The organism is Mesorhizobium sp. M8A.F.Ca.ET.207.01.1.1 (assembly GCF_004794715.1).
Lineage (GTDB): Bacteria > Pseudomonadota > Alphaproteobacteria > Rhizobiales > Rhizobiaceae > Mesorhizobium.
Genome location: NZ_SRUS01000018.1, coordinates 1 through 45,189 on the forward strand (window position 1 = coordinate 1; position 45,189 = coordinate 45,189).

The following is a 45,189-nucleotide window of genomic DNA, read 5'->3' on the forward strand; positions in this document are numbered from 1 at the left end:
ACGCTTCACCAGCATCGACCGTCGGCTGCTCAGCATGCGTGATGATGACGGCCTGGTCTCGCCGGGCGGTCCCGACGCCATTCGCCAGACGCTGCACCAGGGACGGCTGCGCAAGCTCGAGCGGATGCCTCGACGATGAGCTCGAAGCCACGCTGCGCCGCACCGGCGAACGCGGCGGACATCATCAAGACCATGCACCGCGAACTGACCGGCAAGGGGCTTGCCCGCAGTACCGCCGACTGGGTGATCCACGATCGAGCCGGCGAGCCCGTCCAGTCTCTCGTCGGTCGCGTTGTCGCGCGTGGACTGGCCGACGAGATCAATGACCGCCATTACATGATCGTCGACGCCGTCGACGGTAAGAGCCATTGGATCAACATCGGTAGAGGCGAGGCGACAGAACCGACGCCGCCGGCTGCATCGTGCATGTCACAGAAATGGTCGAGAAGGAGTGGCTTTGGCTGGCTGTCGATACAACGGCTTTGTCCTCGACGTTCTGGTGCAAAGCTGCAGAAATGCCAAGGCTGCAAAGCAGCTGATGCGCAGGCTCTGAAAAAGCAGGGCCATGCTCTGCGCGTGATGATCACCGACAAGCTCGGCTCCTCTGCCGTCGCCGGCATAGAGATCTTGTCGGAGGTCGAACATCACCGGCACAACGTTGCTTGACAATTGGCCGAAAACTCCCGCCTGCCTGTGCGACGACGAGAACGGATCACGAAGCGCTTCCAGTCACCACGCCAGCTTCAGCGGTTCGTCTCTATCCAAAACCCCATCGTCGATCTGTTCACTTCCCCGCCAATGTCTATCATCTTCCGACATTCGGGTCTGCGCAGCGCTGTCACAGAAAATACCGCGAAATCTCGCATGTCGCGCAGCTTGAAGTCTAACTTCGCTGGCCCGCTGTGCCGGCCTATCGGTGTTCCTCGGTGGCCAGGAGCCAGCGCCGACCTCCGCGGCCAGACCCACGTTGAGGTGCTAATTGACCCCAGTCGGAGTGGCTGGTCTAGGCCAAGCCGCCCTGTCTGATTGGGTGAGTCATCTCTCGATGGGTTTCGATCAGAAATCCACAAAAATGGTCCGTATGTTTCAATTAACCTGAGAAAATGGCGATCTATGGCAAGAGTTATCGTCGTATAGCTCCACCGTTCATCAGGCACAGCGGGAGAGATCGGCGAAATGCCGACGCCGACGCAGCAAGCTCTCAGGTACCCGAGACAGATTTGGGGATTCGCCGCGGGCCAGCCTCGCACCCGTTGCACCGTTCGGAGGTTAGAATGCCTAAAATAGTTGTCATCGGCGCCGGAATTGCCGGCGTGTCGACGACCTACGCATTGATAGAGCAAGGCTACGACGTAACTGTGGTCGAGCGGCGGCGCTATGCGGCGATGGAAACTTCATTCGCCAACGGTGGCCAGCTGTCCGCAAGCAATGCAGAAGTCTGGAATCACTGGTCCACCATCCTCAAAGGGATCAAGTGGATGCTTCGGCGGGATGCGCCGCTTCTTATGAACCCCACTCCGTCATGGCACAAGTACACCTGGCTGCTGGAATTCGTGTCCAATATTTCGCGATATCGCGAGAACACCATTGAAACGACCCGTTTGGCTATCGCGGCCCGTAAACACCTCTTCGATATCGCTGACCGAGAAGGGATCGATTTTGATCACGTCCGTCGCGGGATTCTGCATGTCTGTTGGGACAAAGCCGCCTTCGATCATGCGTTGAAGGTGAACGAGATGTTGAACGAGGGCGGCCTCGATCGTCGATCGGTGACGCCCGGCGAAATAGCCGGCATTGAACCTGCCCTGCATGGTAATTTTTATGGAGGATTTTACACCCCTTCGGATTCTACCGGCGACATCCACAAATATTGCGCGGGCTTGGAGAAGGCCTGCACAAAGCGTGGTGCCCAATTCATCTATGATGCTGCGGTAACTCGGATTGGACGCAGGGATCGCCTTGACCTCGCTTATACGACCGGTGGCGCCGATCAGACGCTGGAAGCCGACGGCATTGTAGTGTGTGCGGGAACGAACAGTCGCGATATCGCTGCGATGTTCGGGGATCGCGTCAACGTTTATCCGGTGAAAGGGTATTCAATTACGGTGGGGTTGGAGAGGTCTGCCTCAGATCTGGCACCTTGGGTAAGTATTCTGGACGACCGCGCAAAAATCGTGACCAGCCGCCTCGGCGCAGCGCGCCTGCGCGTAGCAGGCACCGCAGAGTTCAATGGTGTCAATTTCGACATCCGTGAGGATCGCATCAGACCTTTGGTAGACTGGACGCGTATGATGTTCCCGAAAGTGGCAACTGAGCACGTTGTGCCATGGGCGGGGCTTCGACCGATGATGCCAAATATGATGCCACGGGTCGGCAAGAGCCGGGTTCCGGGCGTGTTCTATAATACGGGTCACGGGCACCTAGGGTGGACGCTTTCTGCCGCTACGTCGGCGACGCTGGCCACAGTTGTGGCTACGGATCTTCCGGTCGATGCACGTTTGGCGGCATAGAGCCGCCTCTGTTATCAAGCTCAAGGGACTACAGATGACCAAACTGACATTGACATTTGCCAATTCAATCATTAGTCAGGCGTGCTTTACAGCAAACGGTAAGGGCCTGAAGCCCTGAGCATTGCGGTTCTCGATACTGGCGACCACTTGGTCGCGTTCCAGAAGCAAGTGGTGCTTCAATGCTCCGCTTTGAGATTGCATTCGGAAGGCTTACGGTGCCTTGGCCGCCGGATTCGGTTCACGCTGGCTCAACCAAGCGTCCGCAGACCGCCCTCACTTTGTAGCCGGGCTGACCGCTCACAGGCGGCCTGACTCAGGCAACCAGCGAAGCGCCTCGATCTTGCCGGGCCAGAGATCGGAGATCTGGCGGCCAATCAGGGCACATTTGCAATAGGGCCTGTGCCTCTGGCCCTATTTTGAAATGTTCCGCGCACTGGTTGCCCTTAGGTTGGTGGCTAAATGCTGCTGTCACGGCGCAAAACGTTTGGGAACAGGGTTAGAGATGGATCAGGAAGCCTCCTACGGCTTTGCGCCGACAGAGTTCGAAGAACGGGTCGCCCGGGCTCAGCGGTTAATGGGTCAACATCGCCTAGACGGCTTGTTGCTCACGTCGATGGACAACATCCGCTACTTCATCGGTGTCGATTCCACATTCTGGGAGAGCTATACCCGACCTTGGTTCGTGTTAATCCCTGCTACCGGTGCGCCCCTCGCAATCATTCCGGAGATCGGAAGGGCTATCATCGAGAAGACGTGGGTCAAGGAAATCAGATCCTGGCCTTCGCCTCGCCCAGAAGACGAGGGCACATCTCTTGTTGTCGAGGCGATATCGGGCCTACCCCGCCGACACGGACGCGTCGGAGCTGAACTTGGTTTCGAACTGCGACTGGGAATCCCGGTAACGCAATTGAATGCGATCAGCGGCGGTCTGAAAAGCGTCGAGATTATTGATGGCGCAAGCCTCATTTGGCAGCTTCGCATGATCAAGAGCCCGGCCGAGATCAGCAAAATCCAACAGGCCATCGACATCGCAGGTGCCGTATACGCCCAGGTGCCCGATTTCGTTAAGGTCGGCGATACCGAGCGTATGATCCTTCGGGAATTCCGCGGTCGCCTCAATGCTGGCGGCGCCGGCGCAATCCCAACCCTCATTTGCAGATCCGATGTCGGAGGGCCTTTCGAGATTACGGGCGGCCCAAGGGACCGGCCCATCGCTGATGGCGACCTGCTCTTCATCGACACAGGCACGACCTTCGACGGGTATTTCTGCGATTACGATCGCAATTACCAGATTGGCAGGGCTACAGATGCCCTACGGTATGCTCAGGAAAAGGTTTGGGAAGCGCACGAGACTGGGCTTCAAGCGGTAAGAGCGGGGCTTACTGCCGGATTTGTCTTTGAACAGATGGCCAAGGCACTCTCTTCGCGTGGTGCGGACCTCAACAGCAACGGACGCATGGGGCACGGCCTTGGGTTGCGGCTGACCGAGCCCCCGTCAATTCGACTGGAGGACGAGACAGTGTTGCAGCCAGGCATGGTGCTCTGCATTGAGCCTGCCTTGGAATACGAGCCAGGTAAAATCGTGCTGCACGAGGAAACAGTCGTGGTTACTGAAGGAAAGGCGCAACTGCTCACAGATCGGGCGCCGAAGCAGCTAGCGCAGATATGTTGATGGGGAAGAGACGCTGACGATTTGCGCTTTCCCCGAAGAGGTAGTTAGAGACCACCGATCATATGATCGAAAGTTCCTTAGCTACCTCCGCAAACGCCGTTACCGCATGGTCGATGTCCGCACTGGAATGCGCAGCCGACATCTGAGTGCGGATCCGCGCCTGGCCTTTCGGCACCACAGGAAATGAGAAGCCGATGACATAGATGCCGCGCTTCAGCATTCGCTGCGCCATCTCCTGCGCAAGGGCGGCATCGCCCAGCATCACCGGAATGATCGGATGATCGGCACCAGCAAGCGTAAAGCCCAGCCTACCCATTTGAGACCGGAAGCGTTCCGCATTGGCATATAGGCGCTCGCGTAGCGCGTCGCCATGCCGGATCAGCTCGAACACTTTCAGCGAGGCACCGGCAATCGCCGGCATCAGCGTGTTGGAGAAAAGATAGGGTCGCGATCGCTGGCGCAGCCAGTCGACCACCGGTTTTTTGCCCGATGTGTACCCCCCCGAGGCACCGCCCAGCGCCTTGCCGAGCGTGCCGGTGGTGATGTCCACCCTGCCCTCGACGCCACAATGTTCGGCCGAGCCACGACCGTTCTTGCCAACGAAGCCGACCGCGTGGCTATCGTCGACCATCACCACCGCATCGTATTTCTCGGCGAGGTCGCAGACCCCTCGCAGGTTGGCGATGATGCCGTCCATCGAGAACACGCCATCGGTGGCGATCAGCCGGAAACGGCAATCCTTCGCATCCTTCAGGCGCGCCTCGAGCTCGGCCATGTCGTTGTTGGCGTAGCGGAAGCGCTTTGTCTTCGACAGCCGCACACCGTCGATGATCGATGCGTGGTTCAGCGCATCGGAGATGATTGCATCCTCCTCACCGAACAGCGCCTCGAACAGGCCGCCATTGGCGTCGAAGCAGGAACCGTAGAGGATGGTCTCATCCATGCCGAGGAAGGCGGAAATCGTGGCTTCGAGCTCCTTGTGCTCTTCCTGGGTGCCGCAGATGAAGCGCACCGAGGCCATACCGTAGCCATATCGGTCGAGCGCCTGCTTGGCGGCCTCGCGCAGCTCAGGGCTGTCGGCGAGGCCGAGATAATTGTTGGCGCAGAAATTCAGCACCTTCTCGCCGCCGACCTCGATCTCGGCCGATTGGGTCGAGCTGATCACCCGCTCGGACTTGTAGAGCCCGGCTGATTTCAGGCCGGCGAGTCCGTTGGAGAGATGCAAGATGAAAGCGTCGGACATCGGCAAACTCACGGCAACACGGCCTTCCCCAATGGGAAGGCTTTTTCGACAAATATCGCGGCACTATCCGAAATTTACCGGGGTCGACCATGCGGGGTCGGCATGCTTCTCCCAATACAGATGTGTCAGCTGGCACGTCAGTCCACCGACCTTGCCGCCGCCTATCACGGTTTCGTCAATCTTGGACACGGGCATGATCCCGCCCGCTGTGGATGTGATGAAAACCTCATCGGCACCCTTCAGCTCGTCGCGATCAATGTCGCCGGCGCTGACAGAGAGGCCCAGTTCGCTGCATAGATCAAATACGGTCTGCCGGGTAATGCCGGCAAGGACGCCATAAGCCGGGGTCTTTAGACGGCCGGCTTTGACGATGAAAACGTTGAAGCCAGGCCCTTCGGCAATGTGATCGTTGATGTCGACAATCAATGCAGTTTCGGCACCGTAGTCATACGCATCAAACAGGCCTTTCACCAGATCGAGCCAGTGATAGTTCTTGATGGACGGATCGATCGACCTGGGCGGAATCCGAACGGTGTTGCTGATGGCGACGTGCAGGCCGCGCTCAAGCTGCTCTTTGTTCGCGACGGATCCGAACGGCACCGCGAATGCGATAAACCTATTCTCCGATTCCCGCGGGTCACGGCTAAAGGTGGGCGAGCCACCTCGCGTGCAGACCATTTCGACATATGCCGACTTGTGACCAGATAGCGCCACGCAGGTTGACAGAATCTTCTCGATCTCACTGCGGTTGTAGTGAAGCTTCATGCGGAGCTTTTCCATGCCGCGAAAGAACCGCTCCAGATGCAGGTCCAGCCTGAAGAACCGTCCGTTCCATACATGGACGGTGTCGTAGGTGGCATCGGAATGCAGAAAGCCCCAATCCAAGACGGATATTTTGGCTTCGGACATCGGCAGGTACTGACCGTCCATGAAGGCTACGCCATGAGGATACTGTCGTTGATCCAGGTGCCGTTGCTCTATGGTCGGGAGAGATGTTGCAGGTTCGGCTGCAGCAAGTGTCATTCCTGAGTCCTCCAAATCTTTCAATCCAGGCGCTTCGCACACCCGATCACGATTTACCGCCGCGAGACCGCCCAGCGGCTCCACGTCCCAGCAGTTCGAATGTTGGCGCACCTCGGACCACCCAGCACGCGGCGCGTGCCGGTGTCGACCCGACCGGGGCCATAAGCCCTTTGGTCCGACCACGGGTCACCCCGCGATCCAATTAAATCGCAGACTTCGATGCGCTGATTGCGATCAAAGTGGCGCGCCGGCCGAAATGCACGCTTCAAAAACCGGGTGGGAGTGGTGGAAACGTTCAGCCTTGAAGTGTCTACACTAGAACCCGGGGCTCAAACTTAACTCGGTCCAACGCAATCATGCTCTTGAACTTGCGCACATTGGGATTTGTGTAGAGTTTGGTCTTTACAAAAACGTCGAAGGCCTCGACGTCCTCCACCGCTACAATAAGAACGAAGTCGGCATCGCCTGTGATCATATAGCATTGAGTGACTTCTTTTGCCGTCCTCATCGCTCGCTTGAAGTCGTCGACGAGGTCCAAACGCTCACGGTCGAGTTCTACGGTGACGACCACTGTCAACGACTTCCCGAGCGCCTTGGGGTCGACTAAGGAGATATCAGCGGTCACAACCCCGTCGGCGCGTAACCTGTTGACCCGGCGCATGCATGAGGCAGCAGACGAACCCACGAGGTCCGCAAGCTCGGCAAACGACAGCCTGTTGTTCTTCTGAAGCGCCCCGAGTATCCGGCGGTCAAGATCATCTATCATCCCTGCACCTCAGATGCGAAACCATCATGTGGCATTAGCGATCCGAAATGCTCGTTGCAAGATCGGAGGCGTAACGAAACGCTACCCCATGCAAATGGAGCCATCATTGCAATCGTGATGGAAGCGTGATCGTTTCCTCTCATCCCAATGCGTGTTTTGACCAAAATATCCCAAATGTTTCCTGTAAATCTGCACAATGCCAGCCACATGGCGCTCCGTAGGACGACAGGCGCCGATGAATGGAGTCAGCATGTTCCAGAAGTTTTATCATCTGGCCGACGAGGCTACAGCTTGGCGCAGGCATCTTCATCAAAACCCCGAACTCGACTTCGCTGTGCATGAGACGGCACGTTTCGTCACGGAAAAGTTGGTGTCCTTTGGAATCAACTATATCGAAACCGGCATAGCCGGCACCGGCGTCGTCGCTTTCATCCAGGGCGAAGGCGGCGACGGGCCGACTATCGGCCTCCGTACAGATATGGACGCCTTGCCCATCCATGAAGTGTCTGGAAAGGATTGGTCCTCGAGGACCCCCGGGAAGATGCACGCCTGCGGTCACGACGGCCACACGGCGATGCTGCTTGGTGCTGCAAAGTACCTTTCCCAAAGAAGGAGTTTCAGAGGCACCGTCGCGCTTATCTTCCAGCCGGCCGAGGAGGTCGAATTGCCGTCGGGCGGGCTCAAGATGGTCGAAGACGGCTTTTTGGACCGTTTTGGCATCTCCCAGGTCTTCGGAATGCACAACTGGCCAGGGATCGATGTAGGCAAATTCGCGATCTGCGCAGGCTCGATGATGGCCTCCCAAGATGATTTCGATATCGTTGTAAAAGGTCGCGGCGGGCACGCTGCAGCCCCGCACCTTGCGGTCGATCCGGTCGTTATCGCCGCCCAAGTCATCACTGGCCTGCAAGGACTTGTGTCGCGCAGCACCGATCCAATCGAGTCGCTGGTAATTTCCGTCACGAAACTCAGGGCCTCGAATGCTTACAATGTGATCGCCGACGAAGTTGAACTGGCTGGAACCGTCCGCGCATTGGCCCCTTCCCTGCGTGACTTCGCCGAGACCCAGATCGAGCTCGTTGCGCGGAAAATCGCGCAAGCTTTCGGGGGCGACATTGCCTACCGGTACCGCCGATCGGTTCCAGCGGCAGTGAATGATAGCGCTGCCACTGCTCTTGCCATCCGTGCGGCTCAAGGCACCGGCGCGGCAGCGGTAGACGACAGATTGAGGCCGGCCATGGTTGCAGAAGATTTCGCTTACATGCTGCAGGCACGCCCAGGAGCCCTCATTTTCATCGGCAATGGCCCTTCGGCCGCTTTGCACAATGGCGCTTACGATTTTGACGATCACGCAATCCCGTACGGCGTGGCTTATTGGGTGAACGTCGTGGAGGCTGCCCTTGGAAAAGATGGCTAACATTTCAAAAAAGCTGGACTTATGGTTGGAACGTTTCGCCCATCCGGCACATTTGGCGAAATACCATGCAAAGAGTGCTCCATGATGCGCAAGTACGGTCGGTTGCATCTTTGCCACAGGCAGCCGCAATCAACCACGATCAATCGTGGCAGTAAGGGGTAGCAAAATGAAAACCAAAATGGGAACAGCCATTCTAGCAGCCGGTATTTCCTTGTTCGCAGGCGCCTACACGGTAACTGCAGGTCCACTTTCGGACCGCATCAGCGCCGGTCAGCCGATCCGGATCGGGTTCTCTAACGTGCCGATCTATGCCTTTCCGGACGACAAGGGCCAGCCAAAGGGGTTCGTGAACGACGTCGCGCTCGGCATTTTGAAAGACATGGGCCTGACCAATTTCGAGACCACCGTTACCGATTGGGGCGGCCTTATCCCCGGCCTGCAGGCCAACCGCTATGACATAATCACGGGTGGAATGTACATCCTGGGAAGCCGCTGCAAGAACGTTGCGTTTTCTGAGCCAATTGCGAAGACCGGTGATGCGTTTCTGGTGCCCGCCGGAAATCCCAAGGGCATCCACAACTACAAGGATATCCTTCAGAAGAACGCTGCATTCGTCACCTATTCAGGCGCAAACCTGATCGAGGCAGCAAAAAAGGAAGGCGTGAGCGACGACCAGATAACACAGGTGCCAGGACCGTCTGAGGTCCTGGCCGCGGTCAAATCGGGCCGCGCGGACGCCGGCGGTATGACCTATTTCGAAGTGAAGTCCATGGCGGATGGGTCGAACGGCCAGTTTGAAGCTACAAACCCCGCGGACCTGCCCGAATGGACACAGAACTGGGTGGGCATTGGGTTTCGCACGGAGGACGCTGATTTCTTGGCCAAGTTCAACGAGGCCTTGAAAAGATACGTTGGGACTCCTCGGATGATCGAGGCCATTAAGCCGTACGGCTTGTCCGAGGTTAATCTTCCGGGTCCCACCACGACCCAGTGGGCTTGCTCAAACCGGTAAGGTACAGCGGATGCGGGCACCCGCTGGGAGCCCGCATCCCGGTCCTGCTAGCGGATAGATTATGGGTTTTCTAGAGTTTCTTGCGCAGTACTGGCCCCGGTTGTTATCAGGCACCTGGGTGACGATCCTTATTTTTGCATGCTCGGCGGTTCTAAGCATCGCGTTATCGATGATCGCAGGCCTCTGCAAGCTTGCGCCAACGCCCCTTCTGCGAGCGGTCGCCGTTTGCTACGTCGAACTGTTCAGAGGCACGTCCCTATTGGTCCAGCTCTACTGGATCTTTTTCGTGCTTCCGCTCTTCGGCCTTACAATCGAGAAGTTTACCGCAGGGTGTTTGGCGATTGGCTTGAACATCGGGGCTTACGGCGCCGAACTGGTTAAGGGCGCCGTTCTTGCAGTGCCAAGGGGGCAGTGGGAAGCCGCATTGGCCATCAATATGGCTCCAGCCCAGCGGATGCGGCGCGTTATCCTCCCCCAGGCGCTGGTGATTGCATTGCCGGCCTGGGGCAATCTTTTGATCGAGTTGTTGAAGGCCACGGCCCTCGTGTCCCTAATATCGGTTTCGGACGTCATGTTCGAAGCCAAGCAGATCAACGGCCAGACATTTCTGTCGGCCCAGGTTTTCGGCGCAGCGCTGGTCATCTACTACATATTGGCGAGATTCTTGCTGACTCCCGGTATGCGCAGTCTCGAGAAGCGAATGCGCTCCAAGTTGGGCTCAGCTTGAGTCATGTTCAAATGGGACTGGGATTTCACCTGGCAAATCTTACCGCGGTTGATACACGCCACGGGCAACACCCTCATTGCCGCACTGTCCGGCTATGCTATTGCTATGGTGCTGGGTCTGGCACTTGCCCTTGTTCAGCGTGGCAATGCTACAGTCCTGCGTTGGCTCATTCGTGAACTGATAGAGTTTATCCGCTCGACACCGCTCCTCGTTCAGGTTTTTTTTGTTTTCTACGTTGCCCCACAATTTGGAGTTCGGCTGAGTCCATGGGTATCAGGGATGCTAGCCATCGGGCTCCACTATGCCTGCTACCTGTCCGAAGTCTATCGCGGCGGGATCGAAGGGGTCGCCCATGGGCAATGGGAGGCGGCAACCGCGCTGAACATGTCCACCAAACAGACCTATGTTCGAATCGTCATCCCTCAGGCAATCCCGCTCTGCATTCCAGGAATGGGTAACTATCTGGTTGGTATATTCAAAGACACCCCGATGCTCTCGGTGATAGGTGTCGCAGAGCTGATGCACACGGCCAACGCTATTGGAACCGAGAATTACCGTTTCCTAGAGCCTTACACTTCGGTCGGAGTGATATTCCTAGCGATTTCATTGCCTTCAGCCGGCTTGGTGAACCTATTGGAACGGTATCTCCGCCATAGGTTAGGAACTTAACATGACCAACCTTATGAACATGCCCCTGCAACTCACTGGCGATACCACGCCCGTCGTGAGTTTCAGAAAGGTGCGAAAGGCCTACGGGCCGATCGTTGTGCTTGAAGACCTGAACCTTGATGTGGCGGCAGGAGAAACGGTCACCATCGTAGGCCCGTCAGGATCAGGCAAGACAACCGTATTGAGAGTCTTGATGACACTGGAGACAATCAATGGAGGATGTATTTACGTCGATGGAAAGCCCCTGACCCACATGGAAAAGAATGGAGTGCTGGTCCCGGCTAGTCAAAAATACATTCGCAGCCGCCGCTCCGATATCGGCATGTGCTTTCAGCATTTCAATCTTTTTCCCCACATGACTGCCCTGGAGAATTGCATGGAGGGCCCGGTTCAGGTGTTAAACATGCCAAAAGCCGAGGCTCGCGACCGCTGTGTCGAGTTGCTCGAAATGGTCGGCATGCTTCATAAAATGGATCAGCACCCCTCGAGGCTGTCAGGCGGCCAGCAGCAGCGCGTAGCAATCGCCCGCGCGCTAGCAATGCGACCGAAGGTTATGCTGTTTGACGAGGTCACATCCGCGCTTGACCCAGAAGTTATTGGTGAGGTCACTAACGTCATCAGGAAGCTCGTCGCGGAACATAACCTGACCATGCTGATGGTGACGCATCAGATGGGGTTCGCCCGCGATATTTCTGACAGGGTGTGTTTCTTCTACGGCGGCAAGATTGAGGAACAAGGTACCCCAGCAGAGTTATTCTCAAACCCGCAAAGGGAGAGGACCCAGCAGTTTCTTCGCGCCGTAAAGGAAGCCATCTGATCAGGATCGGCCTCGCCCAAAATGATTGACGCGGGCTCAAAATGGCTCGAGAAGCGGCCAACGCTCTTTGCCTTTAACTTCGCTGGACGGTCCCTCCTGTAGATCCGTTTCATGCCACGCAAGACTATGCAGAGCCTATTTCAACCGGCATCATCTTTTGACACGTATGCAGGCCATGCATGGCCTAATTTGCACCTGGTCACGCTTCCCCATGATCGTGCCTAGCGATCAGACGAAGCTACGTAGCGCCTGTTGAGAGCCCTAGGGCGGGCTTGTGACGGCTTGGCAATGCATGGGGCGTTAGAGGTGGAAACGTGGTGCGTGGTTGTGTCGGGCGAACAGCAGCGTACGCGCAGCTTCAACGCCACCCTTGGAGCCGTTCTCCCGAAAGCATCCCGCGATTGGTGTACGGATACTCTCGCAACCTGGAACCGATAAGACACTATTTTGATCAAGGAACGCCATCATGACACCTGCCTTGACGCCGATTTCTTCCCCCGATTGGTCGATGCTATCGCTGGCAGACGTGGACCCGTTCCCAAGTTACGATGAACTCAGGAGGCGCGGCCCCTTGGTGTGGGACCCCGGCATGAACTGCTGGCTCGCCGTCAGTTACGATGCCTGCAAAATTACGGAATCCGATGAAGAAACTTTCCGGATCATGTACGTCGACGCATCGCCGAAGACGCTCGAGATCAATGGCGGGGCGACCGGCGTATCGGTGATGACCGGTGAGAAACACGCGGCCATGCGGCGGGTTTATCTCAAGCTTCTCAGCCCCAGTGCCATGACAAAATACCGAGTTGACCACGTGTTGCCCGTTATCAACGATGCGATAGACCGCTTCCAGAAAAGGGGCGGTGCTGAACTCGTCACTGAGTATGCGCAGGCCATTCCAGAGCGGGTAATGGCCTCAATGTTCGGGCTCCCGTGGAAGGACGATGCGCTCGTCACGCAGGTTGCGGAGTGGCACAAGGATATCGTGGCTTGGATCGGTATGAAAAATGCCGGCGGCGAATTGATGCAAAAAGCTCAGCATGCGTCGGACAAGCTGAACGAGCTGTTCCTTCCCCTCGTCCTGGAACGAAAAGACAAGCGCGGAGACGATTTCATAAGCTTGCTCTGGTCGCAGGGCGAGAAAGATTATCCTGGCCTCGGGGTAACGGAAGTTCTCCATAATACACGAGATTCTGCCATTGGCTCAGGAGAAACGACGGCAAATGCCATTGCCAACGCGGTCTACCTTTATCTGACTAATCCCGAAGCCCGGCGTGCAATCACAAACGATCAGGGAGCAACCCTCAACGTCTTCGTGGAAGAGACCCTGCGGCTTTTGGGATCCGTGCAATGGCGCTTCCGCGTAGCGAACCACGACGTATCGGTCTTGGGTGTTTCGGTGAAGAAGGACGACGTGATTTGCAATCTGCACGCGGCCGCGAACCGCGATCCGGAACACTATAGTTGTCCACACGCCCTGGATCTCACCAGAAAAGCGCCGAATGACCATCTGGCCCTGAACGTTGGCCCGCGGCTCTGCGCAGGCATGCACTTTGCCCGGCTTTTAATGCGTGAAGGCATGAAGGGCCTTATCGAACGGCTTCCCGAGCTACGGCTTGATCCGTCCATGGAGCCGCCACGCTTTAGGAACTATTCCCATCGTTCCTACGGACCACTCAACGTTCTATTTTGAGGTAAATCAGGGTGAGAATAGTCGTATACGACCAGGGCGGCGCAAGAGTCGAAATCCGTGATGTAGCCGGACAAACTCTTATGAGCGTTATCCGCGATGCAGGCCTCAACATCACGGCCCAATGCGGCGGCTGTGCGGCATGCGCGACGTGCCACGTATATGTGGAAGATGAATGGACCAGCAAGCTAAAGCCAGTCAGCGATGTTGAAGATGCCATGCTGGACATCGCTGAAGAGCGGCAGGAGAACTCTCGACTCTCTTGTCAAGTCAAGCTGACTGAAGATCTCGACGGTTTGACCGTGAGGCTGGCACCTGGTTCCGGATTCTAGCGCAAGCCTATCACCTCTTGCGGCCCTTTTTTGCAGCAATCCAACGACGGCGGAAGCACGCCTTATGCGAAAGAGACTACTGATAGTCGGGGGCTCATACGCCGCATCCGAGTTGGCGTGCCAGGCGCGTGAGAGCGGCTATGCGGAAGAGATCTTGATCGTTAGTGATGAAGGCGACCTTCCATACCATAGGCCGCCCCTTTCCAAGTCCTATCTCAAGGACCCTGGTGAGGAGCTCATGCCTCTAAGGGCAGAAGCCTTCTACAGGGACAAGGCCATTGAAGTAGAGCTGGGCTCGAAAGTCGTCGCGATTGACGGGCGTGGGAATCGTGCCACCCTGTCCAACGACGTTGTCATACCATTCGACACCCTGGCCCTGACAACAGGCGCCCGTGCGCGCACGCTGCCCGGCCTCGAAACATGCCCCGGCAACCTGCACTACGTTCGCAGCGTTGCAGATGCCCGAAATCTTCGCTTGGCAATCCCTGGTGCGGAAAAGGTAGTGATTATCGGCGCAGGGTTCATTGGTCTCGAAGTCGCATCTGCCCTTGTTCGGCAAAACAAACACGTAACGGTAGTGGAAGCTGCGGACCGGGTTCTGGCTCGCGCGGTATCCCCGGAACTTTCGAGATTGCTGTCGGCAATTCACGCACAAAACGGGGTGAACCTAATCACTTCCCGTAAGGTGCGCCCGATCATTGGCCCCAGCGGCCAGATCAATCGTCTCGAAATGGACGACAGCTTGATCCTGAAAGCGGATATCGTCGTTGTTGGGGTCGGCTCTCAGCCCAATCTCGAGCTCGCGCAGCAGCTCGAGTTGCATGTGGGAAACGGGATTATTGTCGACAATAGGTCGCGCACCTCCAAGAGCAACGTATTTGCAGCGGGAGACTGCGCCACGTTCGCTGGTGAGTTCAACCGCGCGGGGATCCGCCTTGAATCGGTGCAGAACGCGATCGATCAGGCCCGCATAGCCGGCAACGCGATAGCTGGAGGAGACAAAGTCTACCACGCCGTACCTTGGTTCTGGTCCGATCAGTACGAGTCGAAAATCCAGATTGCGGGTCTATCTAGCGAGACGACCCATTCTGAATCGCGGCGCGGAGAGAAATCGGATGTTTCTGTGTTTCATTTCCGCGACGACGTCTGCGTCAGCGTTGAAAGCGTTAATCGTCCCCGAGACCACATGGCAGCGCGCCGCCTTCTGGCGGGCGGTAAGGACATTACCAGACGGCGTCTTCAAGAGGTTGATTTCAATATATCGGCCCTCCTAAACGCCTAGGCGTCCATAATACCAAGAGGCAGCATCATGTCTACTTCAGCTCAGTTAGCGTTGCATGATGAGATATTCTCTGTCGCCAGCGTGGCACAGGGCGTGCCCGCTTGCACTGAAGCTGAGTGTCTGGCGTACGGCAATGGTGTTTGGGTTGAGGTCGAGGGAATATGCGACTGTATCCGCCACTGGTCGTCCGGTTTGTCCAATCGGACCCCAATGGCAGTGTTCTACATACATGGCGATCGCTTGTGGTTTGGAGAACCTGCGGGGTACGAGGACAACAGCGTTGCGAGGCAGCAGACCTATGCGAATATGACAGCGTCTTCGCTCGGAATGCCGTTCGTCAAGATCGCCCGGCCGGGACTCTATGGGTCGTCGGGCAAACACAGTTTGGCTCGCCAGATGCGCGAGATGGAGCTCGTTGCGGGGGCTGTTCGACAGCTTATCGCACGCCATAATATCAAGCGTTACGGATTTGCGGGACAGTCCGGCGGCGGTAGTGTAGCCAGTTATTTGCTGACGCAATTTCCGGACGTAGAATGTGTCGCATTTTCAGCCGCTTGCCTGTCCCTGGATGGGCTGCGCAGGGGTAGCCTGGAGCGCAGTGGGTACGATGGAGCGGATAATATCTATGACCCGGTTGTGCATCTGTCCAAGATCGCGATGAATCCTCGCCGTCGCTTGTTTGTCATTGGTGATGAAAAGGATGAGTCAGCGCTATTTTTGAACCTGGAGGACTACTATCAGGCTGCGAAGGCGCTAGGCCACGATGTCACTCTCATCCGAACCGAAGCTCTCGGTAACAACCATGTCCTGGACGCCACAGGCCAGCACGCGGTGGCGTGGGCTTTGAAGGGACTGTCCACGAAACAGATCGAAAAGAAAATCGCCAGCAAAGAAATCGTGGGTTAAACGGTGGCTGGCTGAGACAAACGAGGAGATCTACCAAGTTGCTCATATTTGCAATGTGAGTATGCCTGTTCCGTGCCCAGGCAGCTTTTGCAGAAACGCTGCCGGCAATTAGCTGATATCAGTTGATCAGGGACACCAAGAGACATCCGTGTTAGTCAGTCACATGACATGTCGAAGCGAACAAGCCAGTAGCCAAGATTAAGGATATAAATCATGAAAACGCGCGCCGCTGTCGCTGTCGCCGCCGGAAAGCCGCTGGAGATCATGGAGGTCGATCTCGACGGCCCACGTGAGGGCGAGGTGCTGGTCGAGATCAAGGCGACCGGCATCTGCCACACCGACGAATTCACGCTGTCTGGCGCCGATCCGGAAGGCCTATTTCCGGCGATTCTGGGCCATGAGGGCGCCGGCGTGGTCGTCGATATCGGCAAGGGCGTCACCTCGCTCAAGAAGGGCGACCACGTCATCCCGCTCTACACGCCCGAATGCCGCCAGTGCCATTCCTGCCTGTCGCGAAAAACCAATCTGTGCACGGCCATCCGCGCCACCCAGGGCCAGGGCCTGATGCCCGATGGTTCATCGCGCTTCTCGATCGGCAAGGACAAGATCTTTCACTATATGGGCTGCTCGACTTTCTCCAATTTCACCGTGCTGCCCGAGATCGCGCTGGCCAAGGTCAACCCCGACGCGCCCTTCGACAAGATCTGCTACATCGGCTGCGGCGTCACCACCGGTATCGGCGCTGTGATCAACACTGCCAAGGTCGAGATCGGCGCGACAGCCGTGGTCTTCGGCCTCGGCGGTATCGGCCTCAACGTCATACAGGGCCTGAAACTTGCCGGCGCCGACATGATCATCGGCGTCGATTTGAACAACGACAAGCAGGAATGGGGCGAGCGGTTCGGCATGACGCATTTCGTCAATCCGAAGGAGATCGACGGCGATGTCGTGCCCCACCTCGTCAACATGACCAAGCGTGGCGCCGACCAGATCGGCGGCGCCGACTACACATTCGACTGCACCGGCAGCACCAAGGTGATGCGCCAGGCGCTGGAAGCCTCGCATCGCGGCTGGGGCAAGTCGGTCGTCATCGGCGTCGCCGGTGCCGGCCAGGAGATCTCGACGCGGCCGTTCCAACTGGTCACCGGCCGCACCTGGATGGGAACCGCCTTCGGCGGCGCGCGCGGCCGCACCGACGTGCCGAAGATCGTCGACTGGTACATGGCCGGCAAGATCGAGATCGATCCGATGATCACCCACACGCTGAAGCTCGAGGACATCAACAGGGGTTTTGACCTCATGCATGAAGGCAAGTCGATCAGGAGTGTGGTGGTTTACTGAGGAGGAGAAAGCCGCCGGCTAACCAGCCAGCGGCCGAAAAATGCAGATGCTCAACACGGGAGGAGACAAAATGCCGGAAAAACTGCATCCTAAAATCGACAATGGACTGCCACGGGAAAAGCCCGACTTTGCCGGCGGCACGCTGGTCTGCGCCTGCACCAGCAACCCGGTCAAGGTGAAGGTCAAGGGCCAGATCGCCCACAACCATGCCTGCGGCTGCACCAAATGCTGGAAGCCGGAAGGCGCATTGTTCTCGGTCGTGGCGGTTGCCGCTACAAACGACGTGACCGTGACCGAAAACGGCGACAAGCTGAAGGTGGTCGATCCGGGCGCGCTGATCCTGCGCCATGCCTGCACGGGCTGCGGCGTCCACATGCACGGCCCGGTCGAGCGCGACCATCCGTTCAAGGGCCTGTCCTTCATCCATCCGGAACGCTTCCAGGAAGACGGCTGGTCGCCGCCGGGCTTCACCGCCTTTGTCTCGTCGATCATTGAATCCGGTGTCGATCCGAGCCGCATGGACGGCATAAGGTCACAGCTGAAGTCGATCGGGCTCGAACCTTATGATTGCCTCAATCCAGGACTGATGGACTATATCGCCACCTGGACGGCTAAGAAGTCTGGCGCACTGCGGGCCTGAAACGTTGCGATAGGGCCGGGTACTGTCCGGCCCTTGCGCAACGCTGGAATTCACACACCGGGTGGAAAGAAGTATCATATGGGACTTTCTCCAGCCAAGAAAGCACGATGCAGGTCCGCAAAGAAAACGCAGACAAACACCTTCAGTACCCCGCCGCGCTCGACGGGGCTACGATGCCTCTTATTTCGATGGTGCGCGGACGTTAGCTTCTTCTATTTACTAAGGGGTCGGAAATGGTGCAATCGACCAGCCGATTAAGTCCACAGCCTCCTGAAGTATCGCCTCGGTCTGCGCACGGGTGGCTGAAGCGGCGATGACACATCCGATCCAGTCTCCGAGATCGCCTTTCCTAACGATGGGCGTCTTGGGTTCAACATAAAACGTGACCTCGGCTACCCCCGGTATGGCAGCCGCCCGACTGTCGCCACTGATCCAATCGAGAGTGCCATCGCGATCAGGTATCAAAAAACGCGCGGCCGCAGTGCGCGAATGCATTCTGCGCAAATTCGATTCCTCGCCGATGACAAGCTTGATGTGCTCGGTGACGAGATCGAGCCCGTAAGTGAGCTGAACCAGTTGAGGACCGGGCACACCACCAAGACGCGGGTTAACTTCAATAACCACAGGGCCACGGTTCGTCCAACGGAATTCTATGCAGGTGGGTCCCCAACCAAGGCCGAGAGCGCGCAAACAGGTCAGGGAAAGTTCAACAATCCGCTCTTGCTCTTCATCAGTCAGTAGGGCCGGTAGGGTGTATTCACGAAAGACGAAGTACGGCTCGGGGCCGACCTCACCGCCGTAAATCCCGATGACCTCATCTCCCATTATCTCGGAGCAATAGTAGGGACCTTGCGCGAATTCTTCGACCAGGATCCTGGGTGAAAACCGCCATACGTGCTTCCCACCCAATAGATAAGTCGTATGTTCCTTTAACTCATCGACGTTTCGGCACAACCGGACCCCGCTGCTGGCGTTGCCTACCGCTGGCTTAAGAACCACCGGCAGGCCGATTTCGGCGGCGGCGCTTTTAACGTCCGCCGCATCCGCTGCCAAGCGATAAAGAGGGAGGGGAACGCCAGCCTCCGCAAGAAGCTGAAGTTGAATAAATTTGTCGGAGCACTGTTCAATCGATGCCGGGTTCGGTCCAGGTAGATCGAAATGCCGACAGAGCCTGCCAGCTGTCGCATAGACCCATTCGCCGGGGTTCGGAAAGCCGGTAATGCCGGCAATGTCATAGTTCTCAGCCAGGCGGGAACATTCGCGGATTAGCGCATCGAGATTGTCTGTATCCACACATATCGCCTCTATGCCTTCCGCCGCAAGATAGTCGTACCGAGTTGGATCAGATGACATAACAAATGGTAAAAGATCAAGATTCTTAGCCGCTTTGACGTATCGGGAACCATTACTTGAAGATTCAATGAAGATGAGCGCTCTTCTTGCCACTTGTTTCGACCTCCAATATTTCGTGCTGTGCGGCTATCCTGGGATAATTCGGCGCAGCTCTTGGCCGTGCGGGCCTTGAACAATGCGGTGAACATACCCTTTTCAGTTCACTGCGGTCGCAAAAAGTCTGTAAATTAAGTTGAAGGATCTGTTGCAACCGATCGAAGGCGGCGATCGGCACGGTCTGGAGGGTGGCTCATGTGGCGGCGCATGATGTAATTAGATCTGGTGGACAATCGACGCAGGGCTGAGTAGCGGAGATGCTGCGCTCGAAGCGGGAGTGTAGCAGGCTACTTCAAGATTGGCGGCTTTTTCGGCAGGGCAACAACCATCGGAATTGACCGGTCAACTTCCTCCTGGAGGCAAGATCGGTGCCGACATGGCGCAAATTCCCCGCCTTTTCAGCACCCTGATTTTTAATGCCGCAGATTATGCCCAATCATTCCGTCGAACGATACGCATGTTAATCCCCCGATGAGGTTGATAATTCTGAGTTAGAGATGTGGGATGGCGTGTTCCCCGGGGGGCGGACTGCATCCAGCAGATGGGCAGCCTCCGGCTGGCTAACGGTCCATCAAGACGCGTTTTTACCGTGATCTGCACGTACAGCCAGTATTGAGCCTAGAGCTATGGCGGAAACTGGGTGATAACGTTTTGAGGAGAGCGGCGTACGAGGCGGGTGATGAAGCCTGCCAGAACCTCTCGAGGAGAGCGATACGCCATGAACGAGACTATCAACATTGTTCTCCTTCGTCAGCCTGACGAGTTTGATGATCCACTGATCGATGTGCTTCGCACCGGGGCGCGCAAATTGCTGGCGCAGGCGATCGAGATCGAGGCCGAGACGTTTCTTGCCGAGATGCGGGATCTCAAGCTTGCCGATGGCCGTGACCGGATTGTCCGGCATGGTCACGGCCCGGAACGGAGCCATCCAGACGGGCATCGGGCCGGTGCCAGTCAGGCGGGTGAAGATCCGGGATCGCGGCGCGAATGGCAAGGTGATCGGGTCCGGTTCTCCTCATTGATTCTGCCGAAATGGGCGCGTCGGACGCGGAGTCTGGATGCGCTGCTTCCCGTTCTCTACCTGCGCGGCGTTTCGACAGGGGATTTCCAGGAAGCGCTGAGCGCGCTTATGGGCAAGGACGCGCGGAACCTTCACCCTCGGTGATCACTCGGCTGACGGCGGAGTGGAACGCCGACTACGAGCGTTGGCAAAAGCGCGATCTTTCGGCGCGGCGCTACGTCTATGTGTGGCGGACGGGGTTTACCTGCAGGCCGCATGGAAGACCAAGCCGAATGCATGCTGGTCCTGATCGGCGCCACGCCCGAGGGCAGGAAAGAACTCGTCGGTTTCCAGACCGGCGTTCGCGAGAGCGCGCAGAGCTGGCGCGAGTTGCTGGTCGACGTGAAGCGGCGTGGCCTGAAGATCCGCGCCCGATATTGCCGTCGGCGATGGCGCGCTCGGTTTGTGGAGAGCGCTCGACGAGGCCGTCCGGGTCGGCAATCAGGCAGCAGCGTGAACCCCGCAGATATCCAGAAGCGGCTAGAGCACTTCCGAGGAGGCGCGTCACACCGACTGCGTTACGCGGCCCATGCGCCGCCCATCGGCATCGGTCGATATCGGCTTCATGCCTTCCGAACTCGCAAGCGCTGGCGGAGCGCGTATGCAGCCGCAGGCTGCCCCGATAGGTTGCGACCTAGGACGTAGACTCATTACCACACAGCCAGATGCTTGATGTGAGCCCACCTCGCGAGCGACCGAGACTATGATCTCGATCCCCCCTTTTGCTGTCGCGCCCTGCTTATGGACGCGAACGATGGAGGTGTCGATCATCTGCGCCCGGCCGTCATGCGCTTTAGCAATTTCGATCATGAGGCGGTCCCACACACCTGCTTTCCGCCATCGGACAAAGCCGTTGTAGGGCCGTATCGCTCGGGGAGGTCCCGCCAAGGCGCACCGGACCGCAGTACCCAGAACTTGTTCAATAAATCTCGGCTTTCTTCCAACCATTTACAGTTCCTGTAATTCAGAAACTGTCCCCTATCTATTTGCCTCAGTCGAGGGGTGCACTCCACTGCTGTCCGGGAATTAAAGGAACTCTTGTCCGGCTTTTGCGAAATCCGCACTATCGCCGGCTGGAGGGGCTTGAAGCCGCTGCGACTCTGGCACAACTCTACGCAACGGCGCGGCTGTTCGTGAACTTCTTCCAGCCCTCCTTCAAGCTGGCGGGAAAAGAACGGGACGGCGCCCGCGTGCGCAAGCGCTATCACCCGGCGGCAACACCATGCCAGCGACTGCGGCACATCCACTCACGGCTGAACCGGTTCGGGCCATGCTGGCGCAAACACAGGGGCGGCTGGATCCGGTAAAGCTGCTGCGAGAGATGCGATCGGCGCAGCAGCACCTCGTCGACATTGCTGATGGATCTTGCACGCCGGCGCTGGTGGTGAGCGATCTGGCGCTGGATCAGTTCCTGTCGGGCCTGCGGACGGCCTGGAACTGGGGGAAATCCGCCCAGCCGCAAGAGCCAAGCCGAAGCAAAAGCGGGGTCGTCGGCGACCGGATCCGCTGCTGAAGGTCACGGGCCGGCTGCGCGCGTGGTTCGACGAAGAGCCCTGGCGGACGAGCCGCGAATTACTGGTGCGCCTGCAGGAGGAGCAGCCGGGGCAATATCCTGATCAACTTCTGCGCACGCTGCAGCGCCGTTTGAAGATCTGGCGGAAGGAAAAGGCGCACGCGATGGTGTTTGGGCCAATGCACGTCGAGCCGCCAATCGAGCCGATGGCGAATTGATCCCAACCCGGCCCTGGGGAAATTATGGTGAGGCAACGGAAAATCGTTCGGGAACAATCCAGGGTGAGGCAATACGACCTCTCTCCCCAGATTTTCGAAAAGCTTCCGCCGTGTCTGGTTGGTTTGGAGGCGTGCGGCGGTTCGCATTATTGGGCGCACCAGATTGCGGCGCTCGGTCACGACGTGCGTTTAATCCCGCCGATTGTGTGAAGCCTTTTGTGAAACGGGGCAAGACGGACGCCGCCGACGCCGAAGCGATCAGCGAAGCCGTCACCCGCAAGACCATGCGTTTCGTTCCGATCAAATCGGCTGATCAACAGGCGGCGGCCATGGTGCTGAGGACGCGCGCCCTTTTGATCCGCCAGCAAACTCAGGCGATCAACGCGCTTCGCGGGCATTTGTCGAAGTTGCCGCCCTCGGCACGGCTAAAGTGGCTGCGTTGATCGAGATCGTCCGCGACGAGGCGGACGTTTGCCTGCCAAAAGCCGCTCGTTTGGCTCTGGCTGAAATCGCCGGTCAGGTCGAGGCGCTGACGCGTCAAATCGACAAGCTCGAATGAGGGAGTCGGCGAGGCGAAGCGCGACGAGGACATGCGACGGCTGACCACAATTCCGGGCGTCGGAGCGATCACCGCGGCTTCCGTCAAAGCGCTGATCCCGGATCCCGACGGGTTCAAATCCGGTCGTCACTTCGCCGCCTGGCTGGGACTGACGCCAAAACCCCATTCGAGCGGCGGCAAGGAGCGGCTCGGCGGCATATCGAAATGGGCAACCCGACGCTCCGCTCGCTGCTTGTTTGTGGCGCGACGTCGGTCTTGCGGCGTTAAGGGCAACGACAAAGCGCCGCGATGGCTCGTCGCCCTTTAAGCGCGGCAGCCTTTCAAGGTCATCGCGATCGCGCTCGCCAACAAGATGGCGAGGATTATCTGGGCGCTGCTCACCAAGGGCGGGACATATCGAAATGCTGGTGCGGCAAGCGGCGCACCACGCGCCTGAGCCGAACGACGACCAGGACGGATTGGCCGGCGCGACGCCGGACAGAGGCGAGGTGCAAAATTAGACGATGACCCACGGGCGAGGCGAGAGAGGCCGGCGCGACAATGCGCCTACAGCGCGTCAGATTGATCAGCCCCTGGCATCGCGAATTTCATCGAGGCCAGCGGTCTTAGACCGCGCTGAAAGGTCGGACATATGACCGCACCTATCCCGCTGGATGACATGTCTGAAAAAGCGCTTGCCCGCGTGGCCGTTCCACATATGTCGCGCTATAAAATGGGCATGCGTTCGATGATGGCCGAAGTCCAAAGGTCTGCAAACCACCTGTCGTGGTTTCATTCCGCACTTATGAGTTCACGGCCTAGTCGTGTCCGCGATTTCTGAAACACGCACTTTGCTCGGGAGAGCCGTTCGAATGCAGAACGTTAGCATCAAATAGTAGCAAATTTTGGTCGATGCGTTTCAAGAAGCTGAGGCATTTGATCCATAAATATCCCGATGCAAGTTTAAGTTCTGGCGGGAGCGTGAATACTTGGGAGAAAAAGCAACCCGCGATGCAAAGTTCGCCGCCCTGGAGGGGATCGCTTGGCGGACCAGAGATCCACGAGTGCCTAGGTGGAGCTTTGGAATGAGCGGGCACAGCCGCCGCAAGCGTCGTTGCGCGGCTTTGAACCTCAATCTTGGCAGTCAAGAATCGTCGAAGTCCGGGTGTTCAGTTGACGCCTAGTGCGGCCGTATTCGCGACGGCAAGACAAGGAGAACAATATTCTTAAGGGAGGGATGTAAATGAATATGTTGCCAGTCAACCGCCGCCTCTTAATCAAGGCGATGCTTCTCGGATCGGCGGCCCCCTTGCTCGCGAGCTCTGTGGCCCTTGCATCGTCATGTGGTGATCAGATCGTGCGCATGGCAGCAATTTGGGCTGCCGACACAATGAATCCATTCGCTACTTGGTCGTCCTTTTGGCCGACTGCATTCACCTATGACCCTCTCGTTGGCATGGATGCGCAACGCCATCGTGATCGGAGAGGCTTTGCCAAGGAATGGTCGGTTGCGCATGACAATCTGACATGGACGTTTAAAATCTGGCCGGGCATGAGGTGGTCAGACGGCCAACCCGCCACAGCCAGAGACGCTGCATTCACCTATAACTATTTGCGCGAGTCTATCGGCACCCCAAACGAGCTGAATGTTGGGTGGAATAATGCTGCTGGGTTGGAAAACGTCGAGTCCATTAGGGCTATTGATGATGAAACCCTCCAAATTGTGACCAAGCTTCCAACGCGATGGCCAGTCAATAATGCAGTTCTGATTGTTCCCGAGCACATTTGGGCGAAGATTAGCCACGCCGACGCGCGTAACACCTTTCGCAATGATCCTCCGCTGGTGGGCACAGGCCCCATGATTGTTTCAGAGTTTCAGCCGGGTCAATTTGTCCGCTTGGCGTCGAACAAGTATTTTCGCATGGGACAGCCGCCCATGGCAGGCATGATTTTGAACCTGTTCAATACAGTAGATCCCATCGCCCAAGGTCTAAAAAGTGGCAACCTTGACTACGGTTATGGCATCACATCTGCTCAGTGGGAGGATCTCTCCAACCATTCCGACATTAGGGTCGGCCAATCGCGGGTCGAACAACGGAACTATCTGGCCTTCAACACTGCGTCCGGGGAGGGGGCAGGCAGCACGAAGGCCCTGCAAGATACGGCGTTTCGCGATGCCATTGGGTACGCGATCGATCAGAAGACCATCGTCGATCGCGCCTTTCGTGGGCATGCCGACCCGGGCGTGGGGGTGGTCATGCCGGCGGCGACCGATTACTATTCAGAGTTGAGCGACATAAGGCGCCGCTTTGACCTTGCTGAGGCTGCTCGCCGGCTTGATGCCGCCGGTTATCTCGACACAAACGGCGACGGACTTCGGGAGGACGAGGAGGGAAACAGCCTTCAACTTGAGCTGATCACCGGAGCATCCGGGGGCGGCCTCGAGATTCCGATCGCGGCGGTGCAACTCGTTGCTGGTTGGTTGGGGCAAATTGGCATTCCGGTGTCAGTGACGCAGCTTGAAACCGGCGCGCTGGGCGCCCGCACAGCAGCACCGGCCAATGGCGGTGGAGGCTGGGACCTGTTGGTCTCTTCGACTTGGCTGTCGCCCACCCCACACGACATCCTCAACTTGGGTAACAGCAAGGGCATTGGGACAAACAACACCTCTTATTGGAGAAATGACAAGTTTGACTCACTTCTTTCAGAAGCGGACGTCACGGTTGACCTCGCGAAAAGCAAGCAGCTGGTCGACGAGGCGACGCGTCTCATCTACACACAAGCGCCCTACATCATGCTGTGTTACCCTTTTCTGCTCGACGCGCATCGAACGGACTGCATCCAAGGTTGGGGGACAGAGGATGCCGTATCAATGTGGGGCTATTTCCCGTTCGATCGTCTGAGGCCGGTCTGATGTCTAGTGCCTTCGCAATGGGAGGGCCAAGGAGCCGGCGCATCGTGCGCATCGTCATTAGGGCGATTGTGACACTTCTGATGGTGGGAGTCCTGAACTTCGTTTTGTTCAGGATCATTCCGGGCGACCCAGCCAAGCTTCTGCTCGGCGGAGCACGCAGCAGCGTGACAGCCGAGCAAATGCAGGCGCTGCGCCAGAACTGGGGCCTCGATCGGCCGCTATTCCCGGACCAGGTTATCGACTACTTGTCGGCAACTATTCAGGGCGATTTAGGCTACAGCTTCAAGTTCAGGGGCAGACATGTCGCTGACCTAATCTTGGAGCGTTTGCCGGCCACCATTGCCCTTGTAGGTCTAGCCCAATTAATCGCCATCCCATGGGGTGTCATGCTTGGCCTATATGCAGGGTGGCGCAGAGGAGGTGCCGTCGATCATATCGCCACGGCAACCTCTCTGGCGCTCTATTCGACACCCTCGTTCTGGCTCGGCATGCTCCTGGTGGTAGTCTTCAGCACGGCATTGGGTTGGTTTCCCGGCTACGGTGCATACTCGCCCGGCGCGATCACGGGCTCCCTTGGTTCGTTCCTCGACTATCTGCTGCATCTCACGCTTCCGGTTACCGCGGTGGCACTTGGGCTGATCGGCCAATACGTCGTGGTCGCACGTGCAGCGATGAGTGACGTAGTCACAGAAGATTATATGGTAACTGCGCGGGCCAAAGGGCTGACCAACCGTCAGATGCTAATGCGTCATGCATTTCGCAACGCAATGTTGCCCGTCGTAACGCTGATTGCTCTTAATCTTGGCTACGTAGTCGCCGGGGCCATCACCATCGAAGCCGTATTCGCCTGGCCGGGTATCGGAGGGCTGACAGTGGAAGCGCTGAATGCACGGGACTACCCTGTCCTTCAAGGCATATTTCTGTTGCTTGGTGCGTCGATTGTTGTCGCAAACCTTGTAGCCGACCTGGCCTACGGCTTTCTTGATCCGCGAGTCCGGCAATGAGCGAAGGAACAGTTCGGTATCCCCCGCGAGGCCGAGCGCGAGCGATAAAAAGCTTTCTGCGTCAATTTCTTGGCCGGGGCGGTGCTCAGGCTGGCGTCCTATGTTTAGTCTTCTTTCTTGTGCTGGCTGCCGTCCCAAATATCCTTGTAGGACCGCTCCAAACTGCAATCAACGCTACGGGCGATTTCCTCGCGCCACCATCAAGCCAGCATCTGCTGGGCACCGATGATGTGGGGCGAGACGTGCTCAATCTGGTTGTCCATGGTGCCCGGATATCGCTGACGATCGCGGTGCTGGCGACCGTGATAAGCCTTGTCTTCGGCACCACTGTTGGTATCAGCGCGGGCTATTACGGTGGAAGGGTTGACGTCTGGCTGATGCGCTTGACGGATTTCTTTTTTGTCATGCCCTCCTTCGTGCTGGCGCTGGTCATCACGCCAGTAATCCTTGAAGTTTGGGGGCGCGGTGGAGATATCTTCGGGTTCCGTCCTTCTCTTTTTGTGATTATTGTCGTTATCGGAATGACGAGCTGGGCTTTTGTTGCGCGGATCGTTCGCAGCCAAACGCTGTCGCTTAAGGAGCGAACATTCGTAGATCGCGCGCGGGTTGTGGGCAGCAGCAATATCGTCATCATGGTAAAGCACATCCTGCCCAACCTCGTGCCGCAAATCACGGCCAATGGCGCTCTAGTTGTCGCAGGCGCAATCTATGTTGAGACATCGCTCTCGTTCCTTGGACTTGGCGACCCTTTGCAGCCTTCATGGGGCACTTTGCTTGCGCTCGCTCAACGCGCCGGTGCTGCCAGTGCAGGAGCCTGGTGGGACCTCAGCCCAGGAGTATGCGTCCTTACGGTTTCGCTTAGCTTCGTCCTGATCGGCAATGCCCTCGACGACACCTTTAACCCACGACGCAGGGTGATCCCATGATAAACTCGTCCCAGGACAACGCACCGCTTCTGGAGGTCGACAGGCTCTCTGTCGATTATGGGCTCAAGGGCGTTTCATCGCGTGCGATCGACCGCGTGAGCTTCGCGCTCCGGGCCGGAGAGGCGGTTGGCCTCGTCGGTGAATCGGGCAGCGGGAAGACTACGACTGCAATGGCGATCGCGGGTCTGCTTTCACCCAACGCGCGGGTCAGCGGGGGTGAGGTACGATATCGCGGTAAGCGACTGCCGATCGATGACGATGCGGCGATGCGGCCACATCGCTGGAGTGAAACGTCCGTTGTCTTCCAGGGCGCGATGAATGCGCTTAATCCTGTTCACCGCATCATCAAGCAGATAGCCGAGCCGTGTGTGCTGAAGCTTGGCATGTCGCGTGTCGAGGCAACCGCGCGGGCAAGAGAACTGCTCGAACTCGTCGGCATTCCGGCAGATCGCGGCGCTGCCTATCCCCACGAGTTGTCGGGCGGTATGCGACAAAGGGTGATGATTGCCATGGCGCTGGCATGTCGCCCCTCGATCGTCATTGGTGATGAGCCGACCACGGCGCTCGACGTCATTACCCAGGCTCAGATTCTCAAACTGCTGGGTGACTTGCGATCGCAGCTTAACCTTGCTCTCATTTTAATCACTCACGATCTTTCTGTGGTGGCTGAGGCTTGTGATCGGGTGATGATCATGTATTCCGGCCGCCTCGTCGAGGACGGCACTGTCGCTGAGATCTTCGGCAAGCCTAAGCACCCGTACACGCGATTGCTGATCGACTCGATCCCGAACCCGGCGAGCGGCAAAAAGGTGATCCGGCATATACCCGGTGATCCCCCCAGTCTGGTGAATCGGCCGTCGGGGTGCGCCTTCCATCCACGTTGCCCTTCGGCCATGGGGGTATGCCAGACAGAAGTACCTAGCCTCACTGGAGTCGGGCGGGGACGCGTCGCCTGTCACCTTCACCGGTTCTTGCAAGAAGACAAGGTCGCTGCTCATGCCTGACAACGCCAACTTCCTGCGTCTCGAGGGCCTGCAAGTTCACTTTCCCATACAGGGTGGGCTGTTCGACCGCGTCTTGGGCCGACCTCCCCGCGCCGTCCGCGCGGTGGACGGGATCGATCTCAACATCAGACGGGGCGAGATCGTCGCCTTGGTCGGAGAGTCGGGAAGCGGTAAAACGACGGTAGGCCGCGCAATCACCAAGCTTGCACAGCCAACAAGCGGCAGGTTGTTGTTCGAGGACGAGGACATGAGCTCAGTGCGCGGCTCTTCGGCCCTGCGTCCTTACCGGCACCGCGTGCAGATGATCTTCCAGGACGCTTATCAGGCGCTCAATCCGCGCCACACCGTGTTCGAGATTGTGGCAGAGCCATTGCGGTCACTGCAACTGGTCGAGGGCGGGAAGCAGCTTGCAGATCGTGTGAGCGAGGCGCTTGCAGCCGCCGGGCTCAATCCTCCTGGTGATTTCTTTTCCCGTTTCCCGCACGAGCTGTCTGGTGGCCAGCGCCAGCGGGTGGTGATTGCCGGAGCGCTTGCCGTGAAACCGAAGCTCATCGTCGCCGACGAACCTGTGTCAATGCTCGATGTTTCTATACGCGCACAGATTCTTCAGGTCTTGGTCGACTTGCGCGCAAAGCACAACATGGCGTTGCTGTTCATCACCCACGATCTTCCGCTTGCGTGGTTGATCGCCGACAGGATTGCCGTTTTGTATCTTGGAAAATTGGTCGAGATCGGCAGCGCCGACGAGATCACATTCAATCCACACCACCCTTATACGGTCGCACTGCGCAACGCGACGCCGCAAATTCGCAGCGACGCTAGTCGCGTCGGTCTGCCGGCGTTGCAAGGAGAGGTTCCAAGCGCCGCACGCGTGCCCAAGGGCTGTCGTTTCCATCCTCGCTGCCCGGTTGCCTTCCACCGCTGCAAGGAGGAGGAGCCGCCGGCCATCGAGGTGGCCGCGAACCACACCGCTGCATGTTGGCTGGCGACATAACTCCGTCCAGCAAGACATACCCACGTTGATTTGAATGCCGTCGTTAGACGTAATGTTTAACAATCAACCCGAGGCTGCATTAATGAAATTAAATGAGTATACAGAATTCGACGCTACCGGTTTGGCAGCTCTGGTCAATCAAGGGGAGGTCACCGCTTTGGAACTGACGGGTTTGGCGCGGCAGGCTTACGACGATGTGAATCCACGCGTCAACGCTGTAATCGAATTCTATGAAGACGCCGAGACAATTTCAGGCCCAGCTTCCGGGCTTCTGAACGGTGTGCCTTTCCTTCGCAAAGATATTGGAGCCAGCGAAGCTGGACGTCTCCAGGAAATGGGAAGTCGGCTGTTCAAAGGTTGCCGTTCCAAAACCGACAGCTTTTACTTTCGGCGCGCCCGGGATGCTGGACTTCGAACAATCGGAAGAACAGCAACGCCGGAGCTTGGTATGTCCGGTATGACTGAAACGATTGTCAATGGGATTACTTGCAATCCGTGGGATTTGAACCGTTCAGCAAGCGGCTCTTCTGGAGGTGCTGCGGCGGCAGTGGCGGCTGGGATCACACCAATCGCGCATGCAAGCGACGGTGGTGGATCCATTCGACAACCTGCGGCTTGGTGCGGGCTTGTTGGGCTGAATCCGTCTCGCGGTCGCATTTCTGGTGGCCCGAATGGTCAAGACGGGTGGTTCGGTCTATCTAGGCATTTTGTCCTATGTCGAACTGTGCGAGATATGGCAGCAGCGCTTGATGTCTTTTCTGGTCCCGAGCCTGGGGACCCATTTGTTATCGTCCAGCCGAATCGCCCTTACGTTGAGGAACTTTTACACTCCACCGGGCACCTGAGGGTCGGGCTTGCCAGGACAAAATGGGGCCCGGTTGATCTCGAGCCTCAAGTTCTACAAGCGGTCGACGGGATCGCGTCACTGCTCGAAGAAATGGGACACTCGGTAGTAGAAATCCCCCCGCCATATGAATTCGAAGAATTGCCGAAGATAATGCTGGGGTTGTCAGATATGGGGGCAAGTTGGCTCGAAAGTGCGGCGCGCGCCTTGGGACGCTCCATTAGCGCAGACACCCTAGAGCCGGTTAACCTTAAACTTTATCAACGAGGGCAGAAGCAGCCTCTCTCAATCTCAACTGAGATACATGAGGCCATCCGAGGAATGCGGCTCAAGGTGGGCGAGGCAATCAATGCCTTCGATATACTTTTGACCCCGGTAATGTCGACCGTCGCCCGGCCGCATGGCGGGATCGACACCTTGACCAATGAAACCGTCTCGGTAGAAGAATTTATACAAGCCGAGTATCAAGAAGGTGGCCACCTCGGCGTGTTCAATGTGACTGGTCAACCTTCGGTCAGTTTGCCTCTGGCGCAAAGCACTGATGGACTGCCGATCGGCGTTCAGATCGTCGGCCGTTTTGGGGATGAGGCAACACTGGTCCGTATGGCACGAGACCTAGAGGATGCCCGACCTTGGATTGACCGGCGTCCAAACGTACGAGCTGGGGTTTCGCGGGCTTAATCTGCAGTCTATCGTGCAGGTCTTTCTATAAAGGACCACATCGTGCTCACCAACAATGGCACGGCCTTCGCGCCAACCTGCCCAAGAACCGCCACGGCTCCAGCCGAAACCTTCTGGATCCATCTTCGACCGCGTCTGCACCGCAAAAACCTCAGCGCCGGCTGACCGAGCCGTATCACCCCTGGACCAGGCGTACGCCGCCGGTGAAGCTTCCGAATAACCACATCGTCGGCTTGAGAGCGATGTCGTGCAACCGGGTCATGCCACGCCAGACGACCATATACCCGGAGGCGGATCATGGTTGCGGGCGAGATAGCCGCCAAGCATGGCGATTTGCAGCAGGTAAGCGGCGAGAGTGGTCCGTTGGAGGCGCGGTCGCGTTCGGGACGCGTCGATCGGGTTGAGCGTAGTGATCTCGGCGAAGGTGAGAACGCTGTCGGGCGCGGCGTCTGGCTTGGCGCGCGCCGACATCGTGACGAAGAATATGCGCCAGCTGACCACCGCGATGAGGGCGAGGAACTTCGCCAGCCTCTCGGCGGTCTCGAGCCTTGCCTCCTCAGCACGGCAGCCGGACTTCATGACCTTGTGGAACACCTCCGCCTTCCAGCGCAGGGCATACCAGCCGAACTTCTCGACCGCCACGGAGAGATCTTCGACCGGTAAGTCGTCACCAGCTTCCAGTCGATCGTAACCGCCCGATTGTCACCGCCTGCCTGACATTATAGCGCGACAATCTGGAAAGAGGTCGTATTGCCTCACGTAACGACGCTCCCCGAGATTCGAGCGTTGCCTCATCCATTTTGCTCCCGGCCTCCTTCGCGAGCGCCCACGGCGCCTCAGTATGGCCTTGCGATCTCCAGGATCGGCGGCTCCTTGTTCAAGGGGGGCAAACAGCAACGCGTCCGCCTGTTCGCTGCGCCAGACCTTCAGCCGAGTAAGCGCTGTCGCGGAGCCACCAGCAACTAGCCGACATCATGGACAAAATGACAAAATGGATGCCCCGTATTTTCTGCCGCTTTCTGCTCCAGGAAGCGGCGAGCTTCCATGATCTGCGTTAGATCCGCCAAAACTGCATCAGCAGCGGGCCAGTCCGCCTCAGAAAGGTTGTCTTGGCCGCTACGGATGTCTTCCGCCATTGCAAGGAGCGCAGCCCAGACTGGCTTTATCTTTTCTACCGTAAGCACGTATGTGCTTTCAGGCACTTCCGAGAGGGCAGCCGATTCGGAGCCGCCGCGAGCCGCTGTGCATTTATCGCATCCACAGTTCTCGTAAATGCCGTGCTTGTGGTCACTCATTATGCCGCCGCCTCATTCAATGGGCACATCCGAAGCTTCATCAACGCAATCGCATTGGCCACTGCCGAGGGCGTAGGTGTGATCGCCATCACTGTAGCCCGCCTGGTGGGTGTGTCTCGTTGGCCAACCCAGTTGATGCCAGAACCTATCGTGGTTGAACCCGGCGTGATAGCTTCCGGCTGCTTCAACTAACTATCCGCCTCGTGTGCTTTCATCGTAGCGGTGTTCTCAGGCTACGGCCTTAAGCTCTGGAGGGGTGATGTAGGCCCAGGGCAGGAGATCGTCGATCTGGCTGTTCAAGTGGCCGTCGATGATCCTCGTGAGCACGTCGGCGAGGTAGCCGAGCGGCTCGACGTCGTTCAGCTTGCAGGTTTATGCCGACCACCGAACTATGCCGAGCGGGCGCGTTTCCGCCAACGTTTTTCATGACTTAGCCGCTGCAGGATCGGCATAGATTAGGGTCTCTCCGTCGCGATTGGCGCGAAGGAGAGGACACATGAACGCGAATGAGTATCTGCAACGCAGCGCACTTTATCGGAAGCTGATCCACGGGCCATATGGCGAGTTTGCACGCGTTTATGCGGGCAGATTGTCGGACGAAGGCTTCGGTCGGCAATGCACCTGGCGATCGCTAAGCATATTTCGTGAGTTGAGAGACTGGCATGTCGGCAACGGGCACGATCTCCAGGATTTAAGCGAAGTTCATGTTGAGCGGTTTCTTGAGCACCGTTCCAAACACTGGAGCATCGATTCGGGCGACCGATCGGCGCTCCGGCGCTTGCTTGCCGCGTTACGGCAAGAAGGTTTGATACCAACCGCCCTTCCGATTGAGCGCACGGAGTACGAGCAGATTGTTGATGTGTTCGCGGCTTACCTCACGAATGAGAGAGGGCTCGCCGCCTCGACGGTGGAAAGCCACAAGCTGCTCTCACGCCGATTTCTGCAGGAGGTCTGTCCGGCTGGCGCAGATGGGTTTGCAGCGCTCACCCCGGAGATCGTCATCGGTTATGTCGAGCGACATGCTCTTGATGGCTCCGCCGATTGTGTGCCGTCGATCCGTCGCTGGCGGCTTGCTGGCCTACCAACCTTCCTGCCACCACAGAAGGTTCAGGTGGTTCTCGATGCCTGCGATCGGACCACGGCAATGGGGCTTCGCGACTATGCGGTTTTGATGGCGCTGGCCAAGCTGGGCTTGCGCGCCAGCGAGGTTGCCGCGCTCAGTCTTGACGATATCGATTGGCAGTCGGGCAGTGTCCTCGTCCATGGCAAGGGACGGCGGCAAGCGATGATGCCGCTACGCCACGACGTCGGTGCAGCTATCGTCGCCTACATCCGGCATGGGCGGCCGGCTTCACCGTGTCGCCGGTTATTTCTGCGAATGCTTGCTCCGCACGTCGGCTTTGCCTCAGGCCGCGCCATCACGATGATCGCGAAGGAGGCCCTAGAGCGGGCGGGTATTCACGGCTATGCGCACCACGGCGCGCACCTCTTCCGCCACAGCCTTGCGACCGACCTGCTGCGGTCGGTGGGCCAGCTTTGCCGAGATCGGCCAGTTGCTTCGTCACCGGAGCATCGACAGCACAAGGATCTATGCCAAGCTCGACATCGAGAAGCTGCGCGAACTGAGCCTGCCCTGGCCGGGAGGTGTCCAATGAGCCGTCTTCGAACAGCGCTCGAGCGCTATGTGGGCATGCGCCAGGGATTGGGAATACAAGTATCATGGCCCCGCTCGACGGTTGTCGGATTTCGTCACCTTCATGGAGGCTCGCGGCGCCGAGACCGTCACCACGGCGCTGGCAATGAAGTGGGTGACGTTGATCGGCCGACAACCGAGTTGGTCCATCCGCCTAACCGATGTGCGCTGCTTCGCTCTGCACCTCGCTCATTTCGACCCCATAACGGAAGTGCCACCTCAAGACGCTGTGTCGCCGGCGCGGCGTGCAAAGCCCTACATCTATAACGATGCTGAGATCACGGCGCTTCTGGCGGCGGCACTGTCGCTGCCGCCGGCCAACGCCCTGCGTCGCTGGACATATCATTGTCTGTTCGGATTGATAGCGGTCGCCGGGCTACGCCATTCCGAAGCGCTCGACCTGCGCCGAGACGACGTCGATCTCGACCAAGGTATCCTCACCATTCGGGAGACGAAGTTCGGCAAGTCGCGGCTGGTCCCGCTCCATGCCACGACGGTCGCCGTGCTGTCGGACTATGCCGCGCGACGCGACGCGCATCTCGTCGCGCCTCGTAGCCCCTATTTCTTTGTCGCCGAGCAGGGCGGCAGATTGCTGCACCAATACGTGCACCGGGTGTTCTGGCAGCTGTCGCGACAGATCGGTCTGTGGCAGCGGGGGCAGAGCGATGGTCCGCGGATTCACGATCTTCGTCACCGTTTCGCAGTCCAGGCCCTGACCAATTGGTATCGTGCGGGCGAAGATGTCGAGCGGGAACTGCCGGTCCTCTCGACCTTTCTCGGCCACGCCAATGTTCGCGACACCTACTGGTATCTATCCGCCGCGCCGGAGCTAATGACCCATGCCGCGCGACTGCTGGATGAGCGGTGGGAGGTTCGCTCATGAGTGCCTCGAACGATCTGGCCGTGCTGATCGAGCGATGGTTCACCGATCGGCTCATGCGACATCGAGGCGTAAGCTCCAACACCATTGCCTGCTATCGCGACACCTTCCGGCTCCTGTTTGCATTCGCGCAGACACGCCTTGGCAGGTCTCCGTCGCAGTTGACACTTCGGGATTTGGACGCGCCTTTCATCGGCGCATTCCTGGAAGACATCGAGACACTGCGATCCGCCTCAGTGAGGACCCGGAACCTCCGCCTCACGGCCATTTGGTCTTTCTTTAGATATGCGTCGTTCGAGGAGCCGGCCCATAGCGCCCAGATTCAGCGCGTGCTCGCGATCCCGTGCAAGCGATGCGATAAGCGACAGCTTCAGTTTCTCACCAGGCCCGAGATTGAAGCGATCCTGGCCTGTCCGGATCGCAGCACATGGCTGGGACGGCGTGATCACACTCTGCTGTTGCTGGCCGCGCAAACGGGGTTGCGGGTCGGAGATCATCGATCTCGACCGGGACTCGGTGATGCTGGGGCACGGTGCCCACGTGCGATGCGTTGGCAAGGGCCGCAAGGAGCGAAGTACGCCGCTCCCCAAGGTTGCACAGCAAGCCCTTCGGGGCTGGCTCAACGAGCCCAGGAAACGGGGTGCAACGGCTCTCTTTCCGAACATGCACGGCGGCAGGCTGAGCGCCGACGGCGTGCAGGCGCTGCTGAACAAATATGTCGCCAAGGCTCGCGAACACTGCGTTACCCTCCGCTCGAAGCGGGTGTCGCCACATGTTTTGAGGCACAGCGCTGCAATGGAGCTGCTGCAGGCGGGCGTCGATTGTTCGGTCATCGCCCTATGGCTGGGCCATGAGGCGATGGAAACAACGCTGACCTATCCGGCAGCGCCGAGCATTGGGCGGTGATCGCTTGGCTGATCGAAACCTGCTTATGCCGCACGCGGCATAAGCAGGTCTGGACTAACCCGCTCCGCGATTGCGGAGCGGCAAGGAGGGTGTGTGCCGCCGGCGTGACCTGATCGCGTCGTCTGTCGCGCTGGTCATGTGTCCACAACAAGCTCCGACTGCGTCAGCATGGAGTGGCTGCTTGCAGCCCATTCCATCGGACAAAGGAGGAGTTTGTCATGACCCAACTTCGCCAACGCATGAGCGAGGACATGCAGGTGCGCAACTTCGCGCTCAACACCCAGCTGTCGTATCTGCAACAGGTGTCGCTGTTCGCCCGATACTTCTGTAAGTCACCGGACTTGCTCGGGCGCGAGGACATTCGGACCTATCAGGTCTATCTGGCCAACGAGAAGAAGCTGGCGCCCGGCTCGATCCACACCGCCATTGCGGCGCTGCGCTTTCTCTACACTGTGACACTTGAGAGGGACTGGGTGCCTGAAGAGGTCCTGCCGCTTCCCAAGAAGCCGCAGAGGCTGCCGATCGTCCTCAGTCCCGAGGAAGTTCAGCGTTTTCTCGGCTGTGTCCTCGACATCAAACATTACGCCATCCTGACTACCTGCTATGCCGCCGGCCTGCGCATCTCGGAAGCGGTACAGCTGAAGCCCACGAACATCGACAGCCAGAGAATGGTCATTCTCGTCGAGCAGGGCAAAGGCCAGAAGGACCGCTACGTGATGCTGTCGCCCAAGCTCCTGGAGATTCTGCGCAACTATTGGAAGGTGCGTCGGCCAGAGGCGTGGCTCTTCCCCGGCGATCGCGCCGGCCAACCGATCACCAGGGATGCGGTGGGACAAGCCTGTGCGAAGGCGCATGACCTTTCCGGATTGTCCAAACCGGTCACGCCACACGGCTTGCGGCACGCCTTTGCCGTCCATTTGCTGGAGGCCGGTGCCGACGTGCGCACCATTCAACTGCTGCTCGGTCACAGGAGCCTTGCGACCACCGCCCATTACCTGCGGATTGCCACCAACAAGGTCTGCGCCACGTCGAGCCCCTTCGGGCTTTTGCCGCGTCCGGCGCCCACCATGCCGCCGCCTGCCAAGCCGCAATACTTCTGAACGGTCACGGCAATGGCCCGCTCGGGGCCGGAAGTGGCGGATATCTTCCGCTACTACGGCGAAGCCTATCGCGCACAGCATGATGCGTCGCTGTCGGTCGCCCAGCGCCGTGTCATGACGGCGATTGAACTGTGCCGGACCGCCGCGCTCGGCGGGCACGTCGAAGCATGTGATCAATGCGGCCACAGGCGCATCGCCTTCAACAGCTGCCGCGACAGGCATTGTCCCCGCTGCCAATCTCTGGCCCGCGCGCAATGGCTGGAGGACCGTCGCGCCGAGCTTCTCGACACCCCGTACTTTCACGTCGTCTTCACGCTGCCGGAGCCCATTGCCGCGATTGTATCAGAACAAGGCACTCGCCTACGGCCTGCTCTTTCGCGCTACCGCGGAGACGTTGCGGACGATCGCCGCCGACCCCCGACATCTCGGCGCCGAGATCGGTTTCTTCGCCGTGCTGCACACCTGGGGGCAAAATTTGCTGCACCACCCCCACCTGCACTGCGTCGTGCCGGGTGGCGGGTTCTCGCTGGACCGCACGCGATGGATCGCCTGCAAGCCCGGCTTCTTCCTGCCGGTCCGCGTGCTCTCGCGCCTGTTCCGACGATTGTTTCTGCAGCACCTGGAGAAAGCCTTCGACGCCGGCCAGTTGAAGTTCTTCTCTGACTTGCAGGCCTTGAGCGAGCGCAATGCCTTCCAGCGCTATTTGGCGCCGCTACGAAAGGCCGAGTGGGTCATCTATGCCAAGCCGCCCTTCGCCGGACCCGAACAGGTCCTCGACTACGTCGGCCGCTATACGCACCGCGTCGCCATTTCCAACAATCGCCTCGTCGCCATCGAGGACGGCAAAGTCGCCTTTCGCTGGAAGGACTATCGGCACGGCAGTCGGCAGAAGGTCATGGCCGTCGCGGCCGATGAGTTCATTCGCCGCTTCTTGTTGCACGTCCTGCCCGAAGGCTTCCATCGCATCCGCTACTACGGCTTTCTCGGCAATCGCTATCGTGCGCAAAAGCTCGCCCACTGCCGCGACCTGCTCGGCATGCCGGTTCCCGAGCCCTCGGATAGCCGATCCGCAAAGGACTATCGCGACCGCTACGAGGACCTCACCGGGCATTCCCTCAGGCAATGCCCCGCCTGTCGTCAAGGCCAGATGATCATCATCGAAACATTCGACGGCGTCACCGGACGCCCGCAATACCAGGATACGTCATGAAACAGGGGCGTCGCCTTCGTTGTCATAGTAATCGCGCCGGCCGGCTCGGAAGCCAAACTGAGCCGGTCCTGCAAAAGTGTGCGCCGTCATCACCGGCAACCTCTCCCAGGCAGGGGCCGGCGCCGATCCTCACATGCCGGAACCGATATCTGTGCCGCTTTCGGCGTATGCCACGCCTTCAGTTGCCGCGGCCGCGACCGGATCCGCACCGTCATGCGATACCTGTTCATGGGTGCGGCCCTAATTGAAAACCCATAGCGGCCACCCTTGCCCGCGGCTTAGTCCAACACGTTTTTAGCTCACCGTCGCGATCCACCGCAGCGCGCTCTCGCCACCCGCCTTTCTGCGCGACGCCAAGCTAAAAACGCTCTGCATTATGCGTCGTGCGAGATTATGTGGCGGAGCCGCCCTGACCGCTTTCGGGCCGGCCAAACCCAGCTTGCCTCCGCCACATAATATTCAGATGGAGTTCAGCAGTTGCAGAACGGAGTCATTCGGTCGGAATCGCGCGCCGTGATCGCCGTTGACGCCGGCCTTCTCGAGTCCATTGCGCATCATCTCGACATCCGCTGCGGTATAGCGGTGGGTCGTGGCGACCTGTGCGTGCCCGAGCCAGGCTTGGATCGTCAAAAGGTCCACGCCAGACTGGAGAAGCTTCATGGCGAGGGAGTGCCGGAAGATGTGCGGCGATATGGGCTTGTCGGCCAAGGCTGGCCTGATAGGCACGGCCTCGGCCGCCGCACGCCGCACGATATGGGTCGCTCCGAAGCGAGTCAGGCGCTCGTTGCGGGCGCCGACGAATATCGGTCGCGGCTCGTGATGGGTGATCCCGCGCTCGCCCAACAAGGTCGTCAGCGCTCGCGCCAGGTCCTTAGGAATGGGCACGACGCGGTCTCTGCGCCCCTTGCCGCGCAGCAGCACTTGCGGGTGAGAGCGCTCCAACTGAAGGTCATTTGCGTTGACGCCGGTGGCTTCCGAGACCCGGGCGCCGGTCCGTGCCAGGAAGAGCAGAAAGGCTCGGTCGCGCCGACCACGAGGCGTCTTTGGATCGGGCGGCGCGATGAGGGTATCCACTTCGGCCTTGGTGAGATGGTGCGTTACCTCGATGTGTGCCCGTTTAATGGGAATCGACAGCACGCGTTGGGCGACACCGAAGGACGCCGGGTCGGCGGCAGCGACGTGGTGGAAAAAAGACCGGATCGCGGCCAAGCGGGCGTTGCGCGTCGCGACGCAATTGTTCCGCTTCTCCTCGAGTTGGTCGAGAAAAGCGAGAACGAGGTCTCGATCGAGATCTTCGAGCGCCAACGCCGCCGGCTTCTTATGCAACCGGTCGGCGGCAAAGAGGATCAGCATGCGCAAGGCGTCGCGATAGCTGGCCACGGTCGCGGGAGTCGCATTGCGCTGCTTCGTCAGGCGCCGGCGGAAATAGGACTCCAGGAGCGCGCCAGGAGCAGGTGTTCGCTCATGCTGCGCCTCCATCGAGGGCGGCACGCTCAGCCGCGATGGCGAGGAGCTCCGCCGAGCCCGTGAGGTAGTAGGCCGTGTCGCTGTAACTGGCGTGGCCGAGATATGTGGCGAGCAAAGGCAATAGCGCCTGAACGTCTGCGCGCTGTTGGTGCCAGAGGCTGAGGCGGGTCACGGCGAAACGATGCCTGAGATCGTGTGGCCTTAACGGCTTGCCGCCATCAAAGTCGGCGAGTTTACGGACCTCGGCAAAGCCGTTTTGCAGGCCGGTCGCCGAGAGGCGGTTGCCCCGGGAACTGAGGAAGAAGGCCTGATCCTTGGATATGGGGAAAGCGGCGTCGCGCTCACGGGCATAGCAACCAAGGGCACACTGGGTTGTCGTGTGAACTGGAACGAGACGATCCTTGCGGAACTTTATCTTCCGAACGAGGAGAACCCCGTTGGTGAGATCAACGTCGGAACGATCAAGCCCGACTACTTCGCCCGATCGCAGCCCTGAACTTGCCAACAATCCGATCAGCGTCGCCATCGTCCGCCCTCGCAGAGGGATGCTAGGCGAAATGCGGGCGCATGCGTCGATGAGTGACGTCAACTCAGCCTCGCTGAGAATACGCGGAGGCGGAATCGCTCTGGATCTGGGGAAAGCTCTGCGCTCCAAGCCGTCGGTCCGGGCGTCGTAGACGGCGAGATACTCGTAAAACCGGCGGAGCACGCCATGGCGAATTGCGCGGCTGTTGGCGGCGCCGCCGAACGAGAGGACGAAGTCCAGCGCCATCGTCCGGGTAGCGGGCGCATCGAGCTGAGCGCGCCCAACGTAGCGGACGAAAGCCCGCAACGTGCCGGCTTGCTTGCTGAAGGCGTAGCCGAGGGAGTGGCGCAGCTCGATGTACCGCTCGGCCTTCTCGCCGAGGAATCGGGCAAAGGCGGTCATGCGACGCCTCCCGGAAAGGGGAGTGCGACCTCGGCGAGCTGCGAGGTCGCGACCTTTACGTACAGCGCCGTTGTATTGATGCTCTGGTGCCCGAGAAGATCGGCGACCTCGTTGATCGGCCTTCGCTGCCTGACAAGCTGGGTGGCAAGGCTGTGGCGCAGAAGATGCGCACCTCCGACCCACCCGAGTTCAATCCCGCCATGCCGCAACCGCTTCCGTACGATCCTCGAAACAGGCGACGCGCACTTGAACGGTCCCAAGGGCGGCGTGAAGGACAGGAACAGATACGGACTATCCACCTTCGGTCGCGCGCGCAGGATGTAGTCGGCGAGCGCGGCGCCGGTCTCGTCGAGCAGCGGCGCCACGCGATCACGCTTGCCCTTGGTGCGCCGGACAAAAATCTCGCCAGCTCGCCAGTCGATATCCTGCAGCTGAATGGCGCGGAGCTCGCCGTTGCGAATGCCGGTGGTGGCGAGTAGCAGCAGGACGGCTCGATCGCGGATGTCGACCGGCGTCGTTGCGCCGATCGCATCGATTGCGCGCCGAACGTCGTCCCATGCAAGGCGCGGTGGCAAATGCGCCAAACGCCAATGAGGCGTCCTTGGGACGACGGCGGCGAGATCCTGGTCATGGTGGCCAGCCCAACACAAAAACCGAAGAAATGTTCGGATGTGAGAAGTCGCTGCCGTGCGGGTGCCGGAGGTCGCCGATAGGGACAGCCGATGCTCGACAGCAGCGAGCACGTGCTCGGCCGCCAACGCCTCGAGGTCTTGACCGGGATGATGATGGCGGAACCAATCCAGAAAGCGGCGGCCGCCCAGTAGAACGCCTTCGCGGGTCTTCGGCTCAAGTCCTCGCGCCTTGCGCAAATAGTCGGAAAATGAGGTCAGAAGCGGAGTATCCGGATCATCATCTACCCTGGGCAGCGGAAGCAATGAAGCGCTCCGGAGCCACTCGCCGTGCATGTCCCAGCGCCGATGCTGCCCCAATGCGTGGAGAATCTGTAGTAAACGTGCATAAATAGCTGTCGACGACATCTTGATGGATCGGCATCCGACCACAGCGCGTTGCGGCAAACTGGCTAAAGCGCGCGATCCGGCTCAAGTAAATCTTGGCGGACGCTCGCTTGTAACCAAGGGCGAAAAAATGCTCCGCGAGGCGATCCATCTCGCCACCGAGTGCACCGCTACGCAGGCGCTTGAGCACCCCACAATAGGAAAAATAGAACTCGAGCATTCTGCCCCTCCGGCGTTGTGGCACAGGGGAATCCCGCCCCATGAGAGAGGCATGAAATATTATGTGGCGGAGGCAAGCTGGGGTTTGGCCGGCCTTGCCGGGCGTCAGGGCGGCTCCGCCACATAATCTCGCCCGACGCATAAGAACGGATCGGCCCCCATTGTCTCTCGCACCAGCGCCGCCAATCCCTCCGCACCCTTGCGGAAGTCGACGGGCTTCGTCGCCACCATGACCTTGACCGCACCCGTCGGCCCGATCACGACGTCGCCTTCAGCGCGCGGATCACTGCGGCCACCGTCTTGGTATCGGCGCCCCGGCCGACGCGAATCGCGATGCCGTCGATCTCAAGCTCGATCATGCCGGCATCTCGGGTGGCTTGATCCGCTGCTTCGGTGAACGGCTGGCTACAGGTTCCGCCGCCGCCAAAACCGCCGGCACAAAGGCAAGAGAATCTTGCTGCACCGAAGCGGCCTGTTTGCGCGCTTCGCGGCGCCAGGCGAAGACCTGCTGCGGCATCCGACCATCCTACGCCCCACGGCGTCATTCTTCTGCTCGACAAAGGCCTGGTCATTCTTGCGGTAGGGGCGGCAGCGCGTGAAGACGACGTTGGCGGCGTCGCAGTAGGCCTTCAGCTTCTCGTTCATGAAAGCGGTGTCGTTGTCCGTATCCAGGCCGAGAAGCGCGAAGGGCAGTTGCTTGCGCAATTCTGTGGCACCGTGCTCAACAGCGTCTGTTCGCGAACCAGCAGCGGCGCACATTCCGTCCAGCCGGTCGCAATGTCGGTGAGCACGAGGGTTTTGGATGAAGCTGCCGCGAGCCGAAGGGCCGCTATGAGCTACGAGGTCCGCCTCAACGAAGCCTGGCGCTGGATCGTCCCAATCCGCCGACGTTCTAATGGGAATGCTCCGTCGCAGGGCGTGCGCCGCGGGCCGTCGTCGAGGACGTCCCAAGCCTTCTCGGATCGGTCCCAGCGTCCTGTCGAACGTGGCCGCGCTCACCGCCAGCAATTTGCCCGGATTTCGGGCGCCAGGTTGAAATGACCGTGCCGTTCCATCGCCTTGAGAAGGACGGGCAGCAACGCCTTCAGCCGCTTGCCGCAGACGCGGTCCGACGCCTCCCAGAGCAATATGAGCGCATTGCGTTCCGCTTCATCATAAATCCGCGGCCGCGCTCGCCTGCCTACAACCGGCCCCTCACGGGTCGTATCAGCCGCATCGCATGCATGCGGTGAAAGCCGGTGATGACGACGAACTCATCCAAAATTCTCGCCTTCTCCGCTCGCGTCGAAGCAAAATAGCGCTCTGAAACCGCCGTCGTCAGTTCTTTCCGTGTCGCCAGGCTCAGCCGTCCCATCGTCGCCCCTGCTCATACCCCTCGGTAGGAGCAACTTATGTGAGGCAGGTTGAACATTCAGGAACATTTTCGACGAGGCAATGCGCGCTCTCACTTTGATTGCCGCGCCGCAGACATCGTCGTGATGGCCTATGACACGTGTTTAACGACGTCGTTTGCGACGTGTCTTGTGCGAGGTTTGCGATTCTTGTGCTGAACGACTGCCGATCGAGCGGTTCCGACGCACGGAAGCCAGGGCGCTGCGGCCGCTGGATGGGCGTGCACCATTCCGGCAGGTCCGGGATCTGACCCGGCGGGTTCAATCCGATTGCTGCATCGAGCTCGACACGAATGCCTACAGTGTGCCCTGGCACCTGCTCGGCGAGCTGGTCCGGGTGGTCGTCTGTGGCGGCCGCATCAGCATTCAGCACGAGGGAAAGGAGGTTGCCGTCCATCCAGAGAGCGCCGGGCGCCGGCAGAGGCTGAACGAACCGGCTCACTTCGCCGGGATCTCCAGGGTTCCGGCGCTGGCGCAGCCGGCCGCACTGCCGTCCGGTCCGCCGGATCCGGCGCTTTTGCGTCCGCTGAGGGAATATGAACTTCTGGTCGGGGGAGGCTGGTGATGGTCGACCACGATGCGCTGATCGAGATGCTGACACGGCTCAAGCTAACGGCGATCCGTACCAGCTCGACAATCTTCTGGACGAAGTGGCGCGGCGGGAACTCACCGTGCGGGAAGCCGTGGCCTTCCTTTGCGAGCGCGAGGTCGCTCGCAAGGAGGAGCGCCGGATCGAGATGGCCAGCAAGATCGCCCTTTCCCACCGTGCGCGATCTTAGCGGCTTCGACTTCTCAGCCCAGCCCTCGCTCGATCCCGGGCAGATTCGTGATCTGGCGGTCTGTCGCTGGATCGCGCACGGCGACACGCTGCTGCTGCTCGGCCCACCCGGTGTGGGCAAGACGCATCTGGCCATTGCGCTAGGCCGCGAAGCCATCCGCGAAGGATACTCGGTGCTGTTCGTCGCCGCCCAGGCCTTGGTTGCCGCCCTCGCCAAGGCGCATCAGGAGGGCCGCTTCGAAGAGCGCCTGGCGTTCTATGCAAAGCCCAAGCTGCTGATCGTCGACGAACTCGGGTATTTGCCGTTCGACCCCAACGCGGCGCACCTGTTCTTCCAGCTCGTCTCCAGACGTTACGAGCGCGGCAGTCGGCTCATCACCTCGAACCGGTCCGTCGGCGAATGGGGCGAGGTGTTCGGCGATCCGGTCGTGGCCACAGCCATCCTCGACCGGTTGCTCCATCACAGCCATGTCATCACGATCCGCGGCGACAGCTACCGCCTGCGCGAGAAGCGCCGTGCCGGTATCTTCAACTCAGCCAACCTCAACATGGAGAAGGCTCATGACGCACGATAGCCGACAGATTTGTGCCCCGGCTTGCCGGCACCCGGGAGCCCACAGGTACCTCCCGCGCTCCGCTCCGCCAGCCGCGCGGAGGCGCTCCGCTACGCGGGTCCCTCCTGTGGACTCCGGGACCGAGCCACAGTCCATCAACCAAGCGGGGGCAGTTTTAAGTGTCGCCGAGGGGCGCATTGCCTCAAGCAAAATGTTACCAATAGTGTCGCTGTTCCGGATGGGATGGTCAGGTGTTGTCATCCCGATTCGGAGGATGGATGGCAAGGCGGATCAGCATGGCGACACGGTCGGAATTGGTGGAAGCAATTGTCGAGCGGTATCGATCGGGGAGCCGAAGCGATAAGCGCCTCATCCTCGATGAGTTCGTCGCGGTGACCGGTTATCATCGCAAGCATGCGACCGAGTGCTCCGTCAACGCGTCGAAGATACCTGGCAACAAGAGGCACAGCCTTCGCTACGGCGGCGATGTTCGCGAAGCGCTCGTGGTGTTTGTGGGAGGCATCGGAGCGGCTGTGTTCCAAACGGCTGCGGCCGTTGATACC

General features: G+C 59.1%; 35 protein-coding genes and 13 pseudogenes. 32 read left to right on the plus strand and 16 right to left on the minus strand.

Annotated elements, in window-relative coordinates; all coding sequences use genetic code 11:
• Positions 1-192 precede the first annotated feature (192 nt).
• From EN850_RS37935 to EN850_RS31745, 4 genes and pseudogenes are all read left to right on the plus strand, one after another.
• Positions 193-666 carry a DUF3363 domain-containing protein gene (locus EN850_RS37935; protein ID WP_348631115.1) on the plus strand — a complete coding sequence of 158 codons (474 nt, stop codon included), beginning with the start codon at positions 193-195 and terminating at the stop codon, positions 664-666.
• A 608-nt stretch (positions 667-1,274) separates the two neighbouring features.
• The gene (locus EN850_RS31735; RefSeq protein ID WP_127309732.1) at positions 1,275-2,510 is read left to right on the plus strand and encodes a D-amino acid dehydrogenase; all 1,236 of its coding nucleotides are present in this window, start codon (positions 1,275-1,277) and stop codon (positions 2,508-2,510) included.
• Between the two features lie 34 nt (positions 2,511-2,544).
• A pseudogene (locus EN850_RS37940) lies at positions 2,545-2,805 on the plus strand (heme-binding protein); the annotation flags it as partial.
• 207 nt (positions 2,806-3,012) lie between these two features.
• Complete coding sequence (locus EN850_RS31745; protein ID WP_127309733.1) at positions 3,013-4,182, plus strand: Xaa-Pro peptidase family protein; 1,170 nt, start codon at positions 3,013-3,015, stop codon at positions 4,180-4,182.
• 58 nt (positions 4,183-4,240) lie between these two features.
• On the opposite strand, the gene EN850_RS31750 is transcribed toward EN850_RS31745, so the two are convergent.
• From EN850_RS31750 to EN850_RS31760, 3 genes are all read right to left on the minus strand, one after another.
• A complete protein-coding gene (locus EN850_RS31750; protein ID WP_127309734.1) occupies positions 4,241-5,425 on the minus strand; it encodes a glycine C-acetyltransferase in 1,185 nt (394 codons plus the stop codon).
• Between the two features lie 63 nt (positions 5,426-5,488).
• The gene (locus EN850_RS31755) at positions 5,489-6,448 is read right to left on the minus strand and encodes an aminotransferase class IV (protein ID WP_245463536.1); all 960 of its coding nucleotides are present in this window, start codon (positions 6,446-6,448) and stop codon (positions 5,489-5,491) included.
• Positions 6,449-6,758: 310 nt separating this feature from the next.
• Complete coding sequence (locus EN850_RS31760; RefSeq protein ID WP_127309735.1) at positions 6,759-7,214, minus strand: Lrp/AsnC family transcriptional regulator; 456 nt, start codon at positions 7,212-7,214, stop codon at positions 6,759-6,761.
• 250 nt (positions 7,215-7,464) lie between these two features.
• Here EN850_RS31760 and EN850_RS31765 point away from each other — a divergent pair, with 250 nt between their 5' ends.
• The 11 genes from EN850_RS31765 to gfa all read left to right on the plus strand — a co-directional run bounded on the left by EN850_RS31765 (position 7,465) and on the right by gfa (position 18,044).
• The gene (locus tag EN850_RS31765; protein ID WP_245478204.1) at positions 7,465-8,631 is read left to right on the plus strand and encodes an amidohydrolase; all 1,167 of its coding nucleotides are present in this window, start codon (positions 7,465-7,467) and stop codon (positions 8,629-8,631) included.
• 166 nt (positions 8,632-8,797) lie between these two features.
• A complete protein-coding gene (locus EN850_RS31770; protein WP_127309737.1) occupies positions 8,798-9,643 on the plus strand; it encodes a transporter substrate-binding domain-containing protein in 846 nt (281 codons plus the stop codon).
• A gap of 61 nt (positions 9,644-9,704) precedes the next feature.
• Positions 9,705-10,370, plus strand: a complete 666-nt coding sequence (gene ehuC / locus EN850_RS31775; protein ID WP_127309738.1) for an ectoine/hydroxyectoine ABC transporter permease subunit EhuC — start codon at positions 9,705-9,707, stop codon at positions 10,368-10,370.
• Between the two features lie 3 nt (positions 10,371-10,373).
• Positions 10,374-11,039: an ectoine/hydroxyectoine ABC transporter permease subunit EhuD gene (gene ehuD, locus EN850_RS31780; protein ID WP_127309739.1), complete on the plus strand. Its 666-nt coding sequence runs from the start codon at positions 10,374-10,376 to the stop codon at positions 11,037-11,039.
• A gap of 1 nt (position 11,040) precedes the next feature.
• Positions 11,041-11,856: an ectoine/hydroxyectoine ABC transporter ATP-binding protein EhuA gene (ehuA, locus tag EN850_RS31785; RefSeq protein ID WP_127309740.1), complete on the plus strand. Its 816-nt coding sequence runs from the start codon at positions 11,041-11,043 to the stop codon at positions 11,854-11,856.
• Between the two features lie 466 nt (positions 11,857-12,322).
• Positions 12,323-13,546, plus strand: a complete 1,224-nt coding sequence (locus EN850_RS31790) for a cytochrome P450 (protein WP_127309741.1) — start codon at positions 12,323-12,325, stop codon at positions 13,544-13,546.
• 11 nt (positions 13,547-13,557) lie between these two features.
• Positions 13,558-13,875 carry a 2Fe-2S iron-sulfur cluster-binding protein gene (locus EN850_RS31795; protein WP_127309742.1) on the plus strand — a complete coding sequence of 106 codons (318 nt, stop codon included), beginning with the start codon at positions 13,558-13,560 and terminating at the stop codon, positions 13,873-13,875.
• 64 nt (positions 13,876-13,939) lie between these two features.
• Positions 13,940-15,157, plus strand: coding sequence for an FAD-dependent oxidoreductase (locus EN850_RS31800; RefSeq protein WP_127309743.1), 1,218 nt, complete (start codon positions 13,940-13,942; stop codon positions 15,155-15,157).
• Positions 15,158-15,184: 27 nt separating this feature from the next.
• Complete coding sequence (locus EN850_RS31805; protein ID WP_127309744.1) at positions 15,185-16,063, plus strand: hypothetical protein; 879 nt, start codon at positions 15,185-15,187, stop codon at positions 16,061-16,063.
• Between the two features lie 213 nt (positions 16,064-16,276).
• Positions 16,277-17,404, plus strand: coding sequence for an S-(hydroxymethyl)glutathione dehydrogenase/class III alcohol dehydrogenase (locus EN850_RS31810; RefSeq protein WP_127309745.1), 1,128 nt, complete (start codon positions 16,277-16,279; stop codon positions 17,402-17,404).
• A gap of 70 nt (positions 17,405-17,474) precedes the next feature.
• A complete protein-coding gene (gene gfa, locus EN850_RS31815) occupies positions 17,475-18,044 on the plus strand; it encodes an S-(hydroxymethyl)glutathione synthase (RefSeq protein WP_127309746.1) in 570 nt (189 codons plus the stop codon).
• A gap of 219 nt (positions 18,045-18,263) precedes the next feature.
• Here the strand turns inward: gfa and EN850_RS31820 are convergent, their stop codons facing one another.
• Complete coding sequence (locus EN850_RS31820) at positions 18,264-19,490, minus strand: acetyl-CoA carboxylase biotin carboxylase subunit family protein (RefSeq protein ID WP_127309747.1); 1,227 nt, start codon at positions 19,488-19,490, stop codon at positions 18,264-18,266.
• A 682-nt stretch (positions 19,491-20,172) separates the two neighbouring features.
• On the opposite strand from EN850_RS31820, the pseudogene EN850_RS31825 reads away from it, so the two are divergent.
• A pseudogene (locus EN850_RS31825) lies at positions 20,173-20,977 on the plus strand (transposase); the annotation flags it as partial.
• Positions 20,978-21,375: 398 nt separating this feature from the next.
• Here EN850_RS31825 and EN850_RS31830 read toward each other — a convergent pair.
• Positions 21,376-21,467, minus strand: a pseudogene (locus tag EN850_RS31830) (IS5/IS1182 family transposase); the annotation flags it as partial.
• Between the two features lie 150 nt (positions 21,468-21,617).
• Here EN850_RS31830 and EN850_RS31835 point away from each other — a divergent pair.
• From EN850_RS31835 to EN850_RS31875, 9 genes and pseudogenes are all read left to right on the plus strand, one after another.
• A pseudogene (locus tag EN850_RS31835) lies at positions 21,618-22,284 on the plus strand (transposase); the annotation flags it as partial.
• Between the two features lie 24 nt (positions 22,285-22,308).
• Positions 22,309-23,279, plus strand: a pseudogene (locus EN850_RS31840) (IS110 family transposase).
• A gap of 195 nt (positions 23,280-23,474) precedes the next feature.
• Positions 23,475-23,663 (plus strand): hypothetical protein, encoded by a 189-nt coding sequence (locus tag EN850_RS31845; protein ID WP_127322461.1) that lies wholly within the window; start codon positions 23,475-23,477, stop codon positions 23,661-23,663.
• A 402-nt stretch (positions 23,664-24,065) separates the two neighbouring features.
• The gene (locus EN850_RS31850; RefSeq protein ID WP_136092871.1) at positions 24,066-25,736 is read left to right on the plus strand and encodes an ABC transporter substrate-binding protein; all 1,671 of its coding nucleotides are present in this window, start codon (positions 24,066-24,068) and stop codon (positions 25,734-25,736) included.
• 17 nt (positions 25,737-25,753) lie between these two features.
• Complete coding sequence (locus EN850_RS31855) at positions 25,754-26,740, plus strand: ABC transporter permease (RefSeq protein ID WP_127308900.1); 987 nt, start codon at positions 25,754-25,756, stop codon at positions 26,738-26,740.
• Positions 26,737-27,666 carry an ABC transporter permease gene (locus tag EN850_RS31860; protein WP_127308897.1) on the plus strand — a complete coding sequence of 310 codons (930 nt, stop codon included), beginning with the start codon at positions 26,737-26,739 and terminating at the stop codon, positions 27,664-27,666. The genes EN850_RS31855 and EN850_RS31860 overlap by 4 nt, the downstream gene beginning before the upstream one ends.
• Positions 27,663-28,670 carry an ABC transporter ATP-binding protein gene (locus EN850_RS31865; protein WP_127308896.1) on the plus strand — a complete coding sequence of 336 codons (1,008 nt, stop codon included), beginning with the start codon at positions 27,663-27,665 and terminating at the stop codon, positions 28,668-28,670. Before EN850_RS31860 ends, EN850_RS31865 begins: the two co-directional genes overlap by 4 nt.
• On the plus strand, positions 28,663-29,664 hold the full coding sequence (locus EN850_RS31870) for an ABC transporter ATP-binding protein (protein WP_127308895.1): 1,002 nt from the start codon (positions 28,663-28,665) through the stop codon (positions 29,662-29,664). The genes EN850_RS31865 and EN850_RS31870 overlap by 8 nt, the downstream gene beginning before the upstream one ends.
• A gap of 82 nt (positions 29,665-29,746) precedes the next feature.
• Entirely contained in the window at positions 29,747-31,189 is a 1,443-nt protein-coding gene (locus EN850_RS31875; RefSeq protein ID WP_127308899.1) for an amidase, read from the plus strand.
• A 258-nt stretch (positions 31,190-31,447) separates the two neighbouring features.
• Here EN850_RS31875 and EN850_RS31880 read toward each other — a convergent pair whose 3' ends face one another.
• From EN850_RS31880 to EN850_RS31890, 3 genes and pseudogenes are all read right to left on the minus strand, one after another.
• Positions 31,448-31,831, minus strand: a complete 384-nt coding sequence (locus tag EN850_RS31880; protein WP_245478111.1) for a hypothetical protein — start codon at positions 31,829-31,831, stop codon at positions 31,448-31,450.
• Positions 31,832-32,151: 320 nt separating this feature from the next.
• Positions 32,152-32,484 carry a hypothetical protein gene (locus EN850_RS31885; RefSeq protein WP_127308894.1) on the minus strand — a complete coding sequence of 111 codons (333 nt, stop codon included), beginning with the start codon at positions 32,482-32,484 and terminating at the stop codon, positions 32,152-32,154.
• Between the two features lie 228 nt (positions 32,485-32,712).
• Positions 32,713-32,856, minus strand: a pseudogene (locus EN850_RS31890) (transposase domain-containing protein); the annotation flags it as partial.
• A gap of 772 nt (positions 32,857-33,628) precedes the next feature.
• Here EN850_RS31890 and EN850_RS37945 point away from each other — a divergent pair.
• From EN850_RS37945 to EN850_RS31915, 5 genes and pseudogenes are all read left to right on the plus strand, one after another.
• Positions 33,629-33,949 (plus strand): annotated as a pseudogene (locus EN850_RS37945) (tyrosine-type recombinase/integrase); the annotation flags it as partial.
• Positions 33,950-34,135: 186 nt separating this feature from the next.
• Positions 34,136-35,060, plus strand: a pseudogene (locus EN850_RS31900) (tyrosine-type recombinase/integrase).
• A pseudogene (locus tag EN850_RS37950) lies at positions 35,057-35,936 on the plus strand (tyrosine-type recombinase/integrase); the annotation flags it as partial. The pseudogenes EN850_RS31900 and EN850_RS37950, both read left to right, overlap by 4 nt.
• A 245-nt stretch (positions 35,937-36,181) precedes the next feature.
• Entirely contained in the window at positions 36,182-37,063 is an 882-nt protein-coding gene (locus EN850_RS31910) for a tyrosine-type recombinase/integrase (RefSeq protein WP_127308893.1), read from the plus strand.
• A 12-nt stretch (positions 37,064-37,075) separates the two neighbouring features.
• A pseudogene (locus EN850_RS31915) lies at positions 37,076-38,273 on the plus strand (IS91 family transposase).
• Positions 38,274-38,732: 459 nt separating this feature from the next.
• Here EN850_RS31915 and EN850_RS31920 read toward each other — a convergent pair.
• The 8 genes and pseudogenes from EN850_RS31920 to EN850_RS36600 form a co-directional block, all read right to left on the minus strand.
• On the minus strand, positions 38,733-39,752 hold the full coding sequence (locus tag EN850_RS31920; protein ID WP_245478108.1) for a tyrosine-type recombinase/integrase: 1,020 nt from the start codon (positions 39,750-39,752) through the stop codon (positions 38,733-38,735).
• On the minus strand, positions 39,736-40,668 hold the full coding sequence (locus tag EN850_RS31925; RefSeq protein WP_127308892.1) for a tyrosine-type recombinase/integrase: 933 nt from the start codon (positions 40,666-40,668) through the stop codon (positions 39,736-39,738). Before EN850_RS31925 ends, EN850_RS31920 begins: the two co-directional genes overlap by 17 nt.
• A complete protein-coding gene (locus EN850_RS31930) occupies positions 40,665-41,603 on the minus strand; it encodes a site-specific integrase (RefSeq protein ID WP_245463782.1) in 939 nt (312 codons plus the stop codon). Before EN850_RS31930 ends, EN850_RS31925 begins: the two co-directional genes overlap by 4 nt.
• A complete protein-coding gene (locus tag EN850_RS37955; RefSeq protein ID WP_245463781.1) occupies positions 41,578-41,904 on the minus strand; it encodes a hypothetical protein in 327 nt (108 codons plus the stop codon). The genes EN850_RS31930 and EN850_RS37955 overlap by 26 nt, the downstream gene beginning before the upstream one ends.
• Before the next feature lie 143 nt (positions 41,905-42,047).
• Positions 42,048-42,164 (minus strand): annotated as a pseudogene (tnpB, locus tag EN850_RS31935) (IS66 family insertion sequence element accessory protein TnpB); the annotation flags it as partial.
• Between the two features lie 94 nt (positions 42,165-42,258).
• Positions 42,259-42,420 (minus strand): hypothetical protein, encoded by a 162-nt coding sequence (locus EN850_RS36595; protein ID WP_164893201.1) that lies wholly within the window; start codon positions 42,418-42,420, stop codon positions 42,259-42,261.
• Positions 42,420-43,257 (minus strand): annotated as a pseudogene (locus tag EN850_RS31940) (ISNCY family transposase); the annotation flags it as partial. The gene EN850_RS36595 and the pseudogene EN850_RS31940, both read right to left, overlap by 1 nt.
• A gap of 35 nt (positions 43,258-43,292) precedes the next feature.
• Complete coding sequence (locus EN850_RS36600) at positions 43,293-43,691, minus strand: hypothetical protein (protein ID WP_127308891.1); 399 nt, start codon at positions 43,689-43,691, stop codon at positions 43,293-43,295.
• 167 nt (positions 43,692-43,858) lie between these two features.
• Between EN850_RS36600 and istB the strand changes: the two genes are divergently transcribed.
• Together istB and EN850_RS31955 are read left to right on the plus strand one after the other, a co-directional pair.
• On the plus strand, positions 43,859-44,647 hold the full coding sequence (istB, locus tag EN850_RS31950) for an IS21-like element helper ATPase IstB (protein WP_281033860.1): 789 nt from the start codon (positions 43,859-43,861) through the stop codon (positions 44,645-44,647).
• 257 nt (positions 44,648-44,904) lie between these two features.
• Positions 44,905-45,189: pseudogene (locus EN850_RS31955) on the plus strand (hypothetical protein); the annotation flags it as partial.

Bases quoted from the DNA above. Each gene is read 5' to 3' on its own strand.
- EN850_RS31875 (WP_127308899.1), top strand. From the start codon at position 29,747: ATGAAATTAAATGAGTATACAGAATTCGACGCTACCGGTTTGGCAGCT.
- EN850_RS31760 (WP_127309735.1), bottom strand. From the start codon at position 7,214: ATGATAGATGATCTTGACCGCCGGATACTCGGGGCGCTTCAGAAGAAC.
- EN850_RS31750 (WP_127309734.1), bottom strand. From the start codon at position 5,425: ATGTCCGACGCTTTCATCTTGCATCTCTCCAACGGACTCGCCGGCCTG.
- EN850_RS31790 (WP_127309741.1), top strand. From the start codon at position 12,323: ATGACACCTGCCTTGACGCCGATTTCTTCCCCCGATTGGTCGATGCTA.
- gfa (WP_127309746.1), top strand. From the start codon at position 17,475: ATGCCGGAAAAACTGCATCCTAAAATCGACAATGGACTGCCACGGGAA.
- EN850_RS31755 (WP_245463536.1), bottom strand. From the start codon at position 6,448: ATGACACTTGCTGCAGCCGAACCTGCAACATCTCTCCCGACCATAGAG.
- EN850_RS31800 (WP_127309743.1), top strand. From the start codon at position 13,940: ATGCGAAAGAGACTACTGATAGTCGGGGGCTCATACGCCGCATCCGAG.
- ehuD (WP_127309739.1), top strand. From the start codon at position 10,374: ATGTTCAAATGGGACTGGGATTTCACCTGGCAAATCTTACCGCGGTTG.
- EN850_RS31810 (WP_127309745.1), top strand. From the start codon at position 16,277: ATGAAAACGCGCGCCGCTGTCGCTGTCGCCGCCGGAAAGCCGCTGGAG.
- EN850_RS31735 (WP_127309732.1), top strand. From the start codon at position 1,275: ATGCCTAAAATAGTTGTCATCGGCGCCGGAATTGCCGGCGTGTCGACG.
- EN850_RS37935 (WP_348631115.1), top strand. From the start codon at position 193: ATGCACCGCGAACTGACCGGCAAGGGGCTTGCCCGCAGTACCGCCGAC.
- EN850_RS31910 (WP_127308893.1), top strand. From the start codon at position 36,182: ATGACCCAACTTCGCCAACGCATGAGCGAGGACATGCAGGTGCGCAAC.
- EN850_RS31855 (WP_127308900.1), top strand. From the start codon at position 25,754: ATGGGAGGGCCAAGGAGCCGGCGCATCGTGCGCATCGTCATTAGGGCG.
- ehuC (WP_127309738.1), top strand. From the start codon at position 9,705: ATGGGTTTTCTAGAGTTTCTTGCGCAGTACTGGCCCCGGTTGTTATCA.
- EN850_RS31805 (WP_127309744.1), top strand. From the start codon at position 15,185: ATGTCTACTTCAGCTCAGTTAGCGTTGCATGATGAGATATTCTCTGTC.
- EN850_RS31885 (WP_127308894.1), bottom strand. From the start codon at position 32,484: ATGAGTGACCACAAGCACGGCATTTACGAGAACTGTGGATGCGATAAA.
- EN850_RS31765 (WP_245478204.1), top strand. From the start codon at position 7,465: ATGTTCCAGAAGTTTTATCATCTGGCCGACGAGGCTACAGCTTGGCGC.
- EN850_RS31850 (WP_136092871.1), top strand. From the start codon at position 24,066: ATGAATATGTTGCCAGTCAACCGCCGCCTCTTAATCAAGGCGATGCTT.
- EN850_RS37955 (WP_245463781.1), bottom strand. From the start codon at position 41,904: ATGCTCGAGTTCTATTTTTCCTATTGTGGGGTGCTCAAGCGCCTGCGT.
- EN850_RS31845 (WP_127322461.1), top strand. From the start codon at position 23,475: ATGACCGCACCTATCCCGCTGGATGACATGTCTGAAAAAGCGCTTGCC.
- EN850_RS31925 (WP_127308892.1), bottom strand. From the start codon at position 40,668: ATGACCGCCTTTGCCCGATTCCTCGGCGAGAAGGCCGAGCGGTACATC.
- EN850_RS36600 (WP_127308891.1), bottom strand. From the start codon at position 43,691: ATGGACGGCAACCTCCTTTCCCTCGTGCTGAATGCTGATGCGGCCGCC.
- EN850_RS31920 (WP_245478108.1), bottom strand. From the start codon at position 39,752: ATGGAGGCGCAGCATGAGCGAACACCTGCTCCTGGCGCGCTCCTGGAG.
- EN850_RS31865 (WP_127308896.1), top strand. From the start codon at position 27,663: ATGATAAACTCGTCCCAGGACAACGCACCGCTTCTGGAGGTCGACAGG.
- istB (WP_281033860.1), top strand. From the start codon at position 43,859: ATGGTCGACCACGATGCGCTGATCGAGATGCTGACACGGCTCAAGCTA.
- EN850_RS31860 (WP_127308897.1), top strand. From the start codon at position 26,737: ATGAGCGAAGGAACAGTTCGGTATCCCCCGCGAGGCCGAGCGCGAGCG.
- EN850_RS36595 (WP_164893201.1), bottom strand. From the start codon at position 42,420: ATGCCGCAGCAGGTCTTCGCCTGGCGCCGCGAAGCGCGCAAACAGGCC.
- EN850_RS31745 (WP_127309733.1), top strand. From the start codon at position 3,013: ATGGATCAGGAAGCCTCCTACGGCTTTGCGCCGACAGAGTTCGAAGAA.
- ehuA (WP_127309740.1), top strand. From the start codon at position 11,041: ATGACCAACCTTATGAACATGCCCCTGCAACTCACTGGCGATACCACG.
- EN850_RS31870 (WP_127308895.1), top strand. From the start codon at position 28,663: ATGCCTGACAACGCCAACTTCCTGCGTCTCGAGGGCCTGCAAGTTCAC.
- EN850_RS31770 (WP_127309737.1), top strand. From the start codon at position 8,798: ATGAAAACCAAAATGGGAACAGCCATTCTAGCAGCCGGTATTTCCTTG.